General features: G+C 71.3%; 51 protein-coding genes (1 of these 51 cut by a window edge). 20 read left to right on the top strand and 31 right to left on the bottom strand.

The genetic code is table 11. The features are described from left to right. Positions 1-297 carry the 5' end (the start) of a LacI family DNA-binding transcriptional regulator gene (locus QFW96_RS28050; protein ID WP_281458753.1) on the bottom strand. It extends 699 nt beyond the left edge of the window, so the window shows 297 of its 996 coding nt (coding positions 1-297); it begins with the start codon at positions 295-297; its stop codon lies beyond the left edge, outside the window. Positions 298-480: 183 nt separating this feature from the next. Here QFW96_RS28050 and manD point away from each other — a divergent pair, with 183 nt between their 5' ends. From manD to QFW96_RS28015, 7 genes are all read left to right on the top strand, one after another. Beyond that, positions 481-1,719, top strand: a complete 1,239-nt coding sequence (gene manD, locus QFW96_RS28045) for a D-mannonate dehydratase ManD (protein ID WP_281458752.1) — start codon at positions 481-483, stop codon at positions 1,717-1,719. Between the two features lie 101 nt (positions 1,720-1,820). After that, positions 1,821-4,340 (top strand): glycoside hydrolase family 31 protein, encoded by a 2,520-nt coding sequence (locus tag QFW96_RS28040; protein WP_281458751.1) that lies wholly within the window; start codon positions 1,821-1,823, stop codon positions 4,338-4,340. An 11-nt stretch (positions 4,341-4,351) separates the two neighbouring features. Continuing rightward, on the top strand, positions 4,352-5,389 hold the full coding sequence (locus tag QFW96_RS28035) for a TRAP transporter substrate-binding protein (protein ID WP_281458750.1): 1,038 nt from the start codon (positions 4,352-4,354) through the stop codon (positions 5,387-5,389). Next, entirely contained in the window at positions 5,386-5,898 is a 513-nt protein-coding gene (locus QFW96_RS28030; RefSeq protein ID WP_281458749.1) for a TRAP transporter small permease, read from the top strand. Before QFW96_RS28035 ends, QFW96_RS28030 begins: the two co-directional genes overlap by 4 nt. Beyond that, positions 5,898-7,202, top strand: a complete 1,305-nt coding sequence (locus QFW96_RS28025; RefSeq protein WP_281458748.1) for a TRAP transporter large permease — start codon at positions 5,898-5,900, stop codon at positions 7,200-7,202. Before QFW96_RS28030 ends, QFW96_RS28025 begins: the two co-directional genes overlap by 1 nt. A 151-nt stretch (positions 7,203-7,353) precedes the next feature. Next, complete coding sequence (gene ilvD / locus QFW96_RS28020; protein ID WP_281458747.1) at positions 7,354-9,027, top strand: dihydroxy-acid dehydratase; 1,674 nt, start codon at positions 7,354-7,356, stop codon at positions 9,025-9,027. A gap of 134 nt (positions 9,028-9,161) precedes the next feature. Next, positions 9,162-9,926 carry a sulfite exporter TauE/SafE family protein gene (locus QFW96_RS28015; RefSeq protein WP_281458746.1) on the top strand — a complete coding sequence of 255 codons (765 nt, stop codon included), beginning with the start codon at positions 9,162-9,164 and terminating at the stop codon, positions 9,924-9,926. Positions 9,927-9,953: 27 nt separating this feature from the next. On the opposite strand, the gene QFW96_RS28010 is transcribed toward QFW96_RS28015, so the two are convergent. The 3 genes from QFW96_RS28010 to tcuA all read right to left on the bottom strand — a co-directional run bounded on the left by QFW96_RS28010 (position 9,954) and on the right by tcuA (position 12,838). Continuing rightward, positions 9,954-10,157 carry a type II toxin-antitoxin system antitoxin gene (locus tag QFW96_RS28010; protein ID WP_281458745.1) on the bottom strand — a complete coding sequence of 68 codons (204 nt, stop codon included), beginning with the start codon at positions 10,155-10,157 and terminating at the stop codon, positions 9,954-9,956. A 104-nt stretch (positions 10,158-10,261) separates the two neighbouring features. Continuing rightward, positions 10,262-11,176, bottom strand: a complete 915-nt coding sequence (locus tag QFW96_RS28005; RefSeq protein WP_281458744.1) for an SPFH domain-containing protein — start codon at positions 11,174-11,176, stop codon at positions 10,262-10,264. Between the two features lie 171 nt (positions 11,177-11,347). Continuing rightward, positions 11,348-12,838 (bottom strand): FAD-dependent tricarballylate dehydrogenase TcuA, encoded by a 1,491-nt coding sequence (gene tcuA / locus QFW96_RS28000; RefSeq protein WP_281458743.1) that lies wholly within the window; start codon positions 12,836-12,838, stop codon positions 11,348-11,350. A 92-nt stretch (positions 12,839-12,930) separates the two neighbouring features. On the opposite strand from tcuA, the gene QFW96_RS27995 reads away from it, so the two are divergent. From QFW96_RS27995 to QFW96_RS27970, 6 genes are all read left to right on the top strand, one after another. Then, a complete protein-coding gene (locus QFW96_RS27995; protein ID WP_281458742.1) occupies positions 12,931-13,965 on the top strand; it encodes a tripartite tricarboxylate transporter substrate binding protein in 1,035 nt (344 codons plus the stop codon). A 68-nt stretch (positions 13,966-14,033) separates the two neighbouring features. Further along, on the top strand, positions 14,034-14,456 hold the full coding sequence (locus tag QFW96_RS27990) for a tripartite tricarboxylate transporter TctB family protein (protein ID WP_281458741.1): 423 nt from the start codon (positions 14,034-14,036) through the stop codon (positions 14,454-14,456). Between the two features lies 1 nt (position 14,457). Next, on the top strand, positions 14,458-15,969 hold the full coding sequence (locus tag QFW96_RS27985) for a tripartite tricarboxylate transporter permease (RefSeq protein WP_281458740.1): 1,512 nt from the start codon (positions 14,458-14,460) through the stop codon (positions 15,967-15,969). Positions 15,970-16,005: 36 nt separating this feature from the next. Then, positions 16,006-16,668 (top strand): GntR family transcriptional regulator, encoded by a 663-nt coding sequence (locus QFW96_RS27980; protein WP_343231411.1) that lies wholly within the window; start codon positions 16,006-16,008, stop codon positions 16,666-16,668. Positions 16,669-16,768: 100 nt separating this feature from the next. Next, positions 16,769-17,227, top strand: coding sequence for a hypothetical protein (locus tag QFW96_RS27975; protein ID WP_281458739.1), 459 nt, complete (start codon positions 16,769-16,771; stop codon positions 17,225-17,227). A 7-nt stretch (positions 17,228-17,234) separates the two neighbouring features. Continuing rightward, complete coding sequence (locus QFW96_RS27970; protein WP_281458738.1) at positions 17,235-18,023, top strand: Fpg/Nei family DNA glycosylase; 789 nt, start codon at positions 17,235-17,237, stop codon at positions 18,021-18,023. A gap of 12 nt (positions 18,024-18,035) precedes the next feature. On the opposite strand, the gene QFW96_RS27965 is transcribed toward QFW96_RS27970, so the two are convergent. The 3 genes from QFW96_RS27965 to QFW96_RS27955 form a co-directional block, all read right to left on the bottom strand. Continuing rightward, positions 18,036-18,311 (bottom strand): YggT family protein, encoded by a 276-nt coding sequence (locus QFW96_RS27965; RefSeq protein ID WP_281458737.1) that lies wholly within the window; start codon positions 18,309-18,311, stop codon positions 18,036-18,038. 100 nt (positions 18,312-18,411) lie between these two features. Further along, positions 18,412-19,818, bottom strand: a complete 1,407-nt coding sequence (locus tag QFW96_RS27960) for a sugar porter family MFS transporter (RefSeq protein WP_281458736.1) — start codon at positions 19,816-19,818, stop codon at positions 18,412-18,414. A gap of 324 nt (positions 19,819-20,142) precedes the next feature. Next, positions 20,143-20,346, bottom strand: coding sequence for a hypothetical protein (locus QFW96_RS27955; RefSeq protein WP_281458735.1), 204 nt, complete (start codon positions 20,344-20,346; stop codon positions 20,143-20,145). A 79-nt stretch (positions 20,347-20,425) separates the two neighbouring features. On the opposite strand from QFW96_RS27955, the gene QFW96_RS27950 reads away from it, so the two are divergent. Continuing rightward, entirely contained in the window at positions 20,426-21,160 is a 735-nt protein-coding gene (locus QFW96_RS27950; RefSeq protein WP_281458734.1) for an alpha/beta hydrolase, read from the top strand. Positions 21,161-21,202: 42 nt separating this feature from the next. On the opposite strand, the gene QFW96_RS27945 is transcribed toward QFW96_RS27950, so the two are convergent. The 8 genes from QFW96_RS27945 to QFW96_RS27910 form a co-directional block, all read right to left on the bottom strand. Then, positions 21,203-22,039, bottom strand: a complete 837-nt coding sequence (locus tag QFW96_RS27945) for an iron-sulfur cluster-binding protein (RefSeq protein ID WP_281458733.1) — start codon at positions 22,037-22,039, stop codon at positions 21,203-21,205. Continuing rightward, the gene (locus tag QFW96_RS27940; RefSeq protein WP_281458732.1) at positions 22,036-23,292 is read right to left on the bottom strand and encodes a Zn-dependent hydrolase; all 1,257 of its coding nucleotides are present in this window, start codon (positions 23,290-23,292) and stop codon (positions 22,036-22,038) included. The genes QFW96_RS27945 and QFW96_RS27940 overlap by 4 nt, the downstream gene beginning before the upstream one ends. Further along, positions 23,289-23,765: a hypothetical protein gene (locus QFW96_RS27935; RefSeq protein WP_281458731.1), complete on the bottom strand. Its 477-nt coding sequence runs from the start codon at positions 23,763-23,765 to the stop codon at positions 23,289-23,291. The genes QFW96_RS27940 and QFW96_RS27935 overlap by 4 nt, the downstream gene beginning before the upstream one ends. Positions 23,766-23,826: 61 nt before the next feature. Beyond that, positions 23,827-25,134, bottom strand: coding sequence for an MFS transporter (locus tag QFW96_RS27930; protein WP_281458730.1), 1,308 nt, complete (start codon positions 25,132-25,134; stop codon positions 23,827-23,829). Beyond that, the gene (locus tag QFW96_RS27925; protein WP_281458729.1) at positions 25,131-26,108 is read right to left on the bottom strand and encodes a dihydroorotate dehydrogenase; all 978 of its coding nucleotides are present in this window, start codon (positions 26,106-26,108) and stop codon (positions 25,131-25,133) included. The genes QFW96_RS27930 and QFW96_RS27925 overlap by 4 nt, the downstream gene beginning before the upstream one ends. A gap of 89 nt (positions 26,109-26,197) precedes the next feature. After that, on the bottom strand, positions 26,198-27,544 hold the full coding sequence (locus QFW96_RS27920) for an MmgE/PrpD family protein (protein ID WP_281458728.1): 1,347 nt from the start codon (positions 27,542-27,544) through the stop codon (positions 26,198-26,200). Continuing rightward, complete coding sequence (locus tag QFW96_RS27915; protein WP_281458727.1) at positions 27,541-28,959, bottom strand: dihydroorotase; 1,419 nt, start codon at positions 28,957-28,959, stop codon at positions 27,541-27,543. The genes QFW96_RS27920 and QFW96_RS27915 overlap by 4 nt, the downstream gene beginning before the upstream one ends. Next, positions 28,956-29,828, bottom strand: coding sequence for a hypothetical protein (locus QFW96_RS27910; RefSeq protein WP_281458726.1), 873 nt, complete (start codon positions 29,826-29,828; stop codon positions 28,956-28,958). Before QFW96_RS27910 ends, QFW96_RS27915 begins: the two co-directional genes overlap by 4 nt. Positions 29,829-30,004: 176 nt before the next feature. Here QFW96_RS27910 and QFW96_RS27905 point away from each other — a divergent pair, with 176 nt between their 5' ends. Next, positions 30,005-30,784, top strand: a complete 780-nt coding sequence (locus QFW96_RS27905) for an IclR family transcriptional regulator (RefSeq protein WP_281458725.1) — start codon at positions 30,005-30,007, stop codon at positions 30,782-30,784. After that, positions 30,784-31,791 (top strand): asparaginase, encoded by a 1,008-nt coding sequence (locus QFW96_RS27900; protein WP_281458724.1) that lies wholly within the window; start codon positions 30,784-30,786, stop codon positions 31,789-31,791. Before QFW96_RS27905 ends, QFW96_RS27900 begins: the two co-directional genes overlap by 1 nt. 65 nt (positions 31,792-31,856) lie before the next feature. On the opposite strand, the gene QFW96_RS27895 is transcribed toward QFW96_RS27900, so the two are convergent. The 6 genes from QFW96_RS27895 to QFW96_RS27870 form a co-directional block, all read right to left on the bottom strand. Further along, the gene (locus tag QFW96_RS27895) at positions 31,857-33,449 is read right to left on the bottom strand and encodes an AMP-binding protein (RefSeq protein WP_281458723.1); all 1,593 of its coding nucleotides are present in this window, start codon (positions 33,447-33,449) and stop codon (positions 31,857-31,859) included. A gap of 9 nt (positions 33,450-33,458) precedes the next feature. Beyond that, entirely contained in the window at positions 33,459-35,060 is a 1,602-nt protein-coding gene (locus tag QFW96_RS27890; protein WP_281458722.1) for an FAD-binding protein, read from the bottom strand. A 106-nt stretch (positions 35,061-35,166) separates the two neighbouring features. Continuing rightward, positions 35,167-36,483 carry an MFS transporter gene (locus QFW96_RS27885; RefSeq protein ID WP_281458721.1) on the bottom strand — a complete coding sequence of 439 codons (1,317 nt, stop codon included), beginning with the start codon at positions 36,481-36,483 and terminating at the stop codon, positions 35,167-35,169. A gap of 41 nt (positions 36,484-36,524) precedes the next feature. After that, complete coding sequence (locus tag QFW96_RS27880) at positions 36,525-37,070, bottom strand: 3-isopropylmalate dehydratase small subunit (RefSeq protein WP_281458720.1); 546 nt, start codon at positions 37,068-37,070, stop codon at positions 36,525-36,527. After that, complete coding sequence (locus tag QFW96_RS27875) at positions 37,067-38,335, bottom strand: 3-isopropylmalate dehydratase large subunit (protein WP_281458719.1); 1,269 nt, start codon at positions 38,333-38,335, stop codon at positions 37,067-37,069. The genes QFW96_RS27880 and QFW96_RS27875 overlap by 4 nt, the downstream gene beginning before the upstream one ends. Positions 38,336-38,345: 10 nt before the next feature. Beyond that, a complete protein-coding gene (locus QFW96_RS27870; RefSeq protein WP_281458718.1) occupies positions 38,346-39,209 on the bottom strand; it encodes an isocitrate lyase/PEP mutase family protein in 864 nt (287 codons plus the stop codon). A gap of 133 nt (positions 39,210-39,342) precedes the next feature. On the opposite strand from QFW96_RS27870, the gene QFW96_RS27865 reads away from it, so the two are divergent. Then, a complete protein-coding gene (locus QFW96_RS27865; RefSeq protein ID WP_281458717.1) occupies positions 39,343-40,131 on the top strand; it encodes an IclR family transcriptional regulator in 789 nt (262 codons plus the stop codon). Between the two features lie 141 nt (positions 40,132-40,272). On the opposite strand, the gene QFW96_RS27860 is transcribed toward QFW96_RS27865, so the two are convergent. After that, entirely contained in the window at positions 40,273-40,719 is a 447-nt protein-coding gene (locus QFW96_RS27860) for an FHA domain-containing protein (protein WP_281458716.1), read from the bottom strand. A gap of 313 nt (positions 40,720-41,032) precedes the next feature. Here QFW96_RS27860 and QFW96_RS27855 point away from each other — a divergent pair, with 313 nt between their 5' ends. Further along, positions 41,033-42,958 carry an alkyl/aryl-sulfatase gene (locus QFW96_RS27855; RefSeq protein ID WP_281458715.1) on the top strand — a complete coding sequence of 642 codons (1,926 nt, stop codon included), beginning with the start codon at positions 41,033-41,035 and terminating at the stop codon, positions 42,956-42,958. Here the strand turns inward: QFW96_RS27855 and QFW96_RS27850 are convergent. Together QFW96_RS27850 and QFW96_RS27845 are read right to left on the bottom strand one after the other, a co-directional pair. After that, on the bottom strand, positions 42,953-44,092 hold the full coding sequence (locus tag QFW96_RS27850) for an ROK family transcriptional regulator (RefSeq protein WP_281458714.1): 1,140 nt from the start codon (positions 44,090-44,092) through the stop codon (positions 42,953-42,955). The genes QFW96_RS27855 and QFW96_RS27850 overlap by 6 nt on opposite strands. A 297-nt stretch (positions 44,093-44,389) precedes the next feature. Continuing rightward, entirely contained in the window at positions 44,390-44,986 is a 597-nt protein-coding gene (locus QFW96_RS27845; RefSeq protein WP_281458713.1) for a TetR/AcrR family transcriptional regulator, read from the bottom strand. A gap of 124 nt (positions 44,987-45,110) precedes the next feature. Here QFW96_RS27845 and QFW96_RS27840 point away from each other — a divergent pair, with 124 nt between their 5' ends. Beyond that, entirely contained in the window at positions 45,111-46,451 is a 1,341-nt protein-coding gene (locus QFW96_RS27840) for a flavin monoamine oxidase family protein (RefSeq protein ID WP_281458712.1), read from the top strand. Positions 46,452-46,673: 222 nt separating this feature from the next. Further along, the gene (locus QFW96_RS27835) at positions 46,674-47,966 is read left to right on the top strand and encodes a DUF1479 domain-containing protein (RefSeq protein ID WP_281458711.1); all 1,293 of its coding nucleotides are present in this window, start codon (positions 46,674-46,676) and stop codon (positions 47,964-47,966) included. A gap of 11 nt (positions 47,967-47,977) precedes the next feature. Here QFW96_RS27835 and QFW96_RS27830 read toward each other — a convergent pair whose 3' ends face one another. The 7 genes from QFW96_RS27830 to QFW96_RS27800 form a co-directional block, all read right to left on the bottom strand. Then, positions 47,978-48,982, bottom strand: a complete 1,005-nt coding sequence (locus QFW96_RS27830; RefSeq protein ID WP_281458710.1) for a zinc-dependent alcohol dehydrogenase family protein — start codon at positions 48,980-48,982, stop codon at positions 47,978-47,980. 46 nt (positions 48,983-49,028) lie between these two features. Further along, a complete protein-coding gene (locus QFW96_RS27825) occupies positions 49,029-49,388 on the bottom strand; it encodes a nuclear transport factor 2-like protein (RefSeq protein WP_281458709.1) in 360 nt (119 codons plus the stop codon). 13 nt (positions 49,389-49,401) lie between these two features. Next, the gene (car, locus tag QFW96_RS27820) at positions 49,402-52,809 is read right to left on the bottom strand and encodes a carboxylic acid reductase (RefSeq protein ID WP_281458708.1); all 3,408 of its coding nucleotides are present in this window, start codon (positions 52,807-52,809) and stop codon (positions 49,402-49,404) included. Between the two features lie 26 nt (positions 52,810-52,835). Beyond that, the gene (locus QFW96_RS27815; protein WP_281458707.1) at positions 52,836-54,032 is read right to left on the bottom strand and encodes a cytochrome P450; all 1,197 of its coding nucleotides are present in this window, start codon (positions 54,030-54,032) and stop codon (positions 52,836-52,838) included. A 46-nt stretch (positions 54,033-54,078) separates the two neighbouring features. Beyond that, the gene (locus tag QFW96_RS27810) at positions 54,079-54,840 is read right to left on the bottom strand and encodes an oxidoreductase (RefSeq protein ID WP_281458706.1); all 762 of its coding nucleotides are present in this window, start codon (positions 54,838-54,840) and stop codon (positions 54,079-54,081) included. A gap of 40 nt (positions 54,841-54,880) precedes the next feature. Beyond that, the gene (locus tag QFW96_RS27805) at positions 54,881-55,972 is read right to left on the bottom strand and encodes an NADH:flavin oxidoreductase (protein WP_281458705.1); all 1,092 of its coding nucleotides are present in this window, start codon (positions 55,970-55,972) and stop codon (positions 54,881-54,883) included. A gap of 23 nt (positions 55,973-55,995) precedes the next feature. Then, on the bottom strand, positions 55,996-57,391 hold a 1,396-nt coding region (locus QFW96_RS27800; protein WP_281458704.1), incomplete at its 5' end, for a condensation domain-containing protein.

The following is a 57,391-nucleotide window of genomic DNA, read 5'->3' as shown; positions in this document are numbered from 1 at the left end:
GGTCAGGGCCAGCGTGTAGTCCTTCTCCAGCGCCTGGGACTGGGCCGCCTTGATCAGCGGGACGTAGTACGGGTTGGCGATGTCGGTGACCACCAGGGTGATCGTCCGCGTGCGGCCGGGCGCCTCCGCGCGCGCCAGCGGGCGCGGGAGGTAGCCGACCTCCTCGGCGGCGGCGCGGACCTTCTCGCGGGTGGCGGGGTTGACCCGGCTGGGATGCGAGAACGTGCGCGACACGGTGGAGGCCGCGACGCCGCAGTGCTGGGCGACGTCGTAGATGGTCGGCCGGGGCTGGTCCACCGCGCACCTCCGTGGTCGGAGCGCCGCCGAGGCGGTCGCTGTTGATGTTGGCAACAAATGGCAACTGGTTGTCAGCATACGCGGTCACTCCTACGTTGAACCGACCACGAGCCGCACGGCCACCGCAGCGGTCACGAGCCCGCGGACCGGCGACCGCTCGTCGTTCCCAGTCAAGGAGGACCAGTGCTCATCGAGCGCGCAGACGTCATCGTCACCAGCCCGGGGCGCAACTTCGTCACGCTGAAGATCACCACGGACGACGGGGTGGTCGGCTACGGCGACGGCACGCTCAACGGCCGCGAGCTGGCGGTGGCCAGCTACCTCACCGACCACGTCGTGCCGCTGCTGATCGGGCGCGACGCGCACGCCATCGAGGACACCTGGCAGTACCTCTACCGCGGCGCCTACTGGCGGCGCGGCCCGGTGACGATGGCCGCGATCGCGGCCGTGGACACCGCGCTGTGGGACATCAAGGCCAAGGTCGCCGGCCTGCCGCTCTACCAGCTGCTCGGCGGCGCCTCCCGCGAGCGCTGCCTGGTCTACGGCCACGCCAGCGGCAAGGACATCCCCGAGCTGTTCGACTCGGTGCGACAGCACCTGGAGGAGGGCTTCCGCGCCATCCGCATCCAGACCGGCGTGCCCGGGCTGGACTCGGTGTACGGCGTGGCCTCCAGCGCGGCCGCCTCGATCGGCGACGACACCCGCTACGACTACGAGCCCGCCCGCCGATCGGCGCTGCCCGCCGAGGAGAACTGGGACACCCGCGCCTACCTGCGGCACGTTCCCTCGGTGTTCGAGGCCGTGCGCGGGGAGTTCGGCGAGGACATCGCGCTGCTGCACGACGCGCACCACCGCCTCACCCCGATCCAGGCAGCCAAGCTCGGCAAGTCGCTGGAGCCCTACGACCTGTTCTGGCTCGAAGACGTCACCCCCGCCGAGAACCAGGAAGCGCTGCGCTGGGTGCGTCACCACACCACCACGCCGCTGGCGATCGGCGAGGTGTTCAACTCCGTGTGGGACTACCAGCACCTGATCCGCGAGCAGCTCATCGACTACGTGCGCTCGCCGATCACGCACGCGGGCGGCATCAGCAGCGTGCGGCGGATCATGGACTACGCGGCGATGTACCAGGTCAAGTCCGGCATGCACGGGCCGACCGACGTCTCGCCGGTCGGCCTGGCCGCCGCCGTGCACCTGGGCACGGCGCTGCACAACTTCGGCATCCAGGAGTACATGGTCCACAGCGAGCAGACGCGGGCGGTCTTCGGTCCGACCTACGAGTTCGCCGGCGGTGGCCTGCGCCCCGGTGAGGAGCCCGGTCTGGGCATCCACTTCGACGAGGAGCTGGCGGCGCAGCACCCCTACGAGCGGGCGTACCTGCCGGTCAACCGGCTCCAGGACGGCACCGTTCACGATTGGTGAGCCGCGCACCGGCCGCGTCACCGCGGCCGGTGCCGCACCATCGTCATCGCCGGTGCTGCCCCAACGTCGGCGAACACTTCGCCAGATCGAGAGAAGTTCACGTGCGCGTCACATCACGAGTCGAACGAGTGGAACGGGCCGGTGACCGGGTCCACGTCCACACCGACGGCGTGGAGATCCGGCTCGTCGTCCCGAGCGACGGCGTCCTGCGGATCCGCGCCGGTTTCGACGGCGACTTCGCCGAGGAGTCCTACACGCTCACCACGACGGCGTGGCCGGACCGGCTCGACGAGTTCATGGCCGACGAGCGCACCCGCGTGACAGCGCTGCCGCTCGACGTCGAGGACCTGGGCGAACTCGTCCGCGTCACCGGCGGTGGCCTCCGGGTGGACATCGACAAGGACCCGTTCCGGATCCGCGTGCACGACGACGAGGGAGCGCTGCTGCACTCCGACGTGGTCGGGCTCGGTTACCGGGAGGATTCCAACGGCCGCCGCATCCACTCCAGCGAGATCTCGCGCGACGACGCCTTCTACGGTTTCGGCGAGACCACGGGGCCGCTGAACAAGGCGCAGAAGCTCATCACGATGAGCCCGAAGGACGCGCTGGGCTACGACGCGCGGGAGACGGACCCGCTCTACAAGCACATCCCGTTCTACCTCAAGATGAACCGGACGAGCCGCAAGGCGGTCGGCTACTTCTACCACAACACCTACGACTGCGACCTCGACCTCGGCCGGGAGCGCAGCAACTACTGGCCGCCGCACAGCCGCTACCGCGCCGACGGCGGCGACATCGACCTCTTCCTGATCGCCGGTCCGGCGATCCGGGACGTGGTGCGCCGCTACACCGCGCTGACCGGCAGGCCGCCGCTGCTGCCCAAGTACGCGCTGGGCTACCTCGCCTCATCGATGTACTACTCCGAGCTCGACGCCGACAGCGACCGCGCCATCACCGATTTCATCGACATCGCCAGGGCCGAGGACATCCCCGTCGACGGCTTCCAGCTCTCCTCCGGCTACACCACGCAGCCGACCGAGGCCGGGCCGAAGCGGTGCGTCTTCACCTGGAACGAGCGCCGATTCCCCTCCCCCGAAGGCTTTTTCGCCTCGATGGCCGAGCGCGGCATCACCGTGTCCCCGAACGTCAAGCCCGGTGTCCTCGACGTCCACCCCCGCCTGGACGAGTTCGCCGAAGCTGACGTCTTCGTCACCCGGAGCGCGGACGCGGTCGCGACGGCCGGCGCGGGCCCGGCCGCCGGTGCCTGGTGGGGCGGGCCGGGTCGCTTCGTCGACTTCACCAAGCCCGACGCTCGCGCGGCGTGGCAGCGCTGGCTCACCGAAGCGGTCCTCGACAAGGGCACGACCTCGGTCTGGAACGACAACTGCGAGTACGACGGCATCATCGACACCGATTCCGGCGTCGACTTCGACGGCGCGGGTGCGACCGTCGCCCGGCTGCGCAACGTCATGTCGAACCTGATGTGCCGGGTGACCCGCGACGGCATCGCCGCGACGAACCCGTCGGCGCGCCCCTACATCGTGTGCCGCTCCGGTCACGCGGGGATCCAGCGCTACGCCCAGAGCTGGGCGGGCGACAACTCCACCTCGTGGGAATCGTTGCGGCACAACATCGCCACGATCCTCGGCATGGGGCTGTCCGGCTTCCCGCACCACGGCTGCGACATCGGCGGTTTCCACGGTCCCGCTCCGGAGCCCGAGCTGCTGGTGCGGTGGGTGCAGCACGGCATCTTCCAGCCCCGGTTCTCCATCCACTCGGTCAACTCCGACAACACCGTGACCGAGCCGTGGATGTACCCCGACCACACCCATCACGTCAGGGACGCGATCAAGCTGCGCTACCGGCTGTTCCCGTACCTGTACTCGCTCGCGGCGCGCGCCTCGGCGACCGGGTGGCCGATCATGGAGGCTCTGGTCAGCGCCTTCCAGGACGACCCGGGCGTGGACGAGAGCGCCGAGGAGTTCATGCTCGGCGACGCGCTGCTCGTCGCCACCGTGCTCACCCCCGGAGCGCGCACCCGCTCGGTCCGGCTCCCGGCGGGCGAGGTGTTCTACGACGCCTGGACCCGGCAGCGCCACCAGGGCGGGCAGGTCGTGGAACTGCCGGTGGACCTCGGCTCGATCCCGCTGTTCCTGCGCGGCGGCGGCATCGTCCCGGTCGCGGAGAACCAGCTGCGCAGCCTCACCCGCGACGAGGTCACCGACCTGCGCCTGATCTGCGTCCCCGACCGCGACGCCCGGTTCACCCTCTACGAGGACGACGGCCTCACCCGCGCCCACGAGGACGGTGCCTTCCGCGAGACCGAGATCCGGATGACCGCGGGCGAGCAGGTGCGCCTGGAGCTGACCCGGCGCGGCGAGCACCGCAGCACCGTGCGACGACTGCTCTTCGACGTCGTCCGGCCCGGCCAGTGCCCCCACCGGGTCGACCTCGACGGCCGGCGGCTGCCGCAGTTCCTGCACCGCGCTCGCTTCGACGAGGCGGAGGCGGGCTGGTACTACGACATCGCGCTCGGCTCCGCGCTCGTCAAAACCCCCGACCACGGCGGCGATCTGGTCGCCACGATCTCCTTCGAGCCGGTCGACATGATCGGCATGTGAGAAAGGCAGGCATGAGGAAACGACTGATCAGCGGCATCGTCGCCCTGGTCCTCGTTGCGGCCCTCGCCGCGTGCGCGCCGGCGTCCGGCGCGCGGACGAGCGCTGAGGCGACGCCGGAGAACCCCTTGGTGCTGACCCTCGCCAACAACCTCGGCGACGATCACGTCACCTCGAAGGCCCTCGCGTCCTTCGCCGAGGACGTGAAGCGTCGAAGCGGCGGACGCATCGCGGTCAAGATCTACGGCAACGGCCAGCTCGGCGACGAACCCGAGGTGCTGGGACAGCTGCACCAGGGCATCGTCGACATGACCCGGGTCAGCGCGCCGGGACTGGCGACCTACGACCCCGGCTACAACACCTTCGGCCTGCCCTACCTCTTCGACTCCGAGCAGGAGTTCTACGAGGTGATGGACTCACCTCAGATGGCCGACTACCTGCGCTCGACCGCCGACGAGGGTTTCGTCGGCCTGACCTACTACAGCTCCGGGGCGCGGTCCTTCTACACGGGCAACAAGCCGATCAGGACCCCGGAAGACCTGCGCGGGCAGAAGATCCGCGTGCAGGACATGCGGTCGCAGACCGACTTCGTCGGAGCGCTGGGCGCGGCCCCGGTCGTGATGGCCTTCAGCGACACCTACACCTCGTTGCAGACCGGCCTGATCGACGGCGCCGAGAGCAACGAGACCGTGCTCACCGACAGCGCCCACGGCGAGGTCTCCCACGCCTTCTCGATGACCGAGCACACCCGCATCCCGGACATGCTCGTGATCAGCACCGAGACCTGGGATCGGCTCGCCCCTGCCGACGAGCAGCTGCTCACCGAGGCCGCCCGGGCGTCGACCGAGCGCCAGAAGGCCGACTGGGCCCGGACGACCCAGGAGGCCATCACCGAGGCGAAGGCGATGGGCGTCGAGTTCATCACCGACGTCGACACCAACGCCTTCCGCGCGGCGACCAGGCCGGTGATCGACCAGTACGCGAAGCGGTACCCGCAGGTCGCCGAGCTCCTGTCCGTCATCGGCTCGGCTGGGAAGCGAGGAACTCCATGACCGCGCTCGACCGTCTCGCCCGGGTGCGCCAGGGGCTCGGCGCCGCGCTCGCGGGCTTCGCCGGCGTCCTGCTGGTGATCATGACCCTGTTAGTGCTCTTCCAGGTCTTCACCCGCTACGTGCTGGGATCGCCCGCCGCCTTCACCGAGGAACTGGTGCGCTACGCGCTCATCTGGACCTCGATGGTCAGCGCCGCGTACGCGTTCCTGCACCGCAAGCACATGTCGCTGGTGGTGCTGCTGGACCGCTTCGGGCCCGCGGTGCGCCGCGCCCTCGTGCTCGGCTCGGACGTCCTGGTGCTGGCCTTCGCCGTGATCGTGCTGGTGATCGGCGGCGCGATGCTGGCGTGGAGCGCCAGCGCCGACTACTCGGCGCTGCTGGGGATTCCCCGCGGCCTGGTCTACGCGATCGGGCCGGTCGCCGGTCTGGCGATCGCGTTCGCGCAGGTCCTCAACATCTGGGAAGACCTCCTCCGCGAGGTCACGATCGAGACGGAGGGAACGGACTGATGGGTGCTCTCACCGCCGTCTCGATCCTGTTCGCCGCGTTCTTCGTCCTGCTGTTCGCGGGCGTGCCGATCTCGGTGTCGCTCGGGGTGGCCTCGTTCATCACCGCACTGGTCTTCCTGCCGTGGGACGACTCCACCTACATCATCGGCCAGCAGATGAACGTCGGCATCGAGAGCTTCTCGCTGCTGGCCGTCCCGCTGTTCATCTTCGCGGGCAACATCATGAACACGGGTGGCATCGCGCGGCGCCTGGTCGACCTCGCCCTGGTGGCGGTGGGCCGCGTGCCCGGGGCGCTGGCGCACACCAACGTGCTGGCGAACATGCTCTTCGGAGCCCTGTCGGGCTCCGCCGTGGCCTCGGCCGCCGCGATCGGCAGCACGCTGCACGACCGCCAGCGGAAGGCCGGTTACGACCCGGCTTTCAGCGCCGCGGTCAACATCGCCTCCGCCCCGACGGGCCTGCTCATCCCGCCGACGACGGCCGCGATCGTCTACTCGACGGTGGCCGGTGGGGTGTCGGTATCGGCGCTGTTCATGGCGGGCTACGTGCCGGGGATCCTGATGGGCCTGGTGATCATGGTGATCGCCTACGTCTTCACCCGGCGGCAGCGCTACCCCAAGGTCGAGCGCGTCACGGTCGGCGAGGGCTTCCGCTGCCTGCTGCGGGCGCTGCCCGGCCTGCTGCTGATCGTCGTGGTCGTCGGCGGGATCGTCTTCGGGATCTTCACCGCGACCGAAGGCGCCGCGGTGGCCGTGCTGTACACGCTGGTGCTGTCGCTGGCGTACCGGAGCATGTCGTGGGCGTCGTTCACCGACGTCGTGACCCGGACGATCGTCTCCACCGGCATCGTCATGTTCCTCATCGCCGCCTCGGCGGGCATGTCGTGGGTGATGGCCTACACCGGCATCCCGGGGGCGATCACCGACGCGCTGCTGTCGGTGGCCGACTCGCAGGCGATCATCCTGGTGCTGATGCTGCTCCTGCTGCTGGTCGTGGGCACGTTCATGGACATCACGCCCGCGATCCTGATCTTCACGCCGATCCTGCTGCCCATCACCGAGGAGATCGGGATGGACCCGGTCCAGTTCGGGATGGTGCTCATCCTCGCGATGTGCATCGGCACCATGACGCCGCCGGTCGGTTCGGTCCTGTTCGTCGGGACCGGGGTCAGCGGGGAGTCGATCGAGCGGGTCGTCCCGAAGCTGATCCCGCACTTCGTCGGGCTCGTCCTGCTGCTCGTCGCCGTCACCTTCATCCCCGCGCTGTCCCTGGGGCTGCCGGGCCTGATGGGTCTGCTCGAATAGCGCTCGCCCTCCGGGAGGAGCGCCCTGCCCCGCGCAGGGCGCTCCTCCCACGTCCGCATCATCAACTCTCGCGTGTCCAAGCGTGCCTGCGCGGCCGCGGGCTGCCATCGTGAGGTTCGTCGTCCCGTCCACTCCGCGCCGAGGAGCCGTGATGTCCGACCTCGAACTTCGCTCCCGCCAGGTCACGCAAGGCATCGAGCGCACCGCCGCGCGCGGCATGCTCCGCGCCGTCGGGATGCGCGATGCCGACCTCGCCAAGCCGCAGATCGGCATCGCGTCGAGCTGGAACGAGATCACGCCGTGCAACCTGTCCCTGCAGCGCTTGGCGCAGGCCGCGAAGGAAGGCGTGCACCGCGCGGGCGGTTACCCGATGGAGTTCGGCACGATCTCGGTCTCCGACGGCATCTCGATGGGTCACGTCGGCATGCACTACTCGCTGGTCAGCCGCGACATCATCGCCGACTCGGTGGAGACGGTCGTCGAGGCCGAACGGCTCGACGGCACCGTCCTGCTCGCCGGGTGCGACAAGTCGCTGCCCGGGATGCTGATGGCCGCCGCCCGGCTCGACCTGGCCGCCACCTTCGTCTACGCCGGGACGATCCTGCCCGGGCACGTCGACGGGCGCGAGGTCAACATCGCCGATGCGTTCGAGGCCGTCGGCGCCTGCGCCCGCGGGCTGATCAGCCGCGACGAGCTCACCGAGATCGAGCGCGCCATCTGCCCGGGCGAAGGCGCCTGCGCCGGCATGTACACGGCGAACACGATGGCCAGCGCCGCCGAGGCGCTGGGCATGGCGTTGCCGGGCTCGGCGAGCCCGCCCGCCGTCGACCGGCGGCGCGACGGCATCGCCCGCGCCTCGGGCGAGGCGGTGATCGGGATGCTGGAGCAGCGGATCACCGCCCGGCAGGTCCTGACCCGCGAGGCGTTCGAGAACGCGATCGCCGTCGTGCTGGCGTTCGGCGGGTCCACGAACGCCGTGCTGCACCTGCTCGCGATCGCCGCCGAGGCGCAGGTGCCGCTCGCCCTCGACGACTTCGACCGCATCGGCGACCGGGTCCCGCACCTGGCCGACGTCAAGCCCTTCGGCGCGCACGTGATGAGCACGGTCGACCAGGTCGGCGGGGTGCCCGTGGTGATGAAGGCGCTGCTGGACGCCGGTCTCCTGCACGGCGACGCGCTCACCTGCACCGGCCGCACCGTCGCCGACAACCTCGCCGAGATCGACCCGCCGGACCTCGACGGCACCGTGATCCACGCGATGAACGACCCCATCCACCCGACGGGCGGGATCACCGTCCTGCGCGGCTCGCTGGCGCCGGACGGCGCCGTGGTCAAGTCCGCGGGCTTCGACGCCGCCGAATTCCGCGGCCGCGCCAGGGTTTTCGACGGCGAGCAGGGCGCTCTCGACGCCGTCGCCGACGGCACCGTCGTCCCCGGCGACGTCGTGGTGATCCGCTACGAGGGCCCGCGCGGTGGCCCCGGGATGCGGGAGATGCTCGCCGTCACCGGCATGATCAAGGGTGCGGGCCTGGGCAAGGACGTGCTGCTCGTCACCGACGGGCGCTTCTCCGGAGCGACGACCGGCCTGTGCATCGGGCACGTCGCGCCGGAAGCCACCGACGGCGGCCCCATCGCGCTGGTGGCCGACGGCGACCCGATCGTGCTCGACATGGCCGCCAAGACCCTCGACCTCGACATCCCGCAGCACGAGCTGGAGAGGCGGCGGAACAATTGGACCCCGCGCTCCCCGGGGCACCGCACGGGCGTGCTGGCCAAGTACGCGAAGCTCGTCGGCTCCGCCGCGAACGGAGCGGTCTGCTCCTGAGCACCGGTGCGTGCCCCGCGTTCTCGGCGCACCAGACCCGGCATCGTCGGCCTTGACCTCACCCGGCCGAGGAAGTGAGCTGTGCCGGTGAGCTACGCCGTGCACTCCCCCGACCGATCGTCGGCCGCCCGATGATGGCCGCGCTCCCCCTGCCCGTGCTGGTGCTGCTCGGGCTGCTGGGCCTCGCCGGAGGGATCGGGATCACCGCGGTCGGCCCCGGCGGCGTGCTGCCCACGATCGGGCTGTTCGCCCTGACCGACCTCTCGCCCGCTGAGGTCGCGGGCACCGCGATCGTCACCCACGTCGCCACCGGCGTTCTCGGGACCGCCGCCTACACCCGCTCCGGGCAGCTGCGCGAGCCCGAAACCCGCCGCACCGCACTGATCCTGGCCTGCACGGCCGTGGTCGGCACACCCATCGGCGTGCTGCTGAACACCCTGGTGTCCCAGCGCGCGTTCGGGGTCGTGCTCGGCGTGCTCCTGGCGGCCGTCGCCGCGCTGGTGTGGTACCGCGAGCACCACTCGTCGGCGGAACGGCTGGCGCACCCGCCCGCGACGCTGGTCGTCGGGCTCGGCTTCGCGGTGGCCCTCGTCTCGGGCGTGGTGGGCATCGGCGGCCCGATGCTCACCGTTCCCCTGCTGGTGGCGCTCGGCGTGCCGGTGCTGGAATCGTTGGCCTCCGCGCAAGCGCAGTCGGTGGTCATCGCCACCGCGGGTTCGCTCGGCTACCTCGCCCACGGCGCCATCAACTGGCCGCTGGCCGCGCTGGTCGGCCTCCCCGAGCTCGCCGGGGTCGTGCTCGGCTGGAAGATCGCCCACGCCCTGCCCACCCGCAGCCTGAAGCTCGCGCTGATCGTCACCCTCCTCGCGCTCGCGCCCTACCTCGCCCTGCACGGCTGAGTCGGGTCCTGGCCCGGAGCGGCTCGGTCAGTCCGCGGTCGGTTTCGGGGGTCTGCCGCGCTTGGCCGGTCCACCTGCGTCGGAGGGGAGCCGTCCGGCGTCGGCGAGAGCTCGCCGCAGCAGGAACTCGATCTGCGCGTTGGTGCTGCGCAGCTCGTCCCGCGCCCACACGGCGAGCGCGTCGTGGATCGCCGGGTCCAACCGGAGCAGGAAACCCTTCCGCGCGACCATGCCCTCACCGCCTCTCTCGACCGTCGCGACGGTCTTCCGCGGTCCTACCGGTCCTGCCCTTCCGGCAGGAGCCGTGGACCGCTCGCCACGATGTCACGACCCGATCAGTGGTAGAGCGAGCCCGTGTTGACCACGGGCTGGGTGTCCCCGCAGAGCACGACCAGCAGGTTGCTGACCATGGCCGCCTTGCGCTCCTCGTCCAGGTCGACGACCTCGCGCTCCGAGAGCTTCTGCAGCGCGAGGTCGACCATGCCGACAGCTCCTTCGACGATGCGCTGCCGGGCTGCGACGACGGCACCGGCCTGCTGGCGCTGCAGCATGGCCTGGGCGATCTCGGGAGCGTAGGCGAGGTGGGTGAGCCGGGACTCGACCACGTCGACGCCGGCCGCCCGCACCCGAGCGGCGATCTCGGCGGAGAGCTTGCCGGTGATCTCGTCGGCGTTGTCCCGCAACGAGAAGGGCTGGTCCTCGTCGCCGTCGTAGGGGTAGCTGGTGGCGATGTGCCGGACCGCCGTCTCGGTCTGGGTCTCGACGAACTCGACGAAGCTGTCGACGGCGAACGTGGCCTGCGCCGTGTCGGCGACCTGCCACACCACCACGGAGGCGATCTCGATGGGGTTGCCGTCCGAGTCGTTGACCTTCATGACAGCGGTCTCGTGATTGCGGATCCGGGTGGACACCTTCGTCTTGCTGCTGAACGGGTTCACCCAGTGCAGGCCGGTCGAGCGCACCGTGCCGGTGTAGCGGCCGAGGAACTGCAGCACGCGCGCCTCGCCGGGCGCGACCGCGATGAGCCCGCCCAGCAGCACGAGTCCGGCGACTCCCGGCACCAGCCCGAGCCCCATCAGGAGGACCGCGTCGACGACGATCCCGGCGAACAGCACCCCGCCACCACCGAGCACGAGCACGAGCGCCACCACGGCCATCAGCACGCCCGGCAGCCGGAACGCCTGCTGTTCGACGACCGGCGATTCGGGCATCCGCACCGGCTTCGCGTCGGTGTCGCGTTCCGCGGTCATGAGCTCTCCTGACTGTCGGTGATCGGCCTACTAGCAGGAGTCTAGCAAAGTGATATCACTTTGGAGCCGATCGCCTCGAACGGCGACGGCATCCCCCGGCGGACGGAGGCCCCCGGCCGGGTCACCACCGGCCGGGGGCCTCCGCTGCTGCGCTGCACGCGCGCCGCCGGGTCAGGCGAGGGCGCCCGCCCTCCTCCCGAAGACCGCGCCCGAGGTCAGACCCGTGCCGCCCGGGTAGTTCCCGCTGAACAGGCCGCCGAGCATCTCACCGCAGACGAGCAGGCCCGGGATCGGCGCGTTCGCGTCGTCGAGCACCCGACCGCTGGTGTCGGCTCGCAGCCCGCCGAAGGTGAAGGTGATGCCGCACGTCACGGGGAACGCGTAGTACGGGGCGGTTTCCAGCGGGATGGCCCAGTTCGACTTCGGCGGTGTCACCGCTGCGCGGCGACCGTCCAGGACCGCGGCGTCGAGCTCGGTGGAGCGGTCGACGGACGCGTTGAACTCGGCCACGGTGCTCTGCAGCGCCGCGGCGTCAACACCCGTGCCCGCGGCCAGTTCCTCGATGGTGTCGGCCACCACGACCGAAGCACCGGGCATGTCGTACTCCTCGGCGCGCAGCCAGGGGCGGGTGGTGGCGTCGAAGATCTGGAACGCGGAACCGCCGGGCTGGGCCAGGATCCGGGCGCCGTACTTGGCGTAGGTCAGGTTGCGGAAGTCCGCTCCCTCGTCGAGGAATCGTCGCCCGGCGGAGTTGACCACGATGCCCAAGGGGTACCCGCCGCGCGTGAGCTGGTTGGTGAACTCGCGGTTGCTCTCGTTGTGCTCGTGCCAGGCGTCCCACGCCACGCTGTGGCAGGTGCCCCAGTCCCCGTGGGTCGCCGCCCCGGCGGCGATCGCGGCGGTGAGCATGTCGCCGGTGTTGTGCGGCGTTCCGCGAACCTTGGCCTGCTGCCACCCCTCGCCGAGGTGCTCGCGGCGCATGTCCGCGTTGGCCTCGAAACCACCTGCGGCCAGCACGACGGACTCCGCGCGCACCTCCCGGCGCTCGCCCTCGGGATCGGTGTAGGCCACCCCGACCACCGCACCGCCCTCCAGCACCAGTTCCCGGCAGCGGACTCCGTAGCGGATCTCCACGCCCGCCGACTCGGCCGCCGCCGTGTGCTGTTCGATCAACCCCTTGCCGCCGCCCGTGCTCCCGACGGCCAGCCCGCCCCAGAAGACCTGGCGCTGCTCGTGGTCGGGATAGGCCTGGCGCTCGTACATGAGCCGGAAGCGCAACCCCTTCCCGCGCAGCCACCTCAGCGCGTCCTGGCTGTCGCCGATCAGCACGTCGGTGAGCGCCGGATCGTTGCGCCCCTCGGTCACCTTCGCCATGTCGGCGGCGAAGTCCTCCGGCGCGTAGGGCGGCAGGACCGAGATGGCGTGCCGCTCGTCGTCGTCGAGCAGGTCGGCGACGTCCTCAAGACCACTGTGGACGATGCGGAACGCGCCCGCGGTGTAGTAGCTGTTGCCGCCGGCTTCCGCGGGCGCTCCTCGCTCCAGCAGGAGAACGCGCCGACCGCGCTCGGCCGCGGCGTGCGCTGCGCTGAAACCGGCGTTGCCGCCTCCGACCACGACGACGTCCACCACGTCACCAGCCGCTGAGCGGTCCTGTTGTCGCACTCTTCCTCCCGGGTCTTGTATCCGACTGCATGTGACTGTATACATTCGTGCACCACGATGTCCAGAACAGCCCGAGGGAGCAATGGAGCTCTATGCGCAACAGAAGACGGCAGGACACCGCACCCCGGCGACGATGGACCTACTGGGCGCCGCTGGCCGTCGCCGTTCTCGCGACCGGCGCGCTGGTCGCCACTGATCCCGGGGAGGACCCCGAACGCGGCGCCGCGGCCCGGGTTCTCGCAGGCGAGCAGTTGCGGATCATGGCGCCCGCGGCTCCCGGTGGTGGCTGGGACCAGACCTCCCGCGAGATGCAGAGCGCGTTGCGCGATCTCGTCGGGCGCAGCGAGGTCTACAACGTCAGCGGCGCGGGCGGAACGATCGGGCTCAGCCAGTTCGTCCGCCACCAGGGCGACCCGAGCCAGCTGATGACCACCGGGCTGATCATGATCGGCGCCGCCGAGACCAACGACTCGCCGCACTCGCTGTCGGAGACCGTCCCGCTGGTCCGGCTCACCACCGACTACCAGGTCGTGGTCACCTCGGCGGACTCACCGCTGCGGGACATGACCTCGGTCGCCGACGCGATGCGCGCCGACCTGCGCGGTGTTTCGATCTCGGGCGGCTCCGCCGGCGGGGTCGAGCACATCCTCGCGGCGATGCTGGCCAAAGCCGCCGGGGCCAACCCCGCCGAGGTCAGCTACGTGGCGCACTCCGGGGGCGGCGAAGCGCTCACCACTTTGCTGTCCGGCCGCTCGTCCCTCGGCATCTCCGGGGTGTCGGAGATCCGGCCGCAGATCGAAGCCGGTCAGGTGCGCGCGCTCGCGGTGTCCAGCCCGCACCGGCTCCCCGAACTGCCCGACGTGCCGACGTTGCGCGAAACCGGGCTCGACGTGGAACTGCAGAACTGGCGCGGTGTCGTCGCGCCGAAGGGCATTTCCGCCGAACACGAGCACGCGCTGGAGCAAGTGCTGCTGGAGATGACGAGAACCCCCGGTTGGCGCGAGGCGCTGGCCCGCCGGGGTTGGGGCGACGCGACGCTCGCCGGCCCCGAGTTCGAGGAGTTCGTGCGCTCCGAGGAGTCCCGCGTGGCGGAGCTGCTCGCCGAGATCGGATTGGGGAGGCGATGATGACCTCAGAACCGGAACAGGGCTGCGATCGCAGGACGGCCCTCAGCTCAACGCTCTTCGGCGCTCTCATGGTGGTCGCCGCAATCCTGGTCATCACCGACGCGATCGCGCTGCCCGACACCGGCAAGGGCGTGGCGGGACCGGCGACCGTGCCGCTGGTGCTGGGATCGCTGCTCGGCGTCGTCGGGATCGGGCTGGTCGCGCGGTCCTCGGCCGAACTGCGCTCGGCAGCGGCCGGAGTTCCGCTGCGATCGCGCTCCGCGCTGCGCCTCTGCGCCCTGGTCGCCGCGCTGGTGGCCTTCGCGCTGCTGCTGCCGGTGCTCGGCTACGTCGTGACCTCCGCAGGTCTGTTCATCGCGGCCGCGCTGCTGCTCGGCGCACCCCGCGGCTGGCACGTCGTCGCCCACGGGTGGTCGCTCGCCGCCCTGGTGTTCGTCGTCTTCGACCGACTAATCGGGCTCACCCTGCCCACCGGCCCCTGGGGGTTCTGAGATGGACCAGATCGGACTCCTGCTCGACGGTTTCGCGGCCGCGCTGACCCCGTCGCACCTGCTGTGGGCGCTGGTCGGCGTCACGATCGGCACGGCGGTCGGCGTCCTGCCCGGCATCGGCCCCGCGTTGACGGTGGCGATGCTGCTGCCGATCACCTTCCGGCTGGAACCCTCCAGCGCGCTGATCCTGTTCGCCGGGATCTACTACGGCGGCATGTACGGCGGATCGACCACCTCGATCCTGCTCAACACACCCGGCGAGAGCGCGTCGATGATCGCCGCGCTCGAAGGCAACAAGATGGCGCGGGCCGGCCGGGCCGCGGCAGCGCTCGCCACCGCCGCGCTGGGCAGCTTCGTGGCCGCCACGATCGGAACCATCGGACTGACCTTCCTGGCCCCGCTCGTCGCCGACTTCGCGACCGGGTTCGGACCGCCCGAGTACGTGGCACTGATGGCGGTCGCGTTCACCACCGTCTCCGCCCTGCTGGGCCCGAACCTGCTCAAGGGCATCGCGAGCCTGCTGGTCGGCATCACCATCGGACTGATCGGCATCGACTCCCAGACCGGACAGCCGCGGCTGGTGTTCGGGGCCGAAGCTCTGCTCGACGGCATCGACGTCGTCATCGTCGTCGTGGCCCTGTTCGCGCTCGGCGAGACCTTCACCCGCCTGATCAGCAGGTACGGGCAGTCGAGCGTCCAACCGGTGCACGGCCGCACCGCGCTGTCGCGCGACGACCTGCGCCGCTCGTGGCCGGCCTGGCTGCGCGGCACCGCGCTCGGCTTCCCGATCGGCAGCCTGCCCGCGGGCGGCGCCGAGGTCCCCACGTTCCTGAGCTACACCGTCGAGAAGAAGCTGTCGCGGCACCCCGAGGACTTCGGGCGCGGCGCGATCGAAGGGGTGGCCGGTCCGGAAGCGGCCAACAACGCCGCCGCGGCAGGGGTTCTCGTCCCGCTGCTGACCATCGGCCTGCCCACCTCGGCGACCGCCGCGGTGATCCTCACCGCGTTCCAGTCCTACGGCCTGCAACCCGGACCGGAGCTGTTCACCGAGTCCGGTCCGCTGGTGTGGACGTTGATCGCCAGCCTCTACGTCGGCAACGTGATGCTGCTGGTGCTCAACCTCCCGCTGGTGAAGGTGTGGGCGCGCATGCTCACCATCCCGCCGCACACCATCTACGCCGGGGTGCTGGTGTTCGCCGCGCTCGGCGCCTTCGCCGCCGGAGGCACGACCGCGGACCTGCTCGTCCTCTGCGGACTCGGCCTGCTCGGGCTGCTCATGCGCGAAGCCGGCATCCCACCGGCCCCGGCGATCGTCGGGCTCATCCTGGGTCCGATCGCCGAGCAGCAGCTCCGCCGTGCGCTCGTGCTCTCCGAGGGGGACCCGTCCATCCTGGTCTCCGGCCCGATCACGATCGCGCTGTGGGCGGTGGTGGCGTTGTCGCTGCTGCTCTCCGCCCTCGTGCCGGTGGTGCGGCGGCAGCGGCGTGCTCGGGAGGGCGCGGACCTGACGTGAGCGCGTTGCGCCGCGAGGAGCAGTGCATACGGCCGTATACTGAGCGAACCCGATCCGAGGAGGGACGAACTGTCCGAGGTATACGACCGGCTGCGCGCTGAGATCGTCGACGGCACCTGGGAGCCGGGCGCGGCCCTGGCGGAACTGGCCCTGGCGGAACGCTACGGGACCAGCCGGACGCCGGTGCGCGAGGCGCTGCGCAGGCTCCAGCAGGACGGGCTGGTCGAACGCGGTCAACGGGGCATGCGGGTGCGCACCCGCAGCCCCGAGGAGATCCTGGAGATCTACGAGGTGCGCGTCTCCCTGGAGGCCACCGCCGCGTCGGCCGCCGCGCAGCGCCGCACCGACTTCGACCTCGTCCGGATCTCCCGCGCGCAGAAGGAGATGTCGGCGACGCCGACATCGGATCCGGCGGAGATGGCCGCGGCGAACCTGGCGGTGCACGAAGCGATCTGGGCGGCCAGCCACAACGGCACCGTCGTGGACCTGCTCACCCGGCTGAACAACCACCTCACCCGCTACCCGGCCACGACCCTGGCGCTGCCGGGCCGCTGGGAGGAGGCGATCGGCGAGCACGAGGCGATCATCGCGGCGATCGAGCGGGGCGACGCCGAACGCGCGCACGACCTCGCCCGCGACCACATGAGCAAAGCCCGCGAACTCCGCCTGCGCATCTACGGCGACACCGCGAGCGGATGACGCACGTCCGGCGGTGGGCCACGGCGCTTCGGGTTTCGCGCCCGGCGGGTGGCGGGAACACCGAGGTGACCCCGCCCGTGAAGGCTGGTGGAACGCGGCGATGAACGGTGACCCGTTGGACAGGCACGTGCGCGACCGCACCGAGGGACGACTCGGCACGGTGGACGCGATGGCCGGCTACCTCGACGACGTGCGCGAGGCCGCCCGGGCGATGGAGATCGAACTGGACACCGCCCGCCTGAACCGGCAGCGGATGACCGTCGAGATCGTGATCAGCGGCGCGCCGGAGCTGACCGTGGAGTGGACGCCGTACCTCGGTTGGAGCTTCACCGAGGGAAACCGCCGCTGCTACCGCGTCGGGCAGGAAGCCGACGCCGCCGCGCTGCTCCCCGATCCGGACGAGGCGGCGGGCTGGTTGGGCGTGCTCGCCACCGGAGACCGCACCGGGCACGTCGAGCAACCGATGCCCCTGGACCCCGACGACGCCGCACTCGTCGAGCGCTTGGCGACCTTCGGCCAGGGAAGCGATCCGCACACCCCGGGCAGCGATCACGCGTAGGTGGGCCATGCCGGAACTTCCCGACGTCGAAGGTTTTCGCCGCGTGGTCAGCGACCACGTCGTGGGCTCGGAGGTCGCGGCGGTGCGGGTGCTCGACGCGGGCGTCGTGCGCACCTCGCCGGAGGAGTTCGCACGTGCTCTCCGGGGCGAGGTGATCGCGGAGCCGAGCAGGTGCGGCAAGTGGCTTCGGGTTCCGACCCGCAGCCGGTCCGGCTACCCGCAGCTGCTGGCGCATTTCGGCATGACCGGCGCCTTCGTGTGGACACCGGGGGAGCAAACCGATCACCGGCACGACCGCGTCGTCTTCGAGTTCCGCGAAGGAGCGTTGCGCTACCGGGACATGCGCAAGCTGACCGGGCTGCGGTTGGCGACCGAGGCCTCCGAGGTCGAGGACCTGCTCGGCGACCTCGGCCCCGACGCCGCCGGGGTGAGCCGCCGCGACCTGCGCGCGCGGCTCACGCGCACGGAACGCCGGATCAAACCAGCGCTGATGGACCAGGCGGTCGTGGCCGGCCTGGGCAACCTGTGCGTGGACGAGATCCTGTGGCGCTCGCGGCTGGCTCCGACGCTGAGGACCACCGACCTCGACTCGGCCCGCTGGGCGAGGTTGCACGCCCGGCTGGGCTCGGTGCTGCGCAGCTCGTCGCGCGTCGGGCACGTCCCCGACCGCCCGTCCTGGCTGACCGGGCACCGCAACGAGCGCGACGCCCGGTGCCCGCGGTGTTCGACACCGCTGAGGCGGAGCAGGATCGGAGGGCGCAGCACCGTCTGGTGCCCCCGTTGCCAGCCGTCCTGACGTCGCTCGCCACTACAAGCTGAAGGCGACCGAACGCAGGATCAGGACGACCACGAACACGGCGGTGAAGGCCAGGTCGATCGAGAGCTCTCCGACGCGCACCGGTCGCAGCACCCGCCGCACCGGCGCGATCACCGGCTCGGTCCCGGCGTGGGTCAGCGCGCGAGCACGTCTCACCCAGGGCGGCCCCTCGGTCGCGGCCCGAGCCCAATCCAGCACCATCCGAGCGATGAGCAGCAGCAGGTACGCCGACAGGACGTACCCCAGCAGGGTGCCGATGAGGCTCATGGCCAACTCCTCCGATGTTCGTCGATCCGGCTCTGCAGTATCAACGAACCACCCGCGCGGGAAGTGCCGACTCCCCGCGGCGAACTCCGGGCCCTGTGGATCAGCGCGCGCGGGTGGAGTCGCCGCGGTCGGTCGTGAGGCTGGCCTCGATCTCCTCCAAGCTGCGGTTCTTGGTCTCCGGGAGCCACCGGTAGAGGTAGCCCAGGCACAGCGCGCCGAGCAACGCGTAGATCCAGAACACCACTGATGCACCGAGCGCGGAGATCAGGGTGAGGACGGTCAGCGACACGACGAGGTTCATCGCCCAGTGGGTGACGATTCCGAACGATGCCGCCTGACCTCGAACGTTGTTGGGGAAGATCTCGCTGTTGACCAACCAGATCGCGATGCCGAGGCTGCACGCGAACGCCGACTCGTAGATCATGAGCACGACGATCAGCCAGCTCACGGTCGCGCCCTGCAGCGGGAACAGGAACACGACCCCGATCGCCACGAGCGCGAGCACGATGACCGCCGTACCGCCCAGGATCCAGGGGCGGCGGCCCGCCCGGTCGATCCAGAGCAGCGCGGGCAGGGTGAACAGCACGTTCACCACCCCGATCGCCACCGAAACGCCGATCGCCGCGGTCTTGCCGAACCCCTCGTCCTCCAAGATGGTCGGCACGTAGTAGATGATCGCGTTCACACCGACGACCTGGCTCGCCCCCGCCGCGACGACACCGACCGAAACCCATCGGCGGTAGCGCGGACCGAGCAGCTCCCGGTAGGTGATTCGTCCCTCCGCGCGAACCGCCTCCCGGATCTCCGCGATCTCCGCCTCGACCTCGTCCGCTCGCCGGGTTCGCACGAGGACACCCCGCGCTTCGGCTTCCTTCCCGTGCGAGAGCAACCAGCGAGGGGATTCCGGGAGGCCCAGCAGCCCCACCGACATCAGCACCGCGGGCAGCACGCCCACCCCGATCATCCAACGCCACGAAGCGGACTCGGACAGCCCGTAGCCGACCAGGTAGGCCATCAAGATCCCGACGGTCACCATGAACTGGTGGAGCGACACGAGTCTGCCTCGGTTGCGCGGCGGCGCGAGCTCGGCGATGTAGGTCGGCACGACCAGCGAGGAGATGCCGATCGCCACGCCCAGGAACACCCGCGAAACGATGAGCCATCCGGCACCGGGAGCCACCGCTGATCCCAGCGTCGCCAGTGCGTACAGGACGGTGACGCCGATCAGCGTCCGCTTGCGGCCCAACCGATCCGCGACCTTGCCACCGACGATCACACCGATAACGGCACCTGCCAGCAGCGCCGCGGTCACCACCTGCTTCATCGTCTCGCCGAGCCCGAACGCGTCGCTGATGTAGGGCAGCGCTGCTGCGACGACACCCGTGTCGTAACCGAACAGCAGACCGCCCAGCGCCGCGACGACCGAGGCGCCGGCCACCAGCGCCCCTCCCGTCAACCTCCCCGTCCCGGCTACCCGGGCGTGCTCTTCACCTGGAGCGCGCGCCATGGTTCCCTCCGCAACCTCGCCATCCCGGTTACCTGCGCGATCGTCCACTTCGACCTGTCGAGCAGTGTCAATCCGGTGGTCGACCCGTCGCAACCACAGTGAGCGGACGCCCGCACGGCGGAAACGCGAAAGTTCTTCTCGCTCGCCGCGAGCGGCGCTCATGAGGGTCGCGGTCGTCGATCCTCGGCACTCCGACTCCGGTGAGCTCGGGTCCGATGGGGATAATCGGCGTGCTGACGTCGCCGGTGGTGTCGAGGATGGAGTCGTGTCGTGATCGTGCTGACCCACCGCCGCAGCAGATCACCGAACGATCGGCGACCACGATCAGCGGCGGTGCCAGGACCACCCGGCCGAGACCAGGCCCGCGACGGCCGCGGCTCCCGCCACGGCCAAGGTGATCCCGTAGGCCGGGTGCATCGCGCTGATCGGTTCCCAGCTGGTGATCGCGATCCCGATCACCACCCCCAGCACGATCAGCGACAGCGCGCTCAGGAACCAGTTCCCGCCACGTCCCGCCCTCGTCCTCATGCCACCGAGAGTACGCGGCCCGCCACCTCGCGGTGCCACCGTCACCCGAGCGCGGCCGCACCGTTGGAGGTTTCCCGTCATGCGCCGGTGGATCACCCGACCGCTGGCTGCGCTGCTCGCCGCGGCCGTTTGCGCGGTCCTGCTCTACGCCCAGCCCCTCGCCGCCACCCCTCGGGCTCGCGACGCGATGCGGTCCGGACCGGACGTCACCGTCGTCGACCGGCCCACTGAGATCGAACTGCGCCCAGCTCGAACTCCCGTCCGCGCAACAGGTCTGGTGTTCCACCCGGGAGCAGGCGTCGACTCCCGCGCCTACCTGCCCCTGCTGCGCCCGGTGGCCGAAGCCGGCTACGTGGTGGTGGTGCTCAAAGCCCCCTTCGGGATGGCGATCCTCCAACCCCAGCAAGGCCGGCACCTCTTCACCCGCGCCGGACCACCACGCCGCTGGGTCGCCGCCGGGCACTCTCTCGGCGGCCCCACCGCAGCGCGGCTGGCCACCCACCACCCCGACGAGGTCCGCGGTCTGCTGCTGTGGGCGAGCTATCCCGACATCAGCCTCCGCGACCGCCGCGACCTCACCGTCACCTCGATCTACGGCACCCACGACGCCCTCTCCCGCACGCCCGACGTGCTCGGCGCACCCCTGCCGCCGAACACGGAGTTCGTGCCCGTCCCCGGCGCCGTTCACGCCCACTTCGGCGACTACGGCCCGCAACGCGGCGACGGCCGGCCCGGCACCACCCGCGAGCAAGCCCAGCAGCAGATCATCGCCACCACCCTCCGCCACCTCGACCAGGTCGACACCGCGCCATGACCCGCTGCCCCGCCGAGCGGGGGCGGCGCGCCTCGACCGCTTTCACGGCCTCGGGTCGGGATCAGCGCCGATGCCGAACACCGGGCCGTCGCGGCAGACGAGCGGCGCCTCGCGGGTGCCGTCGCCGTCTCCGGCGGCGCAGCCGTGGCAGTAGCCGAGCCCGCAGGCCATGTGCGCCTCGATCGAGACCTGCGCGCCGGCGCGCCATCGCGCGGCGAGCTGCGCGGCCAACCGGGTCAGCCGCTCGGACCCGCTGGTCAGAACCAGCTGCGGCGGGTCGTCGTCGAACGCGCGGTGCAGGCGCTCGCGCACGGCGGAAACCCGGCTGGTGCCGTCCGCGTCGGTCACGAGGAGCAGCTCGGCCCCGCAACGGCGGAGCACGTCCTCGCCGAGCACCGCCGTGCGGTCGCGACCGCTGAGCACGGCCGACACGCGCACCGACGTCCCGGCGAGGTCCTGCGCGACGCTCGTCATCGCGCACGTTCCCACACCGCGCCCGATGAGCAGGACGTGCCGCGCCTCGTCGGTGATGGTGAACCCGTGCCCCAGCGGTCCGGTCACGACGACGTGCTCGCCCTCGGCGATGGCGGCCAGCGACCTCGTGCCGTCGCCGACGACGCCGTACACGATCTCCACGACTCCTCGCTCGACGTCCCGCGCGTAGATCGCCATCGGTCGCGGCAGCACCGTGCCCGGTCGCGCGTCCGGCGCGACCATCGCGAACTGCCCCGCCCGCGCGCGGCGCGCGATCGTCTCGGACCGGAGCCGCAGCACCCGGTACCGGTCGGACAGCGCCCGGTTGGTGAGCACCGGCGCGCGCTCGGACACCGGCGCCGGCAGCTCACCGCCGAGGACGTTCAGCTCAGCGGATGCGATCACGGCAGGCTCCCGTCCAGGCGCAGCAGCCCGGCGACCAGCGCCGTCGTGCCGAGCGCGATGTCGTCGATGTCGGTGCGCTCCGCCGGGTCGTGGCTGATGCCCGCCTCGCTCGGCACGAAGAGCATGCCCGCCGGAGCCACCCGGTCGACCTGCTGCGCGTCGTGACTGGCGCCGCTGGTCAGCACCCGGGGTTCGACCCCGACCGCTCGGCACGACGCGGCGAGCTCGTCGCGGATGCCCGCGCGCAGTTCCACCGGTGGGGTGTCGGCGAGCTGCTCGTGGCAGAATCCGATCCCCCGCTCGTCGCAGATCCGCTTCGCCCGTCGCACGATCTCGGCGGCGGTGTCCCGCTGCCGTCCCGCGTCCGTGCCCCGAACGTCGACCCACAGCGAGGCGCTGCCCGCGATCGTCGTCATCGAACCCGGTGCGACGTCGAGCCTGCCGACGGTCGTCCTGGTCCCGACGTTGCGCTCGTCCTCGCCCAGCGCCTCGACCGCGAGCACGATCTCGGCCGCCGCGGCCATCGCGTCAGCGCGCAGGTGCATCGGCGTACCGCCGCTGTGCGTCGCGCGGCCGCGGAGATCCAGCCGCAGCCTCGTGCTTCCGGAGATCGAATCCACGACGCCCAGCCGGACCCCCTCGGTCTCCAGGACGCTGCCCTGCTCGATGTGGAGTTCCACGAAAGCGGCCCAGTCGGCCGGTTCCCACCGCGCGTCCTCGACGGTCGACGGGTCGAGGCCGACACCGGCCATCGCGTCGGCGAGCGTGACGCCGTCGGCGTCCACCTTCGACGGCAGGTCGTCGGAACCGGTGAGTCCGGCCGCGATCCTGCTGCCGGTGCACGCCTGACCGAAGCGCGCGCCCTCCTCGGCCGCGAACACGACGAACCGCAGCGGGTGCCGGTGCGCGATGTCGTGCTCGACCAGCAGCCGCGCCACTTCCATCGCCGCGCACACCCCGACGATCCCGTCGTAGGAGCCCGCGTTGGGGACGCTGTCCAGATGCGACCCGGTGCCGATCGCCGGGAGGCCGGCACCGGTGCCCGGCCGTTCCGCGAGCGTGTTGCCCGCCGCGTCGACCCACGTGCTCAGGCCGAGCGCGGACATCGTCTCGGAGAAGAGCGCATGGGCACGACGTTCGAGGGCCGTGTAGGCCAGCCTGGTCACGCCCGGCCCGCTGTCGCTCTCGGAGAGCGCGGCGAACCCGTCGAGCAGGTCGCGCAACCGCCCGCCGTCCGCGCGGAGAGACGTCATCGGCGCAGTTCCTCCGCCTCGTGCGCCTGCACGAGCGCCGCCGTGGGGAGGCCGGTGACGTCGTCGAGCGCCTCGGAACCGACGACGGCCGCGGCCGCCACGAGCTCGCCACCGCTGCCGACGACGAACTCGCGCAGCTTCGCCAGCCAGCGACCTTCCCACCGGGTCGCGACGAGCGCGGCGCGCTGGCCCTCCGCGATCGGCTCGTCGAGCGTCAGGATTCCCTCCACTTCGGACGCCCTCCGGACGGTCGCACCGAGCTGCAGCGCGACCGCGTGGGCCAGCACCGCCTCATCGGGCGTGCTCCAGATGACCAGCGTTTCGGCGTTCGACGCGCGCAGCTCCTCCGCCAAAGCGCGTCCGAGCACCTCGACGTGGCGCGGTGAGCCTCCGGTGTTGACCGTCGGACCGTAGGTGTCCGCCTCGACGCCGAGCGCGCGCAGCGCAGACGTCGGTGTCGTCGTGTTCGGCACTATTCCTCGCTTTCCAGCAGTCGTGCGTCGGAAACGGTCAGCCCGCAACGCGTCCGCGCCGTCACGCGACAGCGCCGTCCGCGACCGCGCCGTCGAGCCGCTTGCCACCGCGTTCCGGGATGAGCAGCATCGCCACCATGTCGACGATGTAGATCAGCGCGAGGAAGCCCAGCGCCGCGCCGAACCCCTGCCAACCGGCGACGAGCGCCACGACGAGAGGAGCGAACCCGCCGACACCACGCCCGATTCCGAAGAGGACGTTCTGGGCCGTCGCCCGTGCCGCGGTCGGGTAGTTCTCGGCGATGATCGCTCCGTAGCCGCCGAGCATGCCGTTGGCGAACACGCCCATCACGGCACCGCCGATGAGCACGGCCATCGGCGAGGTGAGCTGGCTGTAGGCGAACAGCGAGATGAACGCGCCGGCCTGGAAGATCCAGAACGAGCGGCGGCGACCGATCCGGTCGGCCAGCTGGCCGAAGATCATGATCCCGGAGATCATGCCGATCACGGTGGCGGCCGTCCAGAGCCCGGAGTTGGTGGTGCTCAGCCCCAGCTGCTTGGTGAGGTACGTCGGCAGCCACGTGAGAATGCCGTAGTAGCCGAAGTTCTGCACCGAGCAGATGATCACGATGCCGAGGCTCGTGCGGATCGTCCTCGCGTCGGCGACGAGCAGCCGGTACGGGTTCTCCTGCTTCTCGCCCGCCTCGACCCTCGCCCGGGACCGGACGAACGCCTCCGGCTCCTCCAGCCGCATGCGCAGCGCGATCGCGACGAGCGCGGGGAAGACACCGATCACGAACAGCCCCTGCCAGCCCCACCACGCGATCACCGGGGCCGAGATCAGCGCCGCGAGCAGGACGCCGAGCTGGAAACCGACGCCGACCCACGACGTCGCACGTGCGCGCTTGAGGGCGGGGAACGCTTCCGCGGCCAGCGCCATGCCGATGCCGAACTCACCGCCGATGCCCATGCCTGCGATGAACCGGAACACCGCGAGCTCCACGAATCCCTGCGACAGCGCCGTGAGCCCGGTGAAGATCGCGAACAGCAGGATCGAGTAGGTCAGGACGCGCACCCGGCCGAAGCGGTCGGCGAGCGCGCCGAAGAACATCGCGCCCGTCACCGTGCCGATCAGGGTGATCGTGGCGAGCAGTCCGCCCTCGGTATCGGTGAGCCCGAGGCTCGCGGTGATCGCGGGCAGGGCGAAGCCGAGGATCTGGAGATCGTAGCCGTCCATCGCGTAGCCGACCGTGGCGCCGAAGACCGCCTTCTTGCCGTACGGCGTGACCTCCTGCGGCTGTCCGTCCTCCGCGCCGATGGCGGAAACCTCCTCGGCCGCTCTCATTCTCTGCTCGTCGTCTTCGGTCATCGCTGGTCCTCCGATTGAGTGGAGAGGGTGCCGATGAGTTCCGCGAGGCAGGCGACACCGAGCCGCGCAGCCAGTGCCGGGAGCTCCTCGACGATCTGGGCCATCAGGTGGGGCCGCGCGAACGTGGCGGTTCCGATCTGGACGGCGGTGGCCCCCGCGACGAGGAACTCCGCGACGTCGCTCGCCGATCGGATCCCCCCGCACCCGATGACGGGGATGTCGGCGGCGCGCGCGGCGAGCCACACGAGCCGCAGCGCGAGCGGCTTGACGATCGGGCCCGACACGCCGCCGGTCTCGTTGCCCAGCGCGGAACTCCGCTGCTGGGCGTCGACGGCCATGCCGGGGAAGCTGTTGCACACCGTCACGGCGGTCGCGCCGGCGTCGCGGGCCGCTCGCACCGCGTCACCGATCGTCTGCAGCTGCGGGCTCAGCTTGACGAACACGGGTTTCGCGCTGCGCGCGACCACTCCGGCCACGACCTCGCCCATCGCGCGGGGGTCGGTGTCGAGCGTCGCACCTCCGCGTTCGAGGTTGGGGCAGGAGACGTTCACCTCGAACGCGGCGTGCGGCGACTCCGACAGCTCGTCGACGACGTCCCAGTACTCCTGCGCGGACAGTCCGCCGACGCTCACCACGACCGGCGCGCCGAGCCCCGCGTACCCGCCGAGCCCCGCCTCGCGGAACGGCACCACCCCGGCGCTCGGAATGCCGACGCTGTTGAGCATCCCGTGCGGCAGCTCGGTGATCCGGTGGGTCGGGTTTCCCGGCCTGGCGTGCACGAAGACGGTCTTCGTGACGACGGCACCGAGCGCCTCGACCCGCGTGAGGCCGCCGAGTTCGGGACCGAAGCAGCCGGAGGCCGGCATCACCGGGTTCGCCAGCGTGAGGTCACCGAGCCCGACGCTCAGGTCCACCGGTGGGACGCCCGTGGTCGCCGGGCTCCGCGTCTCGTCGACGAATGCTGTCGCCTTCAAAGTGGAAACCTCTTTTCACTACGAGAACGGGAGCTTCTCCCCGGCACACCACGGCTGTCAAGAGCTCGCGCGAGGCCGAAACACGCCCGCTACACGGGTGACACAGCGCGCAGCGGACGGAGCACCTCGGAGCAGTCGTCGACATCGGGGAGCGCGAGAATCCGCTGCCACAGCGCGGTCTCATCGACCTGCGCGCCACCGACGAGGCCGACGAACTTCGCGCGCAGCTCGTCGGACGACAGCGGGTCGTGATGGTGCCCGCGCGGGTCGTCCACCACCGCCGACAACGTCCCGGCCGAGGTGCGGACGACGACCTCCGTCGGCGCGTGGTCCGGCCAGCGCCGGTCGAACTCCGGCTTCGCGCTGACCGCGACCTTCGCGGCCAGCCCCGCCACATCGGGGTCGTAGTCGAAGGTCTCGACCGTCGACGCGCGATGCGTCAGCGCCGCCGCGACCGCGTAGGGCAACGAGAACCGCGCCGACAGGTCGTTCGGAGCCGGCTGCCTGTCCAGCTTGAGGTTGTTGCCGACGGTGTGGATCTCGACCGACTCGATGTCCGCCACGGGTACAGCCGGCAACGACAGCACGGCGTCGATCGCGCCGTGCGTCAGCGCGCACGCGCTGTGCCGCTTGAAGTAGTTGCGCAGGATCCGCGGCCGCGCGTGCTCCACCGGCTCCCGCAACGCCGCATCGTCCACCGGCTGGCCGGTCAGCCCTCCGAACAGCGCGGGGATCGATTCGATGGAACCGGTGAAACCCGCGCGCAGCAACCGGATCGAGCGCACGGCCGTCTGCGCGGCCAGCCCCATCGCCGTGTTGCGCGCGGTCGCGCCGACGTAGCAGGCGTTCCAGACGGGCACGACCGGCGTCGTCGCCGCGATCGCCGCGGCCGCCAGCGGGTCCTCGTCGAGCAGCAGCGCCACGGCCACGGCACCGCCCATCCCGGCGAGGTGGCCGTGCGGATGCGTCGGTGGTCGCAGCCGGAACACCGCGAGCAGCCTGGAACTCACCTCGTAACCCGCGACGACCGCGCCGAGCAGCGCCGCCCCGGACCGATGGGTCGCCTCGGCCACGGCGAGCGCCGCGGGCACGAGGTGCATGCCCGGGTGGCCCGTCGGACGGGTGCCCTCGTCGAGTTCGAGGAAACTGCCCGCGGTCGCGTTGTGGAACGCGGCGTGCTCGGCCGACGCGAGCTCGGCGCCCGCGGCCAGCACGGTCGAGCCACCCGCCGGTGGGGGCCCGCCGAGCTCGTCGTCGGCTCCGCGCAGGCGCGTCATCTCGGCGGTCCGACCACCGGCGATGCTCACGCCGACCGCGTCGGCGACGACGTGCGCCGCGTGCCGGCGCACGTCGTCGGACAGGGGTTCCCGCGCGAGTGCGCACGCCTGCTCGATCGCCGCGCGCACGCCCGAGGTGAGTTCCTCGACGGAACTCATGCCGTCTGCCGATCGGCGCGGTGCGCGGAGTGGTCGGCTGCGACGAAGCGGCCGCGCCGCTCGGCGACGATCTCCCGATCGCGCACGACGACCTGGCCGCCCAGCACCGTTGCGACGGGGCCGCCGACCAGCTCGAAGCCGTTCCACGGGCTCACCGGCTGCTTCGCGATCAGCTCGTCGTTGCGCACCGTCCGGCGCAGTTCGGGGTCGACGATGACCAGGTCGGCGTCGCTGCCCGGCCGGATGACGCCCTTGCGCGGGTAGAGCCCGTAGAACTTCGCGGTGTCCGTCGAGGCCACCGCCGCGAGCCGTTCCGCGGTGGTCCTGCCGCGCGCCAACGCGTCCAGCAGCACGGGGCCGAAGGTCTCGCAGCCGACCGCGCCCGCGGGCTGGGTTTCGAAGCCGCGCGCCTTCTCCTCGACGGTGTGCGGCGCGTGGTCCGAGCCGACCGACGAGATGGCGCCGTCGTTGAAGCCCTCCCACAGCGCGTCCTGGTCGCCCTGCCCGCGCACCGGCGGGTACACCTTCATCACCGGGCCGACCTTCGGGTAGTCGGCGTCGGTCAGCGTCAGGTACTGCGGGCAGGTCTCCGCGCTGACCGACACGCCGTTGCGCTGCGCCGTGCGCACGGCGTCGAGGCCCATCTCCGACGCGAGGTGCACGACGTGGAACCGGCATCCGGTGGCTTTCGCGAACTGCGAGGCGATGGAGATCGTCGTGGCCTCGGCGACCGCGGGCCGCGCGGCGAGGAGGTCCTCGTAGGACTCGATGGGGTGGCCGAGCGCCTCCTGGCTGGTCGCGAGCACGTCCTTGTCCTCGCAGTGCGCCGCCAGCACACCACCGTGCTTGGCGACCTCGGCGAACAGCTGCAGCACCTGGCCGTTCGGCGGTGGCGGCAGCAGGTTCTCGGGCTTCTCGTCGCCGACGTTGTAGACCAGCGAGCGCGTCTCCTTGTGCAGCGCGTAACCCCAGAACAGCTTCACCGCGACCGCGCCGGCCTCGAACAGCGGGCCGATCTGGTCGATGTTCGTCTCGCCCAGCGCGAGGCCCCACAGCCCGAAGTCCGTCCACGCGTGCTGTTCGTGCTGCCGACGGCGCTCCTGGAACACCTCCGCGGAGTCGACCGGCGGGATCGCGTTCGGCATCTCCAGCACGGTGGTCACGCCACCGACGAGCGCACCGCGCGTCGAGTGGTCGAAGTCCTCCTTGTGACTCGCCCCGGGGTCGCGGGAGTGCACGTGCGGGTCGATGAACCCGGGGAACACGAGCTTGCCCCCGGCGTCGTACCGCTCGTCGGCCTCGACCTCGGCGCCGCGATCGAGGATCGCCGCGATCTTGCCGTCCACGCACAGCAGGTCCGCGTCGAGCACGCCTGCCGGGGTGACCAACCGGCCACCCGTGATGTGCAACCTCATGCGTCTTCTCCTGATTCTCCTGGGACTTCCGCGGCTGCGCCCGGTTCCCGCGCTCCGTCGAGCACGCCGACCGCGCACACCAGGTCCTGGATGGCGAGCCCGTGCGATTCGAAGACCGTGATGTCGTCCCCGTCTCCCCTGCCGGGAACCCGGCCCGCGACGATGTCGGCGAACTCGGTCGCCTCGGCGGGATCGAGCCCGTTCGCGAGCAGATCTCCGCATTCGAGCGCGGCGACCGCCGCCGAGTCGACGGCGACGTGCGCCGCCCGCTGGAACGCCGACCGGTCGAGCTCCCTGCGTGCGGCGTGATTGCTGCCGACCGCGTTGACGTGCGTGCCCGCGCGCAGCAGTCCGCCGTCGAAGAGCGGCTCGACCGCGCCCGTCGCGGTGATCACGACGTCGGCGCGCGGCACCGCGCGCTCCGGGCTCGTCCCGGCCTCGACGTCCAGCCGGGGATGCGCCAGCCGCAGCCCGCCCGCGGTGGCGGCTGCCCGCGTCGCGTCGCGTCCGACGACCAGCACTCGGCGCAGCTTCGGCAGCACGTCGACGAGCGCGCTCACCTGCGCCGGTGCCTGAAAACCGGTTCCCAGCAGGCAAACCGTCTCGCAGGTGTAGACGACCACCGCGATCGCGCTCGCGCGATTCGTGCCGGTGCGCACCACCGGGTACGACTTCACGGCCACCGCGTCGAGCGTCGGCGCGATCGCGGACATGACGTTGAGCGTGACGTTCCCGCCGGTGCTGCGGCGGCGCGGTTCGTCCCACGCCTCCCCTGCGCCGAGCAGCTCGAACGCCGTGCGCACGTCCGCGAGCGCTCGCGGGGGCGGCAGCAGCGCGTCGACGTCGTGGTCGGTCAGGATCCGCGGCATGCCTTCCTTCCCGGCGGCCGAGTTCCGCCCGCCACCCCACCGACACTCATATTGGAAAGATGTTTCCAGTTCGGTTAGGCTGAGCTTGAACGACCGTTCGCGACGTTGTCAACCCCGGTCGCGGCTCAGCTAGGGTTGCCGACGACGCACGACGAGCACGGGAGGAGAGCACGCCGATGACCACCGCACGCCCACTCGAGGTCATCGTTCGCAGCGTGGAGGTGCTCAACGCGGTCGGTGCGGCGCGGTCCGGCCTGACCCTGCAAGAGCTGCACGACGAGCTCGACATCCCGCTCGGCAGCCTGCACCGCATCCTCACCACGCTCGACCAGGCCGACTACCTCCGCCGCTCCCCCGTCACCAAGCGGTATTTCGTCGGCCGCGCCGCCCGGGCGCTCGCCGGCCGCGGTGGCTCGCACGGCGCCCGCCTCGTCAAGCCGCCCGCGGCGCTCGCCGAAGCCGCCGACGAGACCGGCGAGACGGTGTTCCTCACCGAGCTCATCGGCGACGCCCCGGTCTGCGTGTCCATCGTGGAGGCCGAGCACGCGCTGCGGCTGTTCGTCCGCATCGGGCAGGAGATGCCGCTGCACGCCGCCGCGTCGAGCCGCGCGATACTCGCCCACCTCGACGAGGAGATGGTGCGAGCCCTGCTCGAACAAGCCGATCTCACCGAGTACACCGCTGGAACGCCGCATCACGTCGATGACGTGATGCACGTGCTCAAGCAGGTCCGCGAGAAGGGCTACGCGGTGTGCGAGAACGAGCTCGACCCGGACGCGTGGGCCGTGTCGGCGCCGATCCGGGACGGCGACGACCACGTGCTGTCGAGCGTCACGATCACCGCACCGGGTTCGCGCGTGGCCGACGCCGAGGTGCGCGAGCGGCTCACGGGCGCGGCGCTGCGGGCCGCCGCTCGCATGTCCGCGGAGCTCGGCAACCCCGACGCCCAGTCCTGATGGGTTCGCCGGAGACCACCCGCTCGATCGGTCTGCTCGCGACCGGCGGCACCATCGCCGTGGCACCGCCCACGACCGGGAACCAGGACCACGTCGGCGTCGCCGCGCTGACGCCTCCCGCGCCCGATCTCCCCGAGCGGATCGAGGTCGTACCGCGCGACGTCCTCGGCCGGTCCTCGCGGAAGCTGACGGTCGACGACCTCTGGACGCTCGCGACCGCGGTCGACGAGGAGATCGCGGCGGGCCGCGACGGCGTCGTCATCACCCACGGCACGGACACGCTGGAGGAGACCGCCTACGCGCTGGCGCTGCTCGTCGAACCGAGGGTTCCCGTGGTGATCACGGGCGCGATGCGCTCGCCGCACCACTCCGGGCCCGACGGTCCGGCGAACGTGCGCGCGGCCCTCGTCGCCGCGGCCGATCCCTCGCTCGCGCCGTACGGGCCGGTCGTGGTCTTCCAGGACGAGGTGCACGTCGCCAGGCTCGTGACCAAGATGCACAGCGCCCGCGTCGCCGCGTTCGCCTCCCCCGCGGCGGGACCCGTCGGCTTCGTCGCGGAGGACGAGGTCGAACTGCTCCTGGGGCCCGCGCCGGGAACCGACCGCCTGCCCCGCTCGAACCCGCCGACCGCGCGGATCGGCCTCGTCCACGCGGCGACCGGCGTCGACGGCTCCGCTGCCGACGCCCTGACGTCCGACCCGGGCACCGTCGACGGCGTCGTGGTCGCCGCCCTCGGCGCCGGACACGTCTCGCCGTCCCTGGGCGCAGCACTCGTTCGGCTCGCCCGGGCGGGCACTCCCGTCGTCGTCACCAGTCGTTGTCCCGACGGCGCACTGCTGCGCGAGACGTACAGCGGCGGGGGGTCCGAAATGGACCTCCGCCGATCCGGCTTGCACTTCGCGAGCACGCTTTCCGCGCCGAAGGCACGGCTGCGCCTGCTCTTCGGGCTGTCCGCGGGCATCCCCCTCGACGAGCTCTTCCCGACGCGGCGGCCGGTCCGCGGCTGACTCCACGACTGGCCGAACGGTGATCCGGCCCCGTCGAGCGAGATCGCCCGACGGATCGTCGAAGTTCAACGGGACGCCGGGTGGGGGACCTCGCTGAGCTCGGCCTCGCGCAGCTTGTTGCGCAGGATCTTGCCCGACGCCGATTTGGGGATCGCGTCGACGAATTCGACGGCCCGGACCTTCTTGTGCGGGGCGATTCGATCGGCCACGTGCGTGATCACGTCGTCCGCGGTGAGCGCACTCCCCCCGCTTCGCACGACGAAGGCCTTCGGCACCTCCTCACCACCGGCGTCGCGGACTCCGATCACCGCCGCGTCGTCGATCGCGGGATGGGTGAGCAACACCGCTTCCAGCTCCGCCGGTGGCACCTGGTAACCCTTGTACTTGATCAACTCCTTGACGCGGTCGACGATCGTGATCACGCCCTCCGCGGTCGCCGTCGCGACGTCGCCCGTGCGCAGGTACCCGTCCTCGTCGAGGGTCTGCGCCGTGGCCTCGGCGTTGTTCAGGTACCCGGACATCACGTTCGGGCCCCGCACCCGCAGTTCCCCGCGCTCGCCGGGTCCGACCTCCTCGCCCGTCGCGGGGTCGACCAGCCGGTACTCGATCCCGGGCAGTCCGAACCCGCAGCTCGCCGGGTCCAGGTCCAGCCGGTCCTCCGGTATCGCGTGCGACACCGGTGACATCTCGGTCATCCCGTAGCCCTGGAGTACCGCGCACCCCAGCCGGTCGGTGAGCGCCCCGCCGAGCTCGCCGTCGAGCGGTGCGGCACCGGAGAAGACCATCTCCAGGCTCGACAGGTCGTAGGAGGCGACGAGCGGGTCCTTCGCCAGCGCCAGCACGGTGGGCGGTGCGACGTAGAGCTTGCGCACGCGGTGCTCGTCCACCAGGCGCAGCATCTCGGCCAGGTCGAAGCGCGGCATCGTGATCAGGGGCGCGCGGGTGCGCAGGCTGTGGTTCATCAGCACCGTCATGCCGTAGATGTGGAACAGCGGCAGCACCGCCAGTTGGGCACTCCCCCTGGTCGACGTCACCATCCGGTCGAACTGCAGGACGTTGGCGACGAGGTTGCGGTGGGTCAGCACGACGCCTTTGGCGCGCCCGGTGGTTCCCGAGGAGTACGGCAGCACGGCCGTGTCCTCGGCCCCGACGGCCGGGGTCGGCGCCTCCCCTCCGGCCGCGGCCAGCTCCTCCAGGCCGGTGTGGCCGTCGGCCGCGTCGAGGGTGAACACCGAGTCCGCGCCCAGGCCGGCCTTCGCCGCGGCCTCCACCACCTTCTCGCGCGACTTGCCGTCGGTGATGACGAATCCGGCTCCCGAGTCGGTGAACTGGTTCGCCAGCTCCCCCGTCGTGTAGAGCGGGTTGCACGTCGTCACGGTGGCGTTGGCGCGCAACGCCGCGTGGAAGGCCAGCACCCATCGGGGCGAGTTCGATCCGACCAGCCCGATCACGTCGCCTGTCCGGACTCCCCGGGCGTGCAGCCCCGCCGCGACGTCCTCCACCGCGGCGTGCAACCGTCCGAAAGTCATCGCGTCGCCGGTGGTCCCGTCCACGAGGGCGGTCGCTCCGGCGTGGTTCCCGACATCGGCTCCGAACAGGAACTCGGTCAACGACACGTCGGGCACGTCGACGTCCGGGTACGGGCTGCGCATCGGCATCGGAACTCCTCAGAGGGTCGTGTCTCCGCTGCGGCCGCAGGCGTGTCCGGCCGCTCGGTAGGCGTAGGTGTAGTTGCGGGCGTTGGCGAGACCCGTCACGTACCCGCGCAGCTCGCGGGTCGCGGCGGCATTGCCCGTGGCGTAGAGGCCGCCGATCGGGGACCCGTCGCGCCGGAGCACGCGGGCGTCCCGGTCGATCCACAGCCCGAGCGTGCCCATGCCGAACCCGACCAGGGACAGTTCGAGGGCGTAGAACGGCGGGGTCCGCACGGCGCCCAGGCACGGGTTCGGCCCGTGCTCGGCGTCGCCGTAGGTCCGCCGCACGAACGGCCGGGTACCGCGCTCGAACTCGGGGTCCTCACCGCGATCGGCCGCGCGGTTGAACTCGGCGACGGTCGCCCGCAGCCCTTCGGGGTCGATGCCCACCGCCGCGGCCAACCCGGTGATGCTGTCCGCCCGGGGGATCGAGTCGGGCCAGCGCTCCCCCGCCGCGTACGGCCCCAGCCGGTAGCGCGCGCGGAACTCGTCGTCGACGACGAACCAGCACGGCACGTTCGACCACCGGCGAAGGCGGGTGTCGAATCGGCGCAGGGCGCTGATCAACGCGCCGTAGTAGCTCTCGTCGCCGAACCTGCGCCCGTCGCGGTTGACGATCAGGGAATGGGGAAGGCCGAGGTGCGTCAGCAGGGGCCGCACGAGGGCGACGTCGGTGCCGGGGTGGACCTCCCCGGGGAACCCGTACCCGACGCTGAAGAAGGGGTCGGCGCCGCGAACCAGCCCCGCACCTGCTCGTTCCGCGAGAGCGATCGAGTCCCCGTCGACGACGGGCGGGGCGCTCTCGACCAGCGCCGGTACGTCCTCCAGCTCCGCCGCGTGCGGTGAACCGCCGTAGCCGCCTGCGGCGATCAGCACCCCGCGACGGGTCCGGACCCGGGTTCGCCCGGTCGGCCCGTCCAGCACCGCACCGACGACGTCCCCGCCCTCGACCAGGAGCTCGCGCACCCTGCGTTCGAGCAGGCACTCCACCCCGCGGCGCACGAGCGCCTCCCGCGCGAAGGCGCCGACGAGGCCCATGCCGTGCGTCAGGCGATCGTCGATCACCTCCTCCCGGGCGGCCGAGTACGACTCGGTGCGGCTCACACCGATGTCGTAGTACGGCCCCTGCCGCAGGTGCGGGCGCCACGCGCCGAGGTCCCGGCCGTCGACGACGCATTCGAGCAGCCGTCCTCCGGCGGTCGATCCGGGAGCCGGGTGGTAGAGGTCCGGCGCGCCCGGGATCACCCGGAACGGAACACCGGCCGCGGCGAACCACGCGGTCGCCTCCCGCGCGGCGTGCAGGTACGCGCGGCGGGCTTCCCGATCCACCGGACGTTCGCCCTGGACGTGGTCCAAGTAGGACTCGACGGACTCCAGGGCGTCGCCCGGTTCCGGCATCAGCGGATCCCCGCCCACCCACGCGAAACCCCCGCTGTACGCCGCGACTCCGCCGACCACGTCGGATCGTTCGGCCACGAGGACCTCGGCGCCGAGGTCGGCGGCCCGCAGCGCGGCGGCGAGACCGCCGAGCCCACCGCCGACGCAGAGGAGGTCGACCTCCCTGGTGCCGGTCATCCCGACGCCTCGGAACCCGTTGCGGAACAGCGCGAATCGAGCACGGTCGACCTCCTGCGGTGCGTGCGGACGGATTTCGCTCGCGACACTGCGGTGAACCGGGCGGTCAGACCGGCAAGCGGTCCCTGCCGGTCTCGCGCAGGGTCAGCACGGTGATCAAACCGACGACCGCCACCCCCATGACCCAGAACGCGGGCGCCATCGGGTTTCCCGTGCTCTGCACCAGTTGTGCGGCGATGTAGGGAGCGGTGCCGCCGGCGATGATCGTGCCGATGTTGAAGCCCAGCGCCACGCCGGTGTAGCGCACCTGCCGCGGGAACAGCTCGGTGAACTGCGGGAAGGCCGGGACCTGCGCGAACCCGTTGAACGACATGTACACGACGTACACGAGCCCGACGACCAGGATGCTCGACGTCGCGCCGAGGATCGCGAACGACGGCCACGCGATGACCAGGTAACCGACGTAGGCGGTGATCAGCACGGGCCGCCGCCCGAACCGGTCCGACAGCGCACCCGCGATCGGGTAGGTGACGCAGGCGAGCCCGATCCCCAGCGCCGAGGTCCAGTACACGGCCTGCTTGTCGAAGCCGAGGTCGTTGATCAGGTAGACGTTGAAGTAGGTCAGCCCGATGTAGCCGCTGCCGTTCATGGCGATCGCGATGCCGATGACCCGCAGGATGGACACCGGGTGCTGCTTGACGACCTGCAGCAGCGGGCTGCGCACCACCTCCCGCTTGTCGGCCATCTCGGCGAACTCCGCGGTGTCCTCCAGCCGGACCCGAACCCACAGGCAGAGGATCGCCAGCGGGATGGAGATCAGGAACGGGATCCGCCAGCCCCAGGCCGTCATCTGCTCAGCCGTGGTCAAGGTGCTGACCAGGCCGACGACCGCTGCGGACACCGCGAACCCGAGGGTCGAGCCGAGCGCCGTGACCGAGCCGTAGAGCCCGCGGCGCTTGACCGGCGCCGACTCGGCGACGTAGGTCGCCGCGCCGCCGATCTCGCCACCGGCCGAGAAGCCCTGCGCCAGGCGGATCAGCACCAGCAGCACCGGGGCGAGGACCCCGACGGCGGAATAGGTGGGCAGGAGCCCGAGCAGGCCGCAGCAGATCCCCATCGCCACGACCGTCACGACGAGCGCCCGTCGACGTCCGCGACGGTCGCCGAGCCTGCCGAAGAACCAGCCTCCGACGGGTCTCATGACGTAGGCCGATCCGAAGACCGCCAAGGTGAGCAGCAGGGACACGGCCGGCTGGCCGCTGGGGAAGAACAGGGGGCCGATGGTGACCGCGAGGAAGGCGTAGACGCTGAAGTCGTAGTACTCGATCAGCGTGCCGACGCCTCCCGCGGCGGCGGCGCGTCGAGCCATCGCAGGCGAGGCTCCGGTGGTGGGTGCGGCGGCTGGTGGGGCCGTCTCGGACATGGTGCTGACTCCTGATCGTCGTTGACCGGGTCGAGGAACGGTCAGTGCTGGGGACTGGGGTTGCGGGCGTGCTCGGCCAGCAGCAGCTTGACCGAACCGCCGGCTTCGATCACGCGGCGGACGCGGGCGCTCGGCGGGTCGCCGCGCAGCTCGGTGCCGCCGTCGAGGCCGACCACCGCCGCTCGCCAGTCGACCTGCACGGCGTCACCGGTGGTGACCGCCGTGCTGATGCCGGGCACCGTCAGCAGCGGCATGCCGTTGTGGGTCTCGCCGCGCCAGAACCCCGGGGAGAAGGACTCGGCCAGCACCGCGGCGATGCCCAGGTCGCGCAGCGCCACCATCGGCGGGTAGTGCGGGTGGCCGTAGCCGAAGTTGCGGCCACCGACGATGACGTCGCCGGGCCGGACGCGGTCCGCGAAGGTGGGGTCGTAGGCCTGCATGACCTTGCCGCGCAAGAACTCCGCGTCGTAGGACTTGATGTTCTCGACCCCGATCACCAGGTCGATGTCGAAGTCGTCGCCGAACACCCAGGCCACGCGCCCGCGGATGAGGTCCGGTGGCGGCGGGTAGTCGCGGGCGGCGCTCATGAACGCGTCACCTCCCCCGCCGAGGCGATCGTGCCGGTCACCGCGCTGGCCGCCACCGTGAACGCCGATCCCATGTAGATGTTCGCGTCGGTGCTGCCCATGCGGCCGGAGATGTTGAGCACGCCGGTGGAGATGCAGTTCTCGTCCGGTTGCAGCGGTTTCTGGTAGCCGAAGCAGAAGTCGCAGCTGGAGCGGGCGATGTGCGCCCCGGCCGCCCGCAGCACATCGAGCAGCCCTTCGTCCTCGGCCTGCCGGTGCACCGCGTCCGAGGTCGGGACCACGTTGAGCTCGACCCCCGGGGCGACCTTCCTCCCGTCGAGGACGAGCGCGGCCGCCCGGATGTCCTCGATCCGCCCGCTGGCGCAGGAACCGATGAACGCCTTGGTGACCGGCGTTCCGGACAGCTCCACGACCTGACGGGTGTTGGCGGAGCGAGCCGACCCCGGCAGCACGACCTGCGGGCTCAGCGCGGACAGGTCGATGGTGTGCACCGCCGCGTAGTCGGCACCCGGGTCCGGCAGCTGGGGCGTGAAATCCGTTGCGGCGACCCGCCGCGCGTAGGAGAGCGCGGCCTCGTCCGGCTCGAACACCGCGGACACCGCCCCGGTGAACATCGCCATTCCGCACAGGCCCTGCCTGCGGTCGATCGACATCGCCCGCGCGCCCGGCCCGGCGAACTCCATCACCTGGTGCGCGCACCCGTCGGCCCCGAACTCGCCGATGATGTGGTGCACCAGGTCCCGGCTGTCGACGCCCGGAGCGAACTCACCGGTCAGCTCGAACCTCGTGGTGCGGGGGACGTCGAGGTAGATCTGCCCGGAGACCCAGGCCTCCAGCAGGTCCCGGCGCACGCCCCACCCCAGCGCGCCGAACGCGCCCGCGCCGGAGATGTGGCCGTCGAAGTGGATCAGGAAGTTGCCGGGCAGCGCGTAGCCGAGCTCGGCCATCACCTGGTGGCCGATGCCGCGGGCCTCGTGCAGCTCGATGCCGTAGAACGCGCACCAGTCGCGGGTGACCTGGTGGACCTCCTGCTCCTTCTCGGTTCCCTTGGTCAGCATGTGGTCGATGAAGACCACGTAGCGCTCCGGTTCGGCCAGCGCGCGGATGCCGAAGTCGTCGTGCATCTGCCGGAACATCACATCGGTGTAGCCGGGGAAGTCGTAGGCGATCATGTAGTCGGGGCGCGCGGGCAGGTTGTCGCCCGCCTTGACGACGTCGACGCCCGCCGCCCTGGCCAGGATCTTCTCGGTGATCGTGCTCGCCATTGCGCCTCCCTCAGACCGTCTCGGTGGCGGGCAGGTACGCGTGCTGCTGCCGCTCGATCTCGGGCATCCCGATGAGCTCGACGAATTCGTGGTGCGGTGTGGCTCCCGCGCCGACCTGGGCCGGCGGTTCGCCCGCGGCGAGGCGGCTGAGGCACTCCTGCGCGGCACCGGTCACCGCCATCAGCAGCTGGGTGGGCAGCAGCGCGATGCGGACGCCGATCTGCTCCATCACCTCGGGGGTGAACTCCCGCTCGGTCCAGGCCGAGGCCGTCAGGGTCGCCATCAGCGGTGCTCCGGTGAACTCGTGGCAGCGCCGCCACTCCTCGACGGTCGTGAAGGTCTTGGTGACCGGCATGATCAGGTCGGCTCCGGCCTCGACGTAGGCCACGGCCCGGCGGAGCGCCTCGTCCCCCTTGGCATCGGTCCGGGCGATCACGAGCATTCCGGTCTCCTGCGCGGCGTCGCGCACGGCGCGGATCTTGCCCGTGGCCTCCGCCAGGTCGAGCAGTTCGAGCTCGGCACCGGGAATCAGCGGGCAGCGCTTGGGCGAGCGCTGGTCCTCCATGAACACCGCCGCGACCCCGGCATCGGCGAACCGGCGGGCTGTTCGCGCGGCGTTGACGGCGTTGCCGTAGCCGGTGTCGATGTCGGCGATGACCGGTAGCGGGCTCGCCTCGCGGATCGTCCGGACGGCGTGCAGGTTCTCCGACATCGTGTAGAGCTCGGCATCCGGGTAGCCCAGCGCGGCCGAGATCGCGAACCCGGACGCGCACAGCGCGGGAAAGCCCGCCTGCTCGGCCAGCCGCGCGGTCAACCCGTCCCAGACGCCGGGTGCGTAGACGAGTCCTTCGGTGGTCATCTCTCGCAGATCCACTGACAGCTCCCTTGTGTATCGTGATGCGATACGCGTTCCGAAACTGTGCGCGAGGGACACGACCATGTCAAGCCGCTTCGGTCAGCAGGCCGCTAGCCTGACGCTGTCCCGAAACACGAGAGGGGAGGTGGCGGTGGCACGAGAAGCTGTCGAGGACAGCTCCGGGCGGGAAACCGTCGGATCGGTGCTGCGCGCCTGTCAGCTGCTGGGGCAGTTCAGCGCCGAGCGGCCCGTGATCACGCTCGCCGAGCTCACGGCGACCAGCGGGTTCAACAAGCCGACCGTCCACCGGCTGATGAGCACCCTCGTCGAGGCCGGCTGGGTGCACCGGGACCACAGCGGGGCCTACCGGGTCCGGATGCCGATGTTCACCATCGGCGCCGCCGCGCTCGCCGGGTTCGACCTGCGGACCGAAGCACGGCCGGAGCTCGAAGCGCTGGCGTCCGACTTCGGCGACACGGCGTTCCTGATGGTCCCGTCCCCCGCCGGGGCCGTGTGCATCGACCGGGTCGAGGGCGGCAAACCGATGGTGCTGGCCGCCGTCTCGATCGGATCGGTCCTGCCGTACCACGCCGCAGCCGCGCCGGTGGCGATGGTCGCGTTCGACCCCGAGCTCCGTCGCCGGGTCCTGCGGGAGCCGCTCCCGGCCTTCACCGAGACGACCCACTCCGAGCCGGGGGAGTTCGCGACGCACCTGGATCACGTTCGCGCCGAGGGCGTTTCGCGCAGCCGCAACGACTACCTGCACGGGGTCTCGGCCGTGGCCGCCCCGATCCTCGGTTCGCGCGAGTCGCTGGTCGGCACGATCAGCCTCGGCGGGCACAGCGAGGACTTCACCGGGGCGGACGGCGACGTGCGGGCCGAGGCGGTGCGCGCGGCGGCCCGGCGGCTGAGCGACTCGCTGAAAGCGGCGCGGCCCTGAGCCGCCGGATCGCGGCTGCGAGCAGCCGGGTTTCGATGCGGGCGCTCGGGCGCGTCGAGCTCCGCCGCGCGCGTCGTCAGCTCACGCGGGCGGACGCGGCGAGGCGCGCGCCCGGCGGTCTCCCCGCCGGGACGCCCGTTCTCACCGCTGGGCGGGCACCGCGAGGTCCGCCGCTGCGCCGGTGTGGAAGGTGAACCGCGCCTTGCCGATCCAGATCTCATCGGATTCGAACAGCTCGACGCGCTGCACGGGCCGCCTGTTGACGTAGATCCCGTTGAGCGAACCGCTGTCGCGGAGGAAGTACCGCCCGTCCACGATCTCCAGCTCAGCGTGGAACCGGGACACCGTCACGTCGTCGATCACGATGTCGCAGTCGCGGTGACGTCCGATCACCGTCAGCGGAGCGGAGATCACGAACTCCGCACCCTCGTCGGCTCCTCGTTCGACCACCAACCGCGTGCTCGTCCCGGCCTCGCGCGGCGTCGGGATCAACTCGCCCCACCGCCCGGTGACGGCGAGCCCCTGCGTCGGCGCGTCGTCCGATGCGCGCCGGTCGAACAGTCCGGTGACCTCGGCGATCTGAACCATCGGCTTTCCCTCCCGCAGCCGTTGAACCGACTCTCGAAAACGTCCCCTCCCGGGGAACCTCCTCGAGCATGCAGCCGGGCGGGGGTCCTCCGACCAGGTATTTCGTCCCGGTTTGGCCGTGTTCCACCTCACCGCACCCGGGAAAACCCGCGTGCGGAGGTACCGGTGTTGCGGTTGCGCACACCTGGTGCCGGAGCACCCCGGCTATCGCTCCGCGGTGGGCCGCTCGCCCCTCCGGTGGCGTTCGGGTTCGCGGCCGGTGACGATGTCGTCGGCCGCGCACGGTCCACCGGGACCCGAGTCAGGAGGCGTGATGTCCCAGAGCCCCGGTCCGCAAGCCGCACAGCCGGGAATCGTCGCCGGTAACGCCTCGGTGCGGGAGAGCTTCGCCTTCGACGACACCCGCGACCTCGACGACGCCCGACGGGGGTTCCTGGGCACGGCGTCGGAGCCGCTGATCCGCGACGCCGACGGCGCCGTCGTGTGGGACCTCGACGCCTACGGCTTCCTCGCGCAGGACTGCCCGCACACCGCCAACCCGAGCCTGTGGCGGCAGAGCCGGTTGTGCTCCCAGCACGGTCTGTTCGAGGTCACCGACGGCATCTACCAGATCCGCGGTTTCGACCTGTCCAACATGACCGTCGTGGAAGGATCGCGCGGCGTCCTGGTCATCGACCCGCTGCTCTCGGCCGAGACCGCCGCGGCGGCGCTCGCCCTCTACCGCGGCCACCGCGGTGACCGCCCCGTGACCGGCGTGCTCTACACGCACAGCCACGCCGACCACTTCGGCGGCGTGCGCGGAGTGATCGGCGACGACGAGCTCGCCGCCGGGATTCCCGTCCTCGCGCCGCAGGGCTTCCTCACCCACGCCGTCAGCGAGAACATCTACGCCGGAACCGCCATGGCCCGCCGCGCCGCCTACATGTACGGGGCCGCCCTCGCCAAGGGCCCGCAGGGCCAGATCGGCGCCGGGCTCGGGCCGACCACCTCCACCGGCCGCGTCGGCCTCGTCCCGCCGACCCACGACATCACCGCCACCGGCCAGTCGGAAACCGTCGACGGGATCCGGATGGACTTCCAGCTCACGCCCGGCACCGAAGCACCCGCCGAGCTCAACATCCACTTCCCCGACCACGCCGCGCTGTGCACCGCCGAGAACGCCACCCACACGCTGCACAACCTGCTGACGCTGCGCGGTGCCGAAGTGCGCGACCCCCGCGCCTGGGCCCACTACCTCACCGAAGCCATCGAACTGTTCGCCGGTGGTTCCGACGTCGCCTTCGCCTCGCACCACTGGCCGGTGTGGGGACGTGACCGGCTGGTCGAGTTCCTCTCCGAGCAGCGCGACCTCTACGCCTACCTGCACGACCAGACCCTGCGCCTGCTCAACCGGGGGCTCACTCCCCTGGAGATCGCCGAGCAGATCGCGATGCCGCCCAACCTGGAACGGGCCTGGCACACCCACGGCTACTACGGCTCGGTCAGCCACAACACCAAAGCCGTCTACCAGAAGTACCTGGGCTGGTTCGACGGAAACCCCGCCCACCTCTGGGAACACCCGCCGACCGAGGCCGCCGAGCGCTACGTCGACTTCATGGGCGGTGCCGACGAAGTCGTCCGCCGCGCCCGCGACTCCTACGACGAAGGCGACTTCCGCTGGGTCGCGCAGGTCCTCAACCACGTCGTGTTCGCACAGCCCGACCACGAAACGGCCCGCTCGCTGCAAGCCGACGCCCTGGAACAGCTCGGGTACGGCTGCGAGAACGGGACCTGGCGCAACTTCTACCTCATGGGCGCCCACGAACTCCGCAACGGCCCGGTCGGCACCCCCACGGTCACCTCCGCACCCGACGTGCTCGACGCGCTGACCCTGGACCAGCTCTTCGACGCCCTCGCGATCCGCCTCGACGGTCCCGGCAGCTGGGACGCCGACATCACCGTCCGCTGGAGCCTCCCCAGCGACCAGCAGCACACCCAGCGCCTGCGCAACGGCGTGCTCACCCACGTCGTCGGCACCGGACCGGCGGCCGGTGAACCCGACGTCGAAGTCGTCCTCGACGAGCCCGACCTGCGCAGCGTCCTGCTCGGCACCACCACGGCCGCCGACCTCGCCGAACGCGGCCGCGCCGAGATCACCGGCGACCCGAACCTCATCGCCGAGCTGTTCGGCCACCTCGACGAACCCGACCCGGACTTCACCATCGTCACGCCCCGCGACCACCGCGTTCGAAGATCATGACGGCCGCGGTGAGGAACCGGCGATGATGCGGTCCCGGAGTTCCTCCACACCTCGGGCGCGGGCACCGGCGACCTGCGGCTCGGGCACCTCGGCCGGGACGACCGGGACGTGGCGCGGCGCTTCGGCGAACAGCCCGGCGATGGCCCGGACCATCGCCGGCTCGGTGCCCCAGGCCCCGCCCAGCACGATGAGCTGGGGGTCCGCCAGCGCGACGGCGGCCGCGAGCACGCCGCGCACCGCGCGCGCGAGCGCCCGGCGCATCCGGTCGCCGGCCTCGCCGTCCGCCTCGATCGCACTCCGCAACGCCTCGACGTCGACAGCGGTCGACGCCCGCCGACGAAGCCCGAGCGCCGCGAACACCTCGATCAGCGGCACGACCCCTCCGTCCGGGCCCTCGGTGCGGAGGTGCGCGATCTCGCCCGCGAGACCACGATGCCCGCGCCGCACCGCGCCGTCGGTGACGACCGCGCACCCGAGACCTTCGTCCAGGTAGACGTAGACGAAGTCGTCGACACCGGCCGCGCGGCCCGCGCCGCGCTCGGCACGGGCGGCCCAGTTGACGTCGTTGTCGACCAGCACCGGGCCTTCGACCAGCGGTTCCAGCACGGCGACCGGATCCAGCTCCCCGACGAGGAAGGGGACGTCCGGCAGCTCCACCAGGCGCCCGGTCTCGCGATCGACGGGGTCGGCGGCGCTCACCACGGCGCACCGGATCGAGCCGCGAACAGCGCGCCGGAGCCGGGCGGCGACCTCCGCCAGCGCGTCCGCCGCCACCTCCACGCCGGGCGACCTTCCGATCCGCTCCTGCTCTCGGGCGAGGACGCGGCCGAACGCGTCCGCGGCCTCAGCGATCACCCCGGACGGCGTGATGCTCGCGACCATCACCACCCCGCACTCCTCGCTCAACGAGTAGTACGAGCCCGCCCGCCCACGACCGGTCGTTCGTTCGCCCGTGTCCACCAGCACGCCGGCCTCGCTGAGCCTGCGCACGCTGTCGGAGATCGTCGGCTTCGAGATCCCCGTGCGCGCGGCGATCTCCGTTCGCGTCATCCGGCGCTGGTCCATGACGGCCCGGAGCACGTGCTCATCGGTCAGCGAGCGCAACAGCTCCAGGGACGGCTTGGCGGAGGACATGCCGAGAGTTTAGTCAGGAGTGTTGCCCAAACAGCACTCGACAGCTACCTTCGCCTATCTCCGCGACAACCGTCTCCACCAGCCCCGGCCCCAGTTCCGGCCCTTCTGGCTTGAGGTACCAGCAACGCGAGAGCGTTTGGGTTCCCGCCAGGCCACATCCAGGGACGCCAGCCCCGGTATGGCCTTGGGCCTGCCGTCGTCTGTGTGGCTGCAGGCAATGGTCATCAGGTTGCCTTGACGGACTCGACCGCTGAGGAGGATCCACGAACGATCGCGGTCGGGACGGATCGATAGTCGTCACACTCCCGCCAACGCCTTGGCCATCTCCGCCAACGCCTCCAGCCCCTTTCGCGCACGTGCGTCGTCAGGGTCGCAGACGTATTGCAGGATCAGGCCGTCCACACCGGCGACGATCATGCGTCCGAGGTGGTCGAAGGAAACAACGGCGGTTTCGCCCGCGTGCTCGGCGGCGTGTCTGCACCAGTCGGCAACGACGGCGGCGTAGCGCTCGTACTGGACTCGGGCGAGATCCTCGTGGCCGGGGGTACGCAGGGCATACATGGTGAGTTCGTACTGCAGCAGCTGCAGCTCGCGCCCGTTCCGGACGAGCTGGCCCCAGTAAGTATCGAGTCCCTGGCGGATCGCGTTCGCCAACCCCTGATCGGTGGCTGCGGAGTCGGCGAGGACGTGGGCGATTTCGTCGACGACGTCCTCGATCACAGCACGGAGCAGCTTCTCCTTCGATGGGAAGACGTACTGCATGGTGGCCAGTGGCACGCCTGCCTCGGCAGCGACGACGCGCAGCGAGGTCTTGGCAACGCCATGGGCGAGCAGGGCGATGCGTGCGGCCGCGATGAACTGCTGTCGGCGTACCGCTGCCTCGATGTACGGCATGACCACCTCTCTTTCGGTCAGTTGACCGAGATTTTGCCACGAACCCTTGCAAGGCACGTGTGGTGCTCCTAACCTGACCCAATTCGGTCAGCTGACCGAATCGCTGGAACCGAGGGAGAAAATCATGAAGGTCGTGGTCGTCGGTGCAGGACTGGCGGGACTTTCCGCTGCACGGGAACTCACCCAGGCCGGAGCCGAAGTAGTCGTTCTCGAGGCTCGCGATCGGGTCGGCGGCCGGATCGAGGGCGGCGAGATCAAGGGGTACCCGATCGAACTCGGCGGCACCTGGATCGGCGAGGGGCACTCCCGGATGTACGGGCTCGTCAACGAGTTCGGACTGGAAACCTTCCGCACCTGGAACGACGAGGGCAAGATGCTCATCCAGCTCGGCGGCAGACGCGCCCTCGTCGACGGCACCAAGGGCGCCGTCCCGCGGCTCAACCCGGTCGCGCTCGCCGACCTCGCCCAAGGCCTGGCTCGCTTCGGCAGGCTCGCCCGCACCATCGACCCCGCTCATCCGTGGGCGCACCCGAAAGCGCGCCAGTTCGACAGCCAGACCTTCGAGACCTGGGTAAGACGCGCCCTGCGAACCCCGAGCGGGCGGGCTTATTTCAGGGTCGCAACCGAAGCGATCTTCGCCGCCGACACCAGCGACCTATCCCTGCTGCACGCGCTCTTCTACGCGGTCAGCAACACCGACCTCGAGACCCTCCTCAGCGTCGACCGCGGCGCCCAGCAGGACCGCGTCGCCGGTGGCTCCGTCCTGGTGGCCCAACGTCTCGCCGAGGGCCTCGACATCAGGTTGTCCACCCCGGTCGCCTCAGTGACCCACAACGCCACCGCCGTCACGGTCACCACCCGCGACGGCGAGGACTTCACGGCCGAGCGTGTCATCGTCGCCCTCTCGCCGACGCTCGCCGGACGTCTGCGCTACGACCCCGTGCTTCCCGCCTGGCGTGACCAGCTCACCCAAAAACTTCCGGCCGGCACCGTTGCCAAGACCTTCGCGGCGTACCCGACGCCGTTCTGGCGCGAACAGGGGCTCAACGGCCAGATCGCCTGCGACACCGGCCCGGTCAAGGTCACCTTCGACGTCTCCCCGCCGAACGCCGACATCGGCATCCTCCTCGGCTTCGTCGAAGGCAGCGAAGCCCGACGCTGGCAGCGACTCCCCGAGGCCCATCGCCGCCGAGCCGTGATCGACTCCTTCGTCCGCCACCTCGGTCCGCAGGCGGCCACCCCGACCGCGTACGTGGAAAAGGACTGGAGCGCCGAGGAGTTCACCCGCGGCTGCTACGGCGCCCACTTCGCACCCGGAGTGTGGACCAGCTACGGCGACATGCTGCGGCCACCGATCGGCCGCATCCACTGGGCCGGCGCCGAGTACGCCGTGCAGTGGAACGGCTACATGGAAGGCGCTGTTCGCTCCGGAAGCGCGACCGCAAGGGAGATCATCGGGCGATGACCTAACCGATAGAGCAGGTCCGGCCGGGTGCAATACAGCTCGAAGATTCATATGCAGCGAAGCGAGTAGTGCATACGTCCGCTTCGCCGTATCAAATTCCGATCCCAACAAGGCGTGATCAACTCGCGACACCGTGTCCGACTCCTCCAGTCGAACACCGCGGGTTGACACCCTGCTTGGGATTCCCCTATTAGTTAGGAGTCCTGACCAAAGGAGTTCGACGTGACCACCACATCCGACGCGCGGCGGACACCTGCGCTGCCTCACTGGGAGAGCACACCTGATGACCTGTCCGCCGCGATCCAGCAGATCAAGCCCGCGCTGCGCGCTCGCATCGAAGCTTCAGGACGCACCGTCGAAGAGGTCTTCGCCGTCGTGGAGCAGCGCATCACCGAGCGCGTGAGCGAGATCAAGGCGGCACAGGAACGCGGCGAGCCGGTGTGGCCGGTCATCGACTACGCCGACATCGCCGGCGGAACCGTCAGCGCCGAGCAGATCGACCAGCTCAAGCGGCGAGGCTGCTTGGTGGTGCGCGGCCACTTCGACCGCGACCAAGCCCTGGCCTGGGACGCCGACATCGTCGACTACGTCGAGCGCAACAACTTCTTCGAGACCTACCGGGGGCCGGGCGACGACTTCTTCGGCAGCGTCGGGTCGAAACCGGAGATCTACCCGATCTACTGGTCTCCAGCCCAGATGGAAGCCCGGCAGAGCACCCGGATGGCCGAGGTGCAGGCGTTCCTCAACTCCTTCTGGAAGCACGAATCCGAGGGCGTGCAGTGGTTCGACCCCGCGCGCGACGCCATGTACCCCGATCGCATCCGCCGCCGTCCGCCGGGTGCCGACTCCGCCGGGCTCGGCACGCATTGCGACCCCGGCACGCTCGACCTGTGGATGACCGAGTCCTACCAGCGGGCGTTCAGGCACCTCTTCGACGGCACCGTCGAGCAGTACGACCCCTGGGACGCCGCCCACCGCACCTCAGGTCCCCAGTACCCCGGCTCCACCATGTGCTCGGCGTTCCGGACCTTCCAGGGCTGGACCGCCCTGTCCGACATGGACCACGATCAGGGCGTCCTGCACACCGTCCCGATCCCCGAGGCCATGGCGTACCTCGTGCTGCGCCCCCTGCTCGCCGACGTCCCCGACGACGACATGTGCGGTGTCACCACCAACCAGGTCTTCCCCGCCACCCACAAGTGGCACACCGACCTGCTGGAGGGCCTCGTCGGCATCCCCGACATCGAGGCCGGGGACTCCGTCTGGTGGCACTGCGACATGATCCACAGCGTGGCACCGGTCGCCGACCAGCAAGGATGGGGCAACGTCATGTACATCCCCGCCGCCCCGTGGTGCCCGCGCAACGAGGCCTACGCCGCCTCCGTCCGCGAAGCCTTCCTCACCGGCTCCAGCCCCACCGACTTCCCACCGGAGCACTACGAGCGGGACTGGACCGGGCGGTTCACCCACGACCAGCTCAACGAAACCGGCAGGCGCGGAATGGGATTCAACTGACCATGCTGCCCTCACGGCCGTGCTTGACGGTCGGTGCGGAGGACGATCTTGCCGAGGTGGGTGGTGGACTCCATGTGGGTGTGGGCGTCGGCGATCCGGTCGAAGGGGAAGGTCGCGCCGATGTGCGGGACGAGGGTGCCGTCGGCCAGGTGGGCGTGGAGGAACTCGATCGCCGCGGTGCGGCGGTCCGGGTCACCGGTGGTCTCGAACAGGGCGTAGCCGCGGATGGTGAGGCCCTTGGCCAGCACGTCCCCGACCGGTAGCGGCGTCGTCCCTCCCGCGAGAGTGCCGTAGACGACGGCGATCCCGCCGGGGGCCAGCGCGGCGGACAGGTCGGTGAAGCCCGCGCCGCCGACCGGGTCGAACGCCACCCGGGCTCCGCGGCCGCCGGTCAGCCGCCGCACCTCCGCGACGACGTCCTGCTCCGCGGTCGCGATGACCTCGGCGGCTCCGGCGCCGCGGAGCGCGCTGCGCTTGCCGCCGGTGCGGGTGAGCGCGATCGGGCGGGCGCCGAGCGCGGTGCAGAGCTGGATCGCCGCGAGGCCGACGCCGCTGGAAGCGGCGGGGATCAGCACCACGTCCCCGGCCGACACCCCGGCGGTCTCGACGAGACCGCCGTAGGCGGTGGTGCAGCTCATCCACACCGCCGCGGCCTGCTCCCAGCTCAGGTTCGGCGGGTGCTCGACCACGGCGTCGGCGGGGGCGAGCACGGCGTCGCCGTGCAGGGCGTAGGTGCCGGGGCCGAACGCCGGGAGCACGCTGACCGCTGCTCCCGGCGCGACGTGCGCGACCCCGGCGCCGACGGCGCGGACCACGCCCGCCGCCTCGAACCCGATCCCGGACGGCAGGGACGGTTGCCCGTAGCGCCCCGCGCGGAACTCCAGCTCCGCCCGGTTGAGGCCGAGCGCCCTGGTCTCGATCAGCACCTCCCCCGGGCCGGGTTCCGGGGTGGGGACCTCCTCGACGCGGAGGACCTCCGGTCCGCCGACCTGGTGGAAGCGGGCGACGCGGGCCATCTCTGACCGTCCTTTCCGGACTGCTCTGGGTGGGGGCGGTGCGGCGTCAGGCGGGGACCTGATAGCCGTACTCCTCGATCCGGTCGATCAGGTCGCCGTCGAAGCGGAAGTAGACCGCGGCGTGGACCTGGTTGCGCGACCCGTCGGTGCCGAGCACGTGCAGCACGTGCTGCTGCAGCACTTCACCGTCCCGCTCGAACCGGCGGAACACGTCGTAGTGCAGCGATTCCACGTTCACGGCGAACTCCGCGAACTGCTCCATCCGCTGGTCGATGGTCTGCTCGCCGTTGCCGTCGTTCTCCCACAGGCTCGCGCCGGGCGTGCAGCGCGCCCGGAACCCGTCGAAGTCCTTCGCCTCCAGCAGGCGCAGGCCCTCGTCGAGCAGGTCGTTGATGTCGGTGTCCACTGGATTCCTCCGGTTAGTTCTCGGCGCCCTGCAGCAGGTCGAGGGCGCGCAGGTCGGTGACGTACTTGCCGATGAGCTCGGCCGTCAGGTGCGGGACGTCGGTGCCGGACGCGCGCACGGCCTCGTCGAACCGCTCGGCCGGGATCGCCGAACCGGCGACCGCTTCGCCCGGCTGCTCGAAGGCGTGCCGGAGCGGTAGCAGCGAGTGCGCGCGCTGCCGCTCCGGCAGGGCCCGCAGCGCGGTCGTGAAGCGGGTGAACCAGTCGTCGTAGTCCTCGATCCGCTGGATCGGGTGCCCGAGCTCGACGAGCCAGTCCACGACGGTGTCCAGCGAGATCCCGTCGTCGTGGGCGTTCACCGCGTGGTACGTGCGGAAGCCCTCGGAGATCTGCGCACCCAGCTCGGCCACCGCCGCGGCGGTGAAGTCGACCGGCAGCCCGTCGTAGTGCGCGCGCTCCCCGCCCCGGTAGAACGAGCGAGGCGCGATGCCGGTGGCCAGCAGGCTCAGCAGCAGCCGGGTGAACACGTCCGGCAGGTTCAGCTGCCCGCCGTACCGGCGGTGCGCGAGCAGGATGTCCGAGCGGACCACCGCCACCGGGAGCCCGCACCGGTCGTGCGCCTCGCGCAGCAGGACTTCCCCGGCCCACTTGGTGTTCGCGTAGCCGCTCGCGTAGCCGTCGTCGAGCTCGCGGACCGGCGCGGCGCGGCGGACGTCGGCGTCCTCGGCCGCGTCCCCGGTGGGGACCGCGGCGATGCTGGACAGGAACGTCACCGGCTTGCGCCGGTCGGTCAGCGCCAGGCGGATCACCTCGGCGGTGCCCACCACGTTCGGGCCGAACAGCTGCGCGTAGGACAGCACGTGGTTGACCTGGGCGGCCGGGTGCACCACGAGATCGGCGTTGGCGGCGAGGCGGGTCCAGGTGTCCTCGTCCAGTCCCAGCCGCGGTTCGGCGACATCGGCGGCCAGGACCTCCAGCGTGCCGGAGGCCAGCTCCCGGTAGCGGCGGTGCAGCTCCGGATCGCTGTCGAAGGCTTCCTCCAGGCGCCGCGCGGCCTGCTCGGCGTCCGCGCCGCGCACCAGGCAGATCAGGGTGCCGCCGACCGGGGCGAGCCGTTCGAGCCACTCCAGGCACAGGAACCGGCCGAGGTAGCCGTTCGCGCCGGTCAGCACCACGGTCCGGGCCGGGCCCTCCGGAGCAGGCAGGCCGGGCGCGGCGGCGATCAGGTCGGCGTCGAGGAACTCCTCCAGCTGGAGCTCGTCGGCGCGCAACCGCTCGCCTCGGTGCACCGCGCCCGCCACCGGCCGCTCGGTCGCGCCGGTGCGTCCGGACGCGATGCGCCCCGCCAGGCCCGCCAGGTCGGCGACCGGGTTGAGCACCGCGGCGGCCGGGACCTCGACCCCGAAGATCTCCTCCAGCAGCCCGGCGAACGACAAGGCGGCCAGCGAATCCCCGCCCAGCTCGGTGAAGTGCGCCTCCGGGCGCAGCTCGGCGTCCGAGCATCCCAGCACCGCCTGCGCGGCCCGGGTGACCGTCTCCAGCACCGGCCGGTCCGCGCCGCCGCGGCGCAGCTCGCTCAAGCGCTCGACGTGCTGCTCGGCGAGCTCTGCGTAGCGCCGCTCCAGCTCGGGCCCGTAGCGCTCCTTGAGCCGGGGCCGCAGCGGTTTGAGGTTGTCCGACAACAGCCCGTTCGCCGGGCTGAACGGCTTGGTCTCGATCAGCAGATCGCGCGGGATCTCGTAGGAGTTGAGCCCGGCATCGCGCGCGATGTCCTGGAGGGATTCCAGCAGCGCCGCCTTCAGCGCGGCCTCGCCCTCGCCGACCGGTGCGGCCGAGGACGGCACCACGACGCCGAGCAGGTAGGCGCGTTCCCCGTTGCCGTACAGGAAGATCTGCTCCACGAGCGGACTACCGCTGAACACCGTCTCCAGCCTGGAGACCGCGACGAACTCGCCCTGGGAGAGCTTGAGCACGTCCTTGGCGCGGTCGACGAACACCAGCCGGCCCGGCGCGGGCTCGGCCATGATGTCGCCGGTGCGGTAGTAGCCGTCCGCGTCGAAGATCTGCGCGGTCAGCTCGGGTCGCCGGTAGTAGCCGGAGATCATCACGTCGGACTTGAGCAGCAGCTCTCCGCGCGGATGCGGGGAATCGGTGGTGAAGTAGCCCAGCTCCGGGACGTCCACGAGCTTGTAGTCGCGCACCGGCGGGCTCTGCACCACCGAGTCCAGCAGCACCCCGCCCGCTTCGGTCGAGCCGTACCCGAGGTGGACCTGCACGCCGAGGCACGATTCCAGGAACGCCTTCATCTCGGCGGGCAGCGGTGCGCTGGCGACCATCGCCTTGGCGACGCGCCCGCCGAGCAGCTCGTCGCGCACACCGGCCCGGGCCGCGGCCTCCACGTCCCCGGGTTCACCGCTCCTGCGGTCCACTTCGGACCGGTAGTGCTCGAAGAGCATGTCGGCGACCCGCGGCACCATCGTCAGCTCGGTGGGCCGGACCAGCGTGAAGTCCTCCAGCAGCGCGGACAGGTCGGCGGCGGCGGTGAAGTAGCCGGTCCCGCCGCGCGCCAGCGAGGTCATCACCGAGTACCGCCCGGCCAGGTGGCTCAAGGGCATGTAGTGCACGCCGACCACCGGCACGTCCGCCGAGCCGTAGGTGAACCCGTACCAGGCGGTGCCGACGAGCCGCTGGGTGTACATGGCGCCCTTGGGCGCACCGGTGCTGCCCGAGGTGTAGATGATCAGCGCCAGCGGGTCGTCGCCCTCGTCGGGGACGAACAGGGGCGCCGCCGGCAGCTCCGCGCCCCGGCGGCGCAGATCGCCGGAGGTCTCGACGGCGACCTCGCTGCCCGCTGCGGCGAGGCGTTCCCGCGCGGCCTCGACCGCCGCCCCGGACCGCTCGTGGTCGAACACCACCAGGCTGCGCACCGAGGTCCCGGCGAGCACGCACTCCACCGCCGTGTCCAGGTAGCCCGCACCGGCGGCGAGCACGACCGGCTCGGTCTCGGCGACGATCGGGTCCAGCTGCGCCTGCGGGGCTCCGGCCGCCAGCGGCACCGCGACCAGTCCCAGGTGGATCGCCGCGAGGTCGAGCGTCACGTAGTCGGCACTGGTGAAGCCCAGGTAGCAGACGCGGTCCCCGGGGCGCAGCCCGGCGTGGTGCCAGGCCGCCGCGACCTGCTTCACCCGCTCCCACAGCTGCCGGTAGGTGAGCACGTCGAACCGCGGCAGCAGCTGCCCGGTCGCCGGGTCGGTGGCGCGTTCGCCCAGCGCCGGTTCGTCGCCGTGGCCCTCCAGCAGCGAGGCCATGACCTCGGCGAGACCCTGGCCGGTGTCCTGTTCGGACACCGCGGCCATCACCTCGGCGATCCCGGTGCCGGAGTCGTGCACCGCGGCGCTGATTCCTTGCAGTGATTCGGACATGCGCAGCCTTCCGTGGGTGTGAGGGGTCACCAGGTCACCGGCAGGGCGTGCAGCCCGCGGATGAGGCGGTCTTCGCGCCAGGTGAGCTCCTCGGCGGGCTCGGCCAGGCGCAAACCCGGCAGGTGCGCCGACAGCGTCTCCAGCACGATCCGCAGCTCCATCCGGGCCAGCTGCGCGCCGAGGCAGTGGTGCAGCCCGTGCCCGAAGGTCACGTGCGGGACGGCCCCGCGGTGGATGTCGAGCACGTCGGGCTCGTCGAATACGTCCGGGTCGCGGTTGGCCACGCCCAGCTCGCAGACCACCGCGTCCCCGGCGCGCACAACCGCGCCGCCGAGTTCCACGTCCTCGGTGGCGATGCGGGTGAACCCGGCGGTGGCGCTGTTGGACACGTACCGGGACAGCTCCTCGACCGCGCCCGGCACCAGCGACGGGTCGGCGACGATCCGCTGCCACACCTCGGGGTGCGTCAGCAGCGTGTAGACGAAGTTGCCGAGCTGGTTGGCGGTGGCCTCGTGCCCCGCCGACAGCAGGCTGACCCCGATGCTGACCAGGTCCGCGTCGTCGAGCCCGCCGTCCTCGCCGGTCAGCTGCACCAGGGCGCTGAGCAGGTCCTCGGCGGGTGCCGCGCGGCGTTCCGCGATGAGCCCGATCAGGTACTCGTTGAGCTGCTCGCGCGCCCGCGCGGACTCGGCCGGATCGGAGAAGATCAGCAGCCGGTCCACCCAGGCGGTGAAGTGCTCCCGGTCGTCCACCGGCACGCCGAGCAGCTCGCACATCACGGTGATCGGCAGCGTCCAGGTCAGCGCCGCCGTCAGGTCCGCGGGCGGGCCCGCCTCGATCATGCGATCCAGCAGGCCGTCCAGGACCTCCTGGGCGCGGGGACGCAGATCCTCGACGCGGCGGGCGGTGAACACCTTGGCCACCGGGCGCCGCAGCCTGCTGTGCTCGGGAGGATCCATGCTGAGCATGGACGTGCCGGGCAGCCCGGCCGCGACCGTGCGCGGCACGTCCGGGCCGACCGCGGCCGCCCTGCTGAACCGGGGGTCGGCCAGCACGGTGCGCACGTCCGCGTGCCGGGTCACCAGCCAGCCCTCGCCGCCGTAGGGCAGGCGCACCCGCAGCACCGGGTGCGCACCGGACAGCCGCAGCGCCTCGGGGTCGGCGCGCAGCCGGTCGGGCGGGGCGAAGGGGTAGTCGGGAACCTCGTGCTCTGTCGCCGTCATGGTGTGCGTCCTTCCGCCTGCGGGGTGGTCGGTCTGCGGTCGCCGGTCACATCGCGCTCTTGCCGCCGTCGATCACCAGGTTGCTGCCGGTGATCCAGGAGGCGCGATCGGAGACCAGGAAGCTGACGGCGTCGGCGATGTCCTGCGACCGGCCGATCCGCCCGAGCGGGACCTCCTCGGCCCACCGCTGGGCGTGGTCGTCGTTCGGGTCCAGGCCGAGGTAGTCGACGATCTGGTCGCGCGCGGCGTCCGCGCCCGGGGTTTCGACGTTGCCGGGGCACAGCGACACGACCCGGATCCCGTGCGGGGCCAGTTCGACGGCGAGACCCTTGTTGTAGACCTCCAGCGCGGACTTGGCGGCCGCGTAGTGCAGGATCATCGGGTAGGAGGAGATCGTCGCGGTCGACGACATGTGCACGATCACCCCGCCGCCGGACTCCCGCATGGACGGCACGAGCGCGGCGTTGAGCCGCACGGCCGACAGGAAGTTCACGTTCATCGTGTGCTGCCAGTCGTTCTCGATCTCCAGCGCGGTCTGGAAGGAGCGGCAGCCGCCCGCGCAGTTCACCACGACGTCGACGCCGCCGAGCACGCCGAGCGCGGTGTCGGCGAACTCCTGCACGCCCTCCGGGGTGCTGAGGTCGGCGGCGATGAACTTCGAGGCGGGCGGGGTGTCGTCGGTGGCGCTGCGGGCGGCGGTGACCACGGTGGCGCCCGCGTCGAGCAGGTTCTGCGCGATCGCGGCGCCGATGCCGCGGCTGCCGCCGGTCACCACCGCGCGCTTGCCGGTGAGGTCGTCGTTGCTCAAGTCGATGTCCTTCGCTGTTTCCGGGAGTTTCGGTGGGGTTCTAGGAGAGGGTCGCGAGCACGGCGGGGTCGTAGGGCGCGATGTCGGTGAGGTCGTTGCGCAGCGCCTTGTCGGCCCAGTCCGGGTTGGACAGCAGGGTCCGGCCCACGGCGACGAGGTCGAACTCGTCGCGGGCGAGGCGCTCGCGCAGCTCCTCGATGCCGGTGACGCTCGACTCGGTGGTGTAGCCCTCGGCGAGGCCGCCGCCGTCGCCGAACTGCTGGGCCTGCCCGACGGAACCGACCGTCACCGAGGGCTTTCCGGTGAGCTTGCGCGCCCACCCGGCCAGGTTGAGGTCGCTGCCCTCGAACTCCGGGAGCCAGTAGCGGCGGGTGGAGGCGTGGAAGACGTCCACGCCGGCCTCGGCCAGCGGGCCGAGCAGCGCCGCGAGCTCGTCCGGGTTCTCCGCGATCCGCGCGTCGTAGTGGCCGACCTTCCACTGCGAGAACCGGAAGAACACGGGGAATCCGGGGCTGACGGCGGCGCGGACGGCCTGCACGATCTCGGCGGCGAAGCGGGCGCGGGAGGCCGGGTCACCTCCGTATCCGTCGGTGCGCCGGTTGGTGCGCTCCCACAGGAACGAGTCGATGAGGTAGCCGTGCGCGCCGTGCAGTTCGACGCCGTCGAAGCCGAGGCGCTCGGCGTGCGCGGCGCCTTCGGCGAAGGCCGCGATCACCGCGTCGAGGTCCTGCCGGGTCATCGCGACCCCGTGCGGGGCGCCGTCCAGGCCGATGCCGGAGGGACCCTCGGCGGGCGGGTCGAGGTCGCCGCGGGTGAGGCCGGTGTGCCACAGCTGCGGGATGATCCGGCCGCCCGCTTCGCGCACCCGCCGGGCCACCTCCTGCCAACCGGCCAGGGCCTGCTCGCCGTGGAAGTGCGGCACGCCCTCGTGCTCGGCCGCCTGCGGGCGGCCGACGTAGGTGCCCTCGGTGAAGATCAGCCCGACGCCGTTGCGCGCGCGGCGGGCGTAGTAGTCGGCGACCTCGGGCCCCGGCACGCCGCCGGGCGACTGCATCCGAGTCATCGGGGCCATCGCGATGCGGTTGCGCACCTGCAGGTCGCCCACCGCGAACGGTTCGTCCAGAGTAGCCATCGCTGTTCCAATCCGGTTGGGGGTCACAGTTCCTGCGCGCCGGATCCGGCGCGCAGCGAGGAGAACCACTCGTCGGCCAGCCGCCGCGCGGTGGCGTCGTCGAAGAGGTTCGCGTCGTACTTGAGGAAGACCTTGAAGCCGGCGCCGCTGCGGTAGACCTCGGCGGCGAGCGCGTGCTCCCCGGTGTAGGGCAGGTCGGCGAAGGGGTGCAGCCGCGGCTCCCCCGCCGCCTCGCCGGTGAGCAGGTCGGCTCCGGCGAAGTTCTGGAACAGGAAGTTCGTCCGCGCCAGCGGCTCGTCCTCCCGCCCCAGCGCGCGGGCGATCTCCCGCAGCGGGTAGGCGCTGTGCTCGATCCCGGCGAGCACCTTGTCCCGCAACGACTCCAGCACCTCCGCGGGATCGCCGGTGGTGGTGCAGCGGATCGGCAGCCGCGTGGCGAACTGGCCGACGACGTCCTGGAACCGCTCCTCCGGGCGGGCCGCCGCGGTCAGCCCCGCGACGAGGTCGCGCTGGCCGGTCACCTTCCCGAGGAAGACGACCCAGGTGGCGAACAGGGCGGTGGCCAGACCTGTCCGGTGCCGCGCGGCCCACGCCGCCAGCGCGTCGGCCTGCTGCGCGGGCACCTCCCGGGTCAGGACCCGGATCCGGGGCATCCGGTCCGGCTCGGGCCTCCGGTCGTGGGGCAGCGCGAGGTTCGTCGGCGCGCCATCCAGCTCGCGCAGCCAGAAGTCCCGGTGCGCGCGGGCTCCGGGGCCGGTCAGCAGGTCCCGCTCCCACGCGGTGAAGTCGCCGAACGTGGCGCGCGGTGGTGTCGCGGAGCCTCCGTAGGCGTCCTGCAGGCCGCGCACGAGCAGCGCGGTCGACGTGCCGTCGAGCAGCAGGTGGTGCGCGGTGATCAGCAGCAGCCGCCGCCGGTCGGGCAGCCCGACCAGGTGCGCCCGCACCAGCGGCCCGGTGGCCAGGTCGAACTCCTCGGCCACGAGGTCGCGCAGCGCGGCCAGCTGCTCGTCCCGTGTTCCGGCGCGCAGCTCGATCCGCTCGAACGAGGGCGTCCGGGACGGGTCGAGTTCGAGCTGCGGGACGCCGTCCTGCTCGACGACCGCCGCGGTGAGCACCGGGTGCAGCCGGGCCTGCTCGCGCACGGCCCGCTCCAGCGCGGTTTCGTCGAGCTCACCGCGGATCTCGAACAGCAGGGGGAGGTTGTAGGTGCTCGACCCGCCCCAGCGCACGTGGTCGCGGTGGACGAGGCGCTGGCTGCCGGACAGGTCCCACCGCTGCCGCGCCCCGCAGCGGGCGAGCAGGCCGTCGACACCGCCCGCGTCGAAGATCATCGCGGGCGAGATGTCCGGCAGGTCCTCGCGCAGCGCGTTGACCAGCTGCAGCACCAGGATCGAGTCCAGCCCGTAGTCCACCAGCGGC

The sequence above is a fragment of the Saccharopolyspora ipomoeae genome (assembly GCF_029952525.1).
GTDB classification, from domain to species: domain Bacteria; phylum Actinomycetota; class Actinomycetes; order Mycobacteriales; family Pseudonocardiaceae; genus Saccharopolyspora; species Saccharopolyspora ipomoeae.
Note: the sequence above shows the minus strand (reverse complement) of the source record. Positions and strands in the feature narration are given on the sequence as shown.

Coding starts and splice junctions, on each gene's coding strand:
- QFW96_RS27955 (WP_281458735.1), bottom strand. CDS start 20,346: ATGAGGACGAGGGCGGGACGTGGCGGGAACTGGTTCCTGAGCGCGCTG.
- QFW96_RS27985 (WP_281458740.1), top strand. CDS start 14,458: ATGGACCAGATCGGACTCCTGCTCGACGGTTTCGCGGCCGCGCTGACC.
- QFW96_RS28030 (WP_281458749.1), top strand. CDS start 5,386: ATGACCGCGCTCGACCGTCTCGCCCGGGTGCGCCAGGGGCTCGGCGCC.
- QFW96_RS28035 (WP_281458750.1), top strand. CDS start 4,352: ATGAGGAAACGACTGATCAGCGGCATCGTCGCCCTGGTCCTCGTTGCG.
- QFW96_RS27930 (WP_281458730.1), bottom strand. CDS start 25,134: ATGACCGAAGACGACGAGCAGAGAATGAGAGCGGCCGAGGAGGTTTCC.
- QFW96_RS27830 (WP_281458710.1), bottom strand. CDS start 48,982: ATGGCCCGCGTCGCCCGCTTCCACCAGGTCGGCGGACCGGAGGTCCTC.
- QFW96_RS27960 (WP_281458736.1), bottom strand. CDS start 19,818: ATGGCGCGCGCTCCAGGTGAAGAGCACGCCCGGGTAGCCGGGACGGGG.
- QFW96_RS27885 (WP_281458721.1), bottom strand. CDS start 36,483: ATGTCCGAGACGGCCCCACCAGCCGCCGCACCCACCACCGGAGCCTCG.
- QFW96_RS28005 (WP_281458744.1), bottom strand. CDS start 11,176: ATGACCGCGGAACGCGACACCGACGCGAAGCCGGTGCGGATGCCCGAA.
- QFW96_RS27890 (WP_281458722.1), bottom strand. CDS start 35,060: ATGACCGGCACCAGGGAGGTCGACCTCCTCTGCGTCGGCGGTGGGCTC.
- QFW96_RS27860 (WP_281458716.1), bottom strand. CDS start 40,719: ATGGTTCAGATCGCCGAGGTCACCGGACTGTTCGACCGGCGCGCATCG.
- QFW96_RS27895 (WP_281458723.1), bottom strand. CDS start 33,449: ATGCCGATGCGCAGCCCGTACCCGGACGTCGACGTGCCCGACGTGTCG.
- QFW96_RS27975 (WP_281458739.1), top strand. CDS start 16,769: ATGAACGGTGACCCGTTGGACAGGCACGTGCGCGACCGCACCGAGGGA.
- QFW96_RS27910 (WP_281458726.1), bottom strand. CDS start 29,828: ATGCCGCGGATCCTGACCGACCACGACGTCGACGCGCTGCTGCCGCCC.
- QFW96_RS27940 (WP_281458732.1), bottom strand. CDS start 23,292: ATGACGTCTCTCCGCGCGGACGGCGGGCGGTTGCGCGACCTGCTCGAC.
- ilvD (WP_281458747.1), top strand. CDS start 7,354: ATGTCCGACCTCGAACTTCGCTCCCGCCAGGTCACGCAAGGCATCGAG.
- QFW96_RS27880 (WP_281458720.1), bottom strand. CDS start 37,070: ATGAGCGCCGCCCGCGACTACCCGCCGCCACCGGACCTCATCCGCGGG.
- QFW96_RS28025 (WP_281458748.1), top strand. CDS start 5,898: ATGGGTGCTCTCACCGCCGTCTCGATCCTGTTCGCCGCGTTCTTCGTC.
- QFW96_RS27840 (WP_281458712.1), top strand. CDS start 45,111: ATGAAGGTCGTGGTCGTCGGTGCAGGACTGGCGGGACTTTCCGCTGCA.
- QFW96_RS27915 (WP_281458727.1), bottom strand. CDS start 28,959: ATGAGGTTGCACATCACGGGTGGCCGGTTGGTCACCCCGGCAGGCGTG.
- QFW96_RS27845 (WP_281458713.1), bottom strand. CDS start 44,986: ATGCCGTACATCGAGGCAGCGGTACGCCGACAGCAGTTCATCGCGGCC.
- QFW96_RS27920 (WP_281458728.1), bottom strand. CDS start 27,544: ATGAGTTCCGTCGAGGAACTCACCTCGGGCGTGCGCGCGGCGATCGAG.
- car (WP_281458708.1), bottom strand. CDS start 52,809: ATGTCCGAATCACTGCAAGGAATCAGCGCCGCGGTGCACGACTCCGGC.
- QFW96_RS27995 (WP_281458742.1), top strand. CDS start 12,931: ATGCGCAACAGAAGACGGCAGGACACCGCACCCCGGCGACGATGGACC.
- QFW96_RS27875 (WP_281458719.1), bottom strand. CDS start 38,335: ATGGCGAGCACGATCACCGAGAAGATCCTGGCCAGGGCGGCGGGCGTC.
- QFW96_RS28010 (WP_281458745.1), bottom strand. CDS start 10,157: ATGGTCGCGCGGAAGGGTTTCCTGCTCCGGTTGGACCCGGCGATCCAC.
- QFW96_RS27815 (WP_281458707.1), bottom strand. CDS start 54,032: ATGACGGCGACAGAGCACGAGGTTCCCGACTACCCCTTCGCCCCGCCC.
- QFW96_RS27950 (WP_281458734.1), top strand. CDS start 20,426: ATGCGCCGGTGGATCACCCGACCGCTGGCTGCGCTGCTCGCCGCGGCC.
- QFW96_RS27805 (WP_281458705.1), bottom strand. CDS start 55,972: ATGGCTACTCTGGACGAACCGTTCGCGGTGGGCGACCTGCAGGTGCGC.
- QFW96_RS27990 (WP_281458741.1), top strand. CDS start 14,034: ATGGTGGTCGCCGCAATCCTGGTCATCACCGACGCGATCGCGCTGCCC.
- QFW96_RS27900 (WP_281458724.1), top strand. CDS start 30,784: ATGGGTTCGCCGGAGACCACCCGCTCGATCGGTCTGCTCGCGACCGGC.
- QFW96_RS27855 (WP_281458715.1), top strand. CDS start 41,033: ATGTCCCAGAGCCCCGGTCCGCAAGCCGCACAGCCGGGAATCGTCGCC.
- QFW96_RS27965 (WP_281458737.1), bottom strand. CDS start 18,311: ATGAGCCTCATCGGCACCCTGCTGGGGTACGTCCTGTCGGCGTACCTG.
- QFW96_RS28015 (WP_281458746.1), top strand. CDS start 9,162: ATGGCCGCGCTCCCCCTGCCCGTGCTGGTGCTGCTCGGGCTGCTGGGC.
- QFW96_RS27905 (WP_281458725.1), top strand. CDS start 30,005: ATGACCACCGCACGCCCACTCGAGGTCATCGTTCGCAGCGTGGAGGTG.
- QFW96_RS27850 (WP_281458714.1), bottom strand. CDS start 44,092: ATGTCCTCCGCCAAGCCGTCCCTGGAGCTGTTGCGCTCGCTGACCGAT.
- QFW96_RS27970 (WP_281458738.1), top strand. CDS start 17,235: ATGCCGGAACTTCCCGACGTCGAAGGTTTTCGCCGCGTGGTCAGCGAC.